The organism is Sphingobacterium sp. SGL-16, from assembly GCF_011043515.1.
GTDB lineage: Bacteria > Bacteroidota > Bacteroidia > Sphingobacteriales > Sphingobacteriaceae > Sphingobacterium > Sphingobacterium litopenaei.
In genome coordinates this window covers 1-42,279 of sequence record NZ_JAAKGQ010000032.1, presented here as the reverse complement: position 1 = coordinate 42,279, position 42,279 = coordinate 1, and the positions used below count along the sequence as shown (strand labels likewise).

The following is a 42,279-nucleotide window of genomic DNA, read 5'->3' as shown; positions in this document are numbered from 1 at the left end:
AGAAAGTATTCCAAAAGCCCTTCGGGCAGCAATAAAGATAGTAATTTACGTTCGGCTTCTTGCAAGGGATATTTGTATTAAGGATGCTAAACTAAGAAATTTTTAACACTCCCCCCAAGAATTCTGCTTGATCCCCAATCCTGTCATACCGACAAAATCCTTTTATTCTGACTGGAATTTTAATAGCTGTAATGTTTATGTTTAGTATTGAAATGGGTAATTTTATTATTGATCTTTTTTAAAGATAATAGCTACCTATAACACGACTTTTGCGTTAGGCGGGCTGACGTGCAATCTTGGAGCTCTGTGCTTCTAATAAACTTTTGTGCAAAACTGAACATTTATACTTCAATTTCCACCACTTCCCGAAGAAGAAAAAGGTTATCAGTCAGGCTATAGGTTATCAGTCAGGCTATACCACTTTTAGATTAACAATCTCCTTTTTCAATAGCAACAATACATTCTGAAAGTAATTTTCTGACATTTTTTAATTGACGAATTTTGCTATCGATTTCATTTATTTTATTTTTTACTACTTCTACTTTCTTATCAATAGAAAGACGATTATTATACCAACTGTCAATCAGCTTTTTAATTTCTGACAGGGTAAAGCCCGCTTCCTTTGCACCTTTTATCATTTCAATTTTTTCTACAATACTTTCATCGTAGTCTTTGTAGTTGTTTGTTTTTACTTTTTCATCAGAAACGCCTTTGAACAAACCATAATTTTCATAGTATCTCAATGTCGGAATAGAGACACCTGTCCGCTTTGATAATTCGTTTATTAACATAATATAGTATTATTGTTGAAAAAAAATATGAAGTATATACCATACTTCATACTTGTAGGTATTAAATATACATCATATTTTTATGGATTAACTTTAAAATCTGCAGGTTATGAGTACAAATATGTTGTAGAAGTATTTTCAATAATTTGAAAAATATGATTCTGATTGACGGGCTGTTTTTTGTTGACGTATGAAATCAATAATAATAAAGTTAAAAAAACAACTTCGGATTAACGTGAGCAAACGGTAGTTGTTTGAATTATAAGAAGTGAAAAAGAATTTTTTAAAAATTTTCAAGAGATTAGTGGTAATAACATTCATCACCATTGGAGCATTGCTTATAGCAACTGGGCTGTATATGCAGCAAGCTAAATTCGGGAAAAGCCCAAGTGGAACACGGCTTGAAAGAATGCAACAATCACCGAATTTTAAAAAGGGGAAATTCCAAAATTTAAATCATACACCTACTCTTGCCGAAGGACATAGTTGGATTAAAGTGCTTTACGAAGCCTACTTAAAAGACAAACCAAGACATAACCCGTCCGACATCATTACTTCCGTGAAAACAGATTTGCTGAATTTGCCAGTTGATAAGGATATTTTAGTGTGGTTCGGACATTCGTCTTACTTTATGCAAATTGATGGAAAGCGAATTTTGGTTGACCCTGTTTTTAGTGGAAATGCTTCGCCAATTCCAGGCACGACCAAATCATTCACAGGTACGGACATTTACACTGTTGCCGACTTGCCTAGTATTGATTATTTGTTTATTTCTCACGACCATTACGATCATGCTGATTATGAAACACTAATTGCATTAAAAGAGAAAACAAAAAAAGTGATTTGTGGTTTAGGAGTAGGCTCTCATTTTGAACATTGGGGATACGATAGTAGTAAAATAATTGAAAAGGATTGGAACGAAAAAGTAGAATTGAATAACGGTTTTACTGCTTTTGTAGAGCCTGCCCGACACTTTTCGGGTAGAGGTTTATCTACGAACAACACTTTATGGGCTTCGTATGTATTACAAACCCCAAGCATGAAAATTTATATTGGTGGCGACAGCGGGTATGACACACATTATGCAGAAATAGGCAATAAATATGGTTCTATTGATTTAGCCATTTTAGACAATGGACAATACAATGAGGCTTGGAAATACATTCATAACCTGCCCAAAGACGTGTTGAAAGCAGCCCAGGACTTAAATGCGAAACGGATTTTTCCTGTCCATTCCTCAAAATTTGCATTAGCAAGTCATGATTGGGACGAGCCGCTAGTTAAATTATCAGAACTTAATAAATCGTATAACATTCCCTTAGTAACTCCAATAATTGGGGAATTAGTTTATCTAAAAGATACTACGCAACAATTTAAGCAATGGTGGTTAGGACTGAATTAGAAAGACCTATTATCTAACGACTAAAAGTCTTAAAACGTTAACACTAAATAAATAATGCTGATCGCGCAGCATCGTATTGGCGCAATGGCGGTTTAAGGGAGGAATTAAAGTTACAACTTTCTATTCGACTAAAGCCAGCTATATTGACTTTTTTCTTAAATTTATTCAATTATTTGGCTTTTGCTTACAGTATCGCTAAATTGATCCCGATATTTATCGGGACGCTTCAATTTCCGCCACTGACGCTAAGCTCAAAAATGTTAGCTGCAACCAATAGAGACAACAATCTAATAACAAGAATTTAGAACTTGGAACAAAAGACTTAACCAATAAAGCAATTGACAGACCATCTTTTAGATAAGTATGGTTCAGAAAATATGCTCGTAACGGACTATTGGGACGCTGACAATACAGCAATTGGACTTGCAGACAAAACAAAAAAATATACAGTTTATATAACTGACAACGGAAGAGTTGACAGTGTGCTTTATGTTTCGCTGTCAAACCCACCATCAACAGAAGAATTTCCATATACACCCTGAGTGACTTTAATAATTTGTCTGCGGAAGAAGTTGAAAAAAATCTTATCAAACATTTAAAACTCATAGAATGACAGCCGAGGATATTAGAGACATAATAAATAGTGAAATAATTGCCGAACCTGATATAAATAATGTATCTGGACTTGACTTAACAAAGTGTTTGATCGAGCCTACAAAACAGAAATATAAAAACGCTAATGACTCTATTAACGTTTACGAATTATGGACTGTGCTTGAAGGAACTGAAGACGGAAATGGCTACAAAATTTATTTTGACGAAGAAACTAAAATGTTCGGACTTGCAATAAATTCTGACAAAGACGAGTTGATTGATATCGGAACTTATGGGACATTTTTGCAAACATTATATTCGATGTGAGATTTGGCAGCAGCTAAAACGGGTTTTGCGTCAGGCGTTTAAGATGAAAATTGAAGTTTAACTTTCTATTCCACTAAAAGCCAGCTATATTGACTTTTTTCTTAAATTTAATCTGTTAATTGGGTTTGCTTATCGTCTCAATAGTTTTGAAACTTTTATGCTTCGAAATTCACCTCTGAAGCCAAGCCCCGCAGACATTATGAATCATATTCCAAAAGCCAAAATGAACAAAAAATTGATATATCTAATATTCGTATTAACGCTAAATTTTTCTTGCGTTGAAAAGAAATCTACCAAAATAGAAACTATCAATCCCGAACCGATCGCAACTTCAAAAACTGATACTTTAAAATTTACTTCTGCAATACGTGCTATTTTTCAGGACAGTAAAGGCAATTATTGGTTGGGAAGTCATAATGAAGGTGTAAGCTTTTATAATGGGAAATCATATGATTATTTTACAACAAAGGAAGGGTTATCCGACAATCAAATTCGATCTATCCAAGAGGATGAGAATGGTAGAATTTGGTTTGGAACTGCAAACGGAATAAGTGTATATGAAAAAGGGAAGCTTACTAATTACCCATCTAAAAATAACAATGGAATATTAGATTGGAATAAAACCCATGGAGATTTATGGTTTTATGCTTGGGAAGAAGACGGAATTAATCGTTTTGACGGCATAAATATGAACTATCTGATTTTTCCAAAACCCAAAAATAAACAACCTGATAAATCTTATGGTGTTACGGGTATCTCAAAAGATAAAGCCGGTAAAATTTGGATTGCAACTTATTCAGCATTATTTAGTTATGATAACAAAATGGTAAACATCTTTGATGCTGAAAAATTAAAACTAAAGGATAATGAGCAATTGCATATAAGAAGTGTATTAGCCGATTCAAAAGGTCGGATCTGGATAGGAAATAATGGAATTGGCGTTTTGCTAATTGAAAATAATTCCATCATTAATTTTTCTGAAAAGAATAATTTAATCCACCCAACAAGCACCAGAAGAGGAGGTAATAAATCACTACCCGGTACGCTTGAACACCCTTTTGCTATAGAAGAAGATTTGGATGGCAATATTTGGTTTGGTGATGTATATACTGGGGCTTGGAAATATGACGGTCTAAAGTTTACCAACTATTCAATTAGCGATAATCCATCTAAACCCATGATTTGGACCATTTATAAAGACAACCAAAACAATTTGCTTTTTGGAATGGCCGATGGTAATATATTTAAGTTTAACGGAAAAACTTTTGAAAAGCAATTTAAGAATTATGAAGTCAAACAGTAGTTTTTAAAATTGGGTGGATTACTTGTTAATTGAACATTCTTTTCAAATCAACTTCACTAATAAATTGTGAACTTTATGCTCCGAGATCCGCTATTTCTCCAGCACTAAAACTTTAAAGTCAATTTTATTGGAAGTGTAAAATACTAGAAGGCGCCTTAAAAAATCATCTTTTCTAGAATAATAAATTATATCCGCTATATTTAGATGTTTTTTCCAATTAAAATCTATACATCAAATTTCGGATCGTCCTATGGTTGTTCAGTCGCACAGCATCTACCGTTTTATTGCTATTATCAGTCTAGTGTGTCTCGTGACTGTGCAGTTTAAGTTGATATACAATACGTTCGAATTAACGAACAACCAATATTATCTCAAAGAAAAGGATATTATCAATCAACATTATAGCGCGCAGATTCGTAACGATAAATTGTTTCCTGGTTCTCAAAAAATTATCGATAGTCATATTATGCCCCGTATGGCACTCTTTCAAAAGTTGTACGAAACTGATCGTGAAGCTTATGAGAAGACATTAGCTCAGGTATGGAAGGAGATGGTCGCTGAGTTGCGGTTGAAGCAAAACATGGATACGATTTTTCCTAATATGATCGAGAAATACCATCTCAGTGACAAACTGCGGTATGGGCTATACATTGAGCATTTGAGTCTTTCGTTTGATGGCGTAAATTATGTTCCCGTTTTCTTGCCAAGTGTCAAAGGTATTACTCCTTCTCATCCAAATGGTGATATGATAGCAGGCACGCTGAATAAAGTAGATAAGCAAAGTCAGGTGTCTGGATATACGGTTAGTGCGCATACGAAAAATTCCTACCAAATAACATTTATGCTGTATGTAGATCAGGACAATAGACAATTACAAATTTTTAAGGCAATGCTTCCTACATTTCTGCTATCGCTGTTAACCATAGCGCTTGTGGTCGGAATTTATTTTATTACTTATCGCAATTGGATGAAGCAGAAGAAATTGACCGCGATGACCTCTGATTTTATCAATAGTATTTCGCATGAATTTAATACGCCCATAGCAACTATTTTGGTAGCTAACCAATCTTTGGAAAGCTCAGTTAATGATAATGATAGAACCAAAACCAGAGATTTGATTGCTGTTATTAAGCGGCAATCCTTGCGTTTGAAGAATCTTATCAATCAATCGCTGATGATTTCTCAACTTTCTAGTGTCAATTTAGAAAAGAAGCGATATTACCTGCCTTCAGTACTGTTGGAGTTATTAGAAGATTACAGTTTAAAATTAGATAGCAATGTCTCTATTGTTCCTGATTTGCAACATGAGGTCAATGAAGTGGAATTGAATAAATTTCTTTTTACCACGATGATATACAACTTGCTGGATAATGGTATTAAGTATAATACTTCCAAAGAAAAGATTATCCAAGTAAAAGTGTATTCTAAGGAGCATTTTGTGTTCGTTGAGATACAAGATAATGGTGTGGGAATAGATTTGCAAAACTTAAGGCATATCTTCAAAAAGTTTTTCCGCGGCAAAGAACGTGTGGAAGAAGGAGGACTAGGTCTTGGTCTATTTTATGTACAACAAGTGGTCAATCTGCATGGGTGGGAATTGCGTGTGGATAGTGAGGTCGATAAGGGAAGTAGTTTTATTATTAAGATTAACGCAAAGAAATAATATGTCAGCGAGAATACTTTTAGTCGAAGATGAACTGGATTTGGGAAATGTTGTAAAGCAATATTTGGAGCTAAAAGGCTTTGAAGTGACTTGGATGCAACGCGGCAAACCTGCAGTAGAGCTTTTAGTATCTAAAGTTCACTATGACTTAGTTATTCTGGATATTCAACTTCCAGATATGAATGGTTTTGAAATAGCTGAACAAATCAAAATGATTAACAAAGATATATTCTTCCTGTTTCTAACCTCTCGAAATGAAAAGAAAGACCGTATCTATGGTCTCGACATAGGCGCGGAAGATTATATTACCAAACCTTTTGATATAGATGAATTAATCTTACGTATAAAGGTTATTTTAAGACGATCGGGACTATTTAATGATGCAGAAACCCATACCGTTCCTCACAATGTATTATATCAAACTTCGGATGTTTCTTTCGATACGAGCTTGATGCAGCTGGTGGTTGGTAATCAAAAACCTATCGTGTTAACGCAACGTGAAGTCGACTTGCTGGAATACTTTTTTACACACAAAAATAAAGTGCTTAAAAGGGATGAAATCCTTACAGCGGTGTGGGGTGAAAACGATTATTTCATGGGCCGCAGTTTGGATGTTTTTATTTCGCGCTTGCGAAAAATTCTTAGTCAATCTTCCACTATTCGTATTGAAAACATATACGGTGTAGGTTTTATATTCAAGTTGGAGGATTCCAATCCGTAAAATATCGCCTTCGTATTTTACTATTTCTCTTTTTATTAACAATCTGTTAACAATCCATTAGGAATGGGTTAACAACTTGCTGTTTATTCTCTTCTTAATTTTATGCAACGGCTCTAAACCGTTTGTAAGTGAGATTATATTATACCAATTAAACGATGAATTTAAACACAAATATGCGTAGTGAACATTCTGGTAAACCATTTTTTCAGTGATTATGGACTAGATTAACAAGAATTTCAAATTATATACCTATCTGAATTATTAATATCTACAGAAAAACAAACTAATCAATTATTTATGAGATGAGAAATTTGCACATTTTAAAGTTTATGACAAGAGCGGTTCAAATACTATTGCTAATAGTTATGGGGACTTCTATGGTTATCGCTCAAGGTAATTCCAACATCGAAATTCAAGGGGTCGTAAAAAGCGAATTGAACGAGAATTTGGTTTCCGTAAGTGTTACCAATTTAAAATCCAAACAAAGTGTTGTGACCAATCAAGTTGGTGCGTTTCAAATTTTAGCTCAGCGTGGCGATTCTCTTCGCTTCTCTTATGTTGGGTTTGAAGACCAGGTTGTAGCCATTAACAACAGCATTACTCTTACCATTACGCTAAAAGCATTGAACAACAGCTTAAATGAAGTCGTGGTGGTAGGTTATGGCCAACAACGTAAAATCAACATGGTCGGCTCGCAATCTACTGTAAAAGTCGAAGATCTTAAACAGCCAGTAGCGAATTTAAGTGCGACGTTAGCGGGTCGAATTGCAGGTCTGGTAGGTGTACAACGTACAGGTCTTCCGGGTAGTAATTCCGCTGATGTTTGGATACGTGGTATCTCGACGTTCAATTCACAGAATAGTGCTTCACCACTTATCGTGGTAGATGGCGTACAAGGAAGGGATTTAAATGCTTTTGATCCCGAGGATATCGCTACGTTGACCATCTTGAAAGATGCATCAGCTACGGCAGTATATGGAGCGCAAGGTGCAAATGGCGTGATCTTGATCACCACCAAAAAAGGTCGTGTAGGAAAACCTTCTTTGATGTTTAACTACAATCAAGGTATGGTAGATTTTACCAAAAGACCAGATTTAACTAATGCGGAGCAATATATGCGCTTGCGTAATGAAGCGATGGTGGCTTCTGGATTGGCTCCAGAATACAGTGATGAGTATATCCAAAATACATTAAATGGTACCGATCCGAATTTATATCCTAATGTTAATTGGTTAGATGCTTTATTCAAAAAAGCGTCTTATAACAGAAGGGCTAATTTTAGTGCGCGTGGGGGAACAGAAAATACGCAATACTATACGGCTATTTCATACTATGATGAGACCAGTTTGCTAAAAACTGATAATTTACAAAGCTATAAGGCTGATACTCGTTTCAGAAGGTATAATTTCACTTCAAACGTGGATATGAATTGGACCAAAACCACAAAATTTTCTTTGGGAATTTTAGGGTATGTTATTAACAATAATTATCCGGGTGTAAATCCGCAAGAAGCGTTTGGACGTGTGATGCAGACAAATCCGGTATTATATCCTTTGATGTATCCAGGGAATTTTGTTCCCGCAGTTAACCAATCTTCTGATGCTCAACCTAATCCTTATGCGTTAGTAACACAGACTGGTTATCAAAATAATTTTTCCAGCCAATTGAATTCTAGCGCGAGAATTACACAAGATTTGAGCAGTTTCACCAATGGCTTATCGGCTTATGGAATGTTTTCATTTGATACGAATAACTCACACAATATTGCGCGTACGCGTAACAGAACAACCTATTCTATTGATCGTGCAAACCCATACAATGAAGATGGTTCATTGAATTTAGTGATTATGTCCAATGGTTCAGAAGATTTGGGCTATGACAGAGGCAATAGCGGTGATAGACAATTTTATTTCGAAGGCGGTTTCAATTACAATCGTCAGTTTGATAAGCATAATCTGAATGCGTTATTGTTGTATACGCAGACTGATGAAGTTTCTGCTTTTGCTGGCGATTTAACCTCTTCATTACCTTATCGTACGCAACGTATGGTAGGTAGAGCGAATTATTTATACGATGATCGTTATGCTGCAGAATTCAATTTTGCATATGATGGTTCGGAAAACTTTGTGCCAAGCCGAAGATTTGGTTTCTTCCCTTCTTTTGGTGTAGGCTGGATATTATCGAATGAGAAATTCTTCGAATCGGCTAAAGAAACTTTCCAAATGGTCAAATTGCGTTATTCCAACGGTATCACTGGATCTGGCGGTGGTGGACGTCGCTTCGGTTTCTTAACTATTGTTTCCACTGGTGCTAACGGCTATTCTTTCTGGAATGGTACTAGTAATGTGAATTACGGCGGAGTAGCAATTTCGGATTATGGGTATGATGTGACCTGGGCTGAATCGCACAAACATGATATCGGTTTAGAGTTTACTACACTGAAAGGAAAGTTAAATGTTACGGTGGATTGGTTTAAAGAAAATCGCTCTGGAGTATTCTTGCAAAGAGGTAGTTTGCCAAATTATTTAGGTCTTCAAAACCAACCTTATGGAAATTTAGGTATCATCAAAAACCAAGGTTTTGACGGTACTGTAGCCTTAGAAAATCTAGAGTTAGGCAAGACAGTTTGGTCTTTCAATGGTACTTTCTCGTACAACAAGGATCAAGTAATGGAGAATGATAATCCAAGTCAATTATTCCCTTATCTAGAACGTCGTGGAAGAAATTACTTAGCGGGCTACGGTTATGTTGCAGATGGTCTTTTCCAAAGTCAAGGAGAAATAGACGTGCATGCAGATCAAACAGCTTTGGGTGCGCAACGTGTTGGAGATATTCGATACAAGGATTTGAATGGTGATGGTGTAATCAATACCTATGACCAAACAAAAATAAGTAATGGCGATGTGCCTAACTTGGTGTATGGTGCTGGCTTCAATGTGAACTATAAAAAAGTTTACTTCGGTGCCTTTTTCCAAGGGGTGCAAGGAGCCGAGAGAAGAATTTCGGGTGATGGTATAATTCCATTCAACAATAGTATCGGTGCGGAGCGAAGCAATTTGTTTGCTATTGCAGAGTCGCGTTGGACTGAAGATAATCCTTCATCTGATGTGTTCTATCCACGCTTAGGGTATGGTAATTCGGTGAATACAAACAACGCTGTAGCCTCATCTTGGTGGGTAAAAGATATTGATTTTCTACGTTTAAAAACTGTTGATTTTGGCTATTACTTGCCTACAGAGCGTTTGAAAAATTGGGGATTGAAAAATTCTAGAATTTACGTGCAAGGAGTGAATTTGTATTACTGGAGTAAATTCAAACTTTGGGATCCAGAGTTGAATACTAGTAACGGTTCTTCTTATCCGAATACACGTACAATTTCATTAGGAATTCAAGCTAATTTTTAATCTAAAACAAACTTAGCGATGAAGAAAAATCATATCCAATTAGGTGGGATTAGCAACATTAAAGTAAACAACATGAAAACTAAAATATTATCAATACTGATGGCAGGAGGTGTTTTTCTATCCTCTTGTGCCGGCTTTCTGGATCAAATTCCTGATGATGTTTTGACTGTAGATGATATCTTCAAGTCAAAGAATTATGTAGATAATTACCTTACGCAAATATATGCGAACCTTCCCAATGAAATGGCTCAACGATTTGTTGGAACTCAATTTTCTGGGCCATGGACCGCTGCTTCTGATGAAGCTAAATATAATTGGGATTTCAATTATGCCAATAATATGAACAAAAGTACGTGGTCTACTACAGATGGTTCGGTATCTACATTTTATGACAATTATTATAAATCCATTCGTAATGCAACTGATTTTATCGATAAAATAGATTCAGCAAATCCAGCGGAAGTTAATGAGTCTATGAAATCAAGATATAAAGCCGAAGCCAGAGCGCTTCGAGCGATATATTATTATTTTTTGATTCGAATTTACGGACCAGTTCCTTTGGTTACACAGGTTATTCCTGTAGATGCACCATTGTCTGAGGTTCTTTTGCCACGTAGCAGCTTCGATGAATGTGTTGAATTTATCGTTTCAGAGTTAGATTTAGCTTATGTGGATCTGCCGACTATTCCCGTGAATAGTGAATATGGCCGTATGACCAAAGGTATGGCAAAAGCTTTCAAACAACAAACATTGCATCTAGCGGCTAGCCCATTATTCAATGGCAATAGCGATTATGCCAATCTTAAAAACACGGATGGCAAGCAATTGATTAATACAACGTATGATGCCAATAAATGGAAATTAGCTGCGGATGCCGCTAAAGAATTTTTGAATGAATTTGTGCCAACGACTTACAAGTTGTATGAAGAAAATAATGCCGATCCATTTGTAAAAGCATATTTGTCGACACGTAATGTAATGACCAGAGAATGGAATGAAGAATGGATTTTTGCACGTACCAATGCAGCAAACTATTCAGATTACGATAGAAGACCAAAACACGTAGGATATACTACCAATGTACAGGGCGGAGGAGCATTGGGTGCTACTCAAAAAATTGTGGACGCTTATTATATGGCGAATGGTTTGCCTATTACAGATGCGGCTTCAGGATATGAATCTTCGGGTTTTGAAAATTTCCGCGCACCATTTGACGTAAGTGCCAGAAGTACGTTCAAGGCTTGGGCAAATCGTGAGCCACGTTTTTATGTAGGGATTACCTATAATAGAAGTTATTGGCTCAACCAAGGTTCAAATTCCAGTGAAGTAATGACAGTTATGGAGCTTTCGGGAAATTCCGGACGTAAACAAAGTACTTCCGATGTCTCTCCAACAGGATATATTGTCCGTAAAAATGTCGCGACCAATGATAACAGTAGAGGATCTGTTCAGTTGCGGTTAGCACAAATCTATTTAGATTATGCAGAGGCTCTGAATGAATACGCTCCAAACAACGCCGACATTTTGACTTACCTAAATCTTGTTCGTCAACGTGCAGGTATTCCAACGTATGGCAATGGAGCTGGACAAATTACTCCTCCGGCATCGCAAACGGCTATGCGTAATGCTATTCGCCGTGAACGTCAAGTGGAATTAGCTTTTGAAAATGTTCGCTATTTCGATTGTAGACGTTGGAAGACAGCTGCTACAGAATTTGCGGGTGAAGTTTTCGGGATGAATATGTTTGCGGATGGCAATGCTTTTTATGACAAAACATTAATCGAAACACGTGTATTCAGACAAAGAGATTATTTATTCCCAATACCGAATAATGAAATCTTGAAAAATGAATTAATGGTTCAAAATCCTGGATGGTAGTATTTTAAAAAGAACAGAAATGAATATTATAACTAAAATAAAATTCAGTTGCTTGCAATTGGTAACGGTTATGACTCTCTCGGGTATCATCCTAAGTTCTGCAAATTCCTGTGTAGAAGATGTGGATTATACAGTAGAAAATGAGGGAACGATATATATGGCGCAGGCCTTAGAAAGTAAATCATATCTTCAGCTATTTGATATAGATACAATTCAAGATATATTCTTTGGTGCCTCGTATGGAGGTATTAAATATCCTGATATTGATATAAACGTCAAATTCACTGTGGATGAAAGTTTGATCAACGCATACAACCAAGAACATGGTACCAATTATATTGCTTTCCCACAAGCGTCATATAATATATCAGGCTTAGAATCGGTAATCAAAGCAGGAACGGCGAATAGTGATCCTATAAAAGTGATGATTACGGCTAGACAACTTCAAATTGGTAAATCCTATATGTTGCCTGTGAAGTTAGTTTCAGCAGGTTCTTCAAACATAAAAGACGATTTGAATACAGCTTATTTTAGAATTGATTCGCTTATTCGGAGAGAAAGAGATATTACCAATTTAGGTGCTTTCTCTGTGAGTCACGAAAATAATGGTGGGCCAGGTGCTGGCGAAGGTTCTCCAAAGTTGGTAGATAATAATTTGGGAACCAAATATTTAACACAAGGATATGCTCCGGGTATGTGGTTTCAGGTTAAATATAATACACCTCAAGTAATAGGTGCGTACACTTTTACTTCTGGTAATGATGCGAGTGAAAGAGATCCTAAAACTTGGCGTTTTGAAGCGTCTAATGATGGTAATACATGGACTGTGTTGGATAATAAAGTGGAGTATTTCTTTTCTGACCGTAATCAAACTAAAAGATTTGAAACGACCAATACTACGCCATACACGCATTATCGTGTGACTGTAGTGTCTAATAATGGATCGAATTTATTCCAAATGACTGAATGGCGATTGATTCAATATTATTAGAATTATATGAAGCCTCATAAAATATTAATATGTATCCTATGATAAACTCAAAGTTACTGTGTGTGTGTCTTCTGCTGTTTCTTAGCTTCTCTTGCCAAGAAGCAGCAGTAATTCTTCCCGAGGAGGAAGAGGAAGAGGTTCCGGTTGATTCTGAAGATCCCAATGCACCTCCGCGGTTGTGGCGTGAAAATTGGTTAGAACATGAGCTTTTACTTACTAGACAGTATTACAATGATTCCATCGTTATTTATCACGATGATGATATGGATCCATCGGTGACGTGGCCTAGACGAGCTGCAACCAAGATTTGGAATTATACGTGGAAAACGTATGGTGCATTCGGTTCTGATATCCGTCTAAAGGTAGCGCTGCATGGTGGTACTTACGGAGGAGGTCACCCGGGTTATTATTTGAGTAATAGCCATGGATATATTAATATAATCGACGTGGGTTTAGGTCGCCACCGTTGGTTAGATAGTGTCGGAGAGCCTTTGGATTTGATAGCACACGAAATAGGACATATTGTGGAAGGTACATCATATAATACGTTAAACTCTCCCTCTATGCCGATTTGGGGAGATAGTAAATGGATGGAAATTTATCAGTATGATGTTTACAAAGCTTTAGGTTGGGCTGACAAGGCACAAAACTGGCATAAGCGGATGTTGGTAACAAAGGATAATTTCCCTAAAGAAAATACCTATTGGTATAGAGATTGGTTTTATCCTATTTATGACAAATACGGAAATGTAACCGTTTTGAATAAATACTTTAAGCTTCTTTCTCAGCATTTTCCTACAACTATTATTCCTAACGGAAGAAAGTATACCAGGGACTTAAATTTTGGGGAATTCATACATTTTTGGAGCGGAGCGGCTGGTGAAGATCTTTCCGAATTAGCGTTAGCGGCTTTTGGGGACAAAGATCGACATGGTAATCCTTGGCAACCTCAATTTCAAAAGGCTAAGCAAGATTTCAATGCTATTACTTACTAATAAATCTAATATAGACTTCTATTAATATGAACAAACAGAAAATTAAATTTTTAGCCCTTTTCTTTTATTTTTTCACGCTATGGTTCCCAAATCTATTTGCACAAAGTCATGGAGCAACTGATCTGGTGGATTTTGTAAATCCTTTGATGGGAACGGATTCAAACCCTTCCTTGTCTAATGGAAATACTTATCCAGCTGTTGGAGTGCCTTGGGGAATGAACATGTGGACTCCTCAGACAGGAAAAATGGGGGATGGATGGCAATATACCTATGCTTCCAACAAAATTCGGGGATTGAAACAGACCCATCAGCCTTCTCCTTGGATGAATGATTATGGTCAGTTTTCATTAATGCCTGTGAGTGGTAAATCTGTATTTGACCAGGATGAGCGTGCGAGCTGGTTCTCGCATAAAGCGGAAGTTGCAAAACCGCATCATTATAAAGTTTACCTGGCGGATTATGATGTGACAGCTGAAGTTACACCAACAGAAAGAGCTGCTATGTTTAGATTTTCTTTTGGAAAAACCGATAGTGCGTTTGTGGTATTGGATGCTTTTGATCGCGGTTCGGAAGTGCAAATTATTCCAGAGAAGAATATGATTATTGGTTACTCATCTCGATATAGCAGAGGGAAATTGCCAAATTTCAAAAATTATTTTGTAGTCGTTTTTGATAGACCATTTACAAATCAAGCTGTTTGGGAAGGAAAGAGGAAGAAAAATGGTGTGCTTAAAATTCAAGCGGATCACGTGGGTGCAATTGTAGGATTTAAATCTGCAGGTAAGCACGATGTAATCCATGCGCGTGTCGCATCATCTTTTATTAGTGCAGAACAAGCGCAGCTCAATTTGAAAGAATTGGGAAATAATTCTTTTGATACGGTTGCCTCTAATGCAAGAAAACAATGGAATGATAAACTTGGAAAGATAAAAGTAGAGGGTGGTACAATTGATCAAATGCGAACTTTCTACAGTTGTCTGTATCGTACATTGTTCTTTCCGAATAAATTGTATGAGCTGGATGCCAAGGGAAATATAGTTCATTATAGTCCTTACACTGGAGAGATTTTACCAGGATACATGTTTGGAGGAACAGGGTTTTGGGATACTTTTAGGGCTTTATATCCTTTGTTGAATATGGTGTATCCTTCCATCAATAAAGAGATGCAAGAAGGTTTGTTAAATTGTTATAAGGAAGGAGGTTTTCTTCCAGAATGGAGTAGTCCGGGTTTTGCAGATATCATGGTAGGTAACAATTCGGCATCTGTAATAGCTGAAGCTTATCTAAAAGGAATACGCGGGTATGATATTGAAACACTTTATGAAGCCTTAAAACACGGCGCAAATAATGAAGGCCCTATGACCGCTGTAGGTCGCAAAGGGGTACAGTATTACAATGATTTAGGGTATGTGCCTTACGATGTGGGGATTAATGAAAATGCGGCGCGTACTTTAGAATATGCTTATGACGATTTTGCGATTTATAGATTGGCAAAAGCTTTAGGAAAACCAAAGGAAGAATTAGAACTATATGCGAAACGCAGTCAGAATTACAAACATCTTTTTGATCCTTCGACGAATTTAATGCGTGGAAAAAATAAGGATGGAAGCTTCCAAAGTCCTTTTAATCCTTTGACGTGGGGAGATGCATTTACAGAAGGAAATAGTTGGCATTACTCTTGGTCCGTTTTTCATGATGTACAAGGATTAATTGACTTGATGGGAGGAAACAAAACTTTCGTGAATATGTTGGACTCTGTTTTTGTGCAGCCACCAATATTTGATGATAGCTATTATGGAGGTGTCATCCATGAAATACGTGAAATGCAAATCGCTGATATGGGACAATATGCGCACGGTAATCAGCCTATTCAACACATGATTTACCTGTATAATTATGCCGGAGAGCCTTGGAAAACTCAATATTGGGCGCGTGAAACCATGAACCGAATGTACAGTGCTACGGCAGATGGTTATTGCGGTGATGAAGATAATGGACAGACTTCAGCTTGGTACGTGTTTTCAGCTTTAGGTTATTATCCTGTTTGTCCCGCTATGGACGAATATGTATTAGGTGCACCATTGTTTAAAAAGGCTACTATTTACTTAGAAAATGGAAAGAGTTTTGTCATTGAAGCGCCAAACAATTCGGATAAAAATATCTATGTGCATCAAGCAAGTTTAAATGCCAAAACGCATAATTATAATTATATCAAACATGCTGATATTTTGAAAGGTGGTGTTTTCAAAGTTGATATGCGTGAGCAACCCAACAAATCTAGAGGTACACAATCATCATCGTTTCCTTATTCATTTACAACTGATAAAAATAAATTCTAAACTGTAATATGCATTTCAAAAATTATATTGGACTTTCTGTAATTTGTTTCTTTTTGACTATTCATTTTTCTTTTGCGCAACGCGATTGGTCTAATATCAATCGTGATATGCAGCATGCGGTCCAAGTGGATACCTTAAAGAAGAAAAAATTCACTTTAATATTTATCAATAAATCCAAAGATTTCGATTCACAAATAGGGGATCGATTGAAGGAAGTGTTTTTTATAAACTATCCAAAGCAGGTAAAGCTTTATAACAAAAACTCAGCTCCTCAGGTGATTTTTGTGATTGATCCAGAATATGACGGAATAGCTGCTGCGGGAGGTGGAGTTATTCGTTTTAATCCAGAATGGTTCAAAAAGAATCCTAAAGATATTGACATCGTAACGCATGAAATTATGCACCTGGTTCAAAGCTATCCGCATAATGCGGGGCCTGGCTGGATTACAGAAGGAATTGCAGATTATGTGCGTCATACTATGGGAGTAGATAATGCGGGCGCTAATTGGAGTTTGCCAGAATATCGAAGCACGCATAAATATACAGACGCTTATCGTATTACAGCGCGTTTTTTCTTGTGGCTAGAGAATAATAAGAAAAAAGGATTGGTTAAGGCGTTAGATGCTCAAATGCGAAATAAAACCTATACAGATGCTTTTTGGGTAAATAAGACAGGTAAAAATGTAGATGAATTGTGGAATGAATATATAGCGAACCCTAAAATTTAATAATAGTTATGAAAAAGGAGTGTATATGCACTCCTTTTTCATAACCATCTATTTATTTTTTTGATAGACTCGAACATAATCGACTTCATATAAAGCTTTTTGAATATTCTCATCTATAGGACCTCCAAAATTTCCGCCCATAGCAAGGTTGAGAATAATAAAAAAATTGTGATGAAATGGAATATTTGGAGAAATTTTCATTTCATGAATCAGCTTGTCGTCTACATAAATTCGAATGGACGATTCACTCCAATCCACTTTGTATATATGAAATTCAGTAGTTGCATTCTTAATAATCAGCTTACTGCCATCTGCATTACCTCCTGATCGCTCGGGATAGTGTAATGTGCCATATACTGTATTGAGTTCTTTGCCAACGTGTTCGACAATGTCTATTTCTCCACATTGTGGCCAGCCTACAGTTGTGATATTGGATCCAAGCATCCATGCAGCAGGCCAAGTTCCTTTACCTTCAGGAACGCGAGCTCTAACTTCGATGATGCCATATTTAAAATCAAATTTTCCTTGAGTTTTGATTCTTGAGGACGTAAATGAACCGCCTTTATAGTCTTCTTTTATAGCTATAATTTTAAGGAGGCCATCTTCAATGTGTATATTTTTTTTGTCCTGAGTATAGTATTGTGCTTCATTATTGCCCCAACCATTTTCTCCTTTACCAATGTCATAAATCCATTTATTAGAATCTGGAGCGCCATCAATATCGAATTCATCACTCCAAATGAGTTGGTAATTCGATAATGAATCAATTTCAGTATATGTTTTATAATAAGATTTGGATTTTATTTCAGTTGAATAAGTATTATTTCCAATTGAAAATATGTTGCTAAGTGTTGCTAATAGTGCAATATATGAACTTATCGAAAAAAGGTTTATCATAGGGTGTTTTAATTATTGATTATATTTCATTTAATAAAAGAAGATGATTTTTAAAATGTTTATTCAACAGTATTTTACTGATGAATAAACATTTCGATTATGATGATTTATATTGACAATATTAGTACGATGTTTTAATGTTCATATACTCTTATATAATCAATTTCAAACATTGCATTTTGGATAGTTGGATCGATATCTCCTCCAAACGTACCTCCCATAGCCAAATTCATAATTACATAAAAATCATGATTGAACGGGATGGTTGTAGAGTTTGGAATAGCATGAATTAATTTATCATCAACGAACATTTTAATGTGCTCAGCTGTCCAATCCAATGAATAGATATGATAATCATCCGTTGCATTTGTCAGAATAATACTGTTGCCGTCTGCATTTCCCCCATGACGTGCGGGATAATGTAACGTACTATGTACTTTAGCTGGTTGGTTTCCGACATATTCTAAAATGTCTATTTCACCACAATTAGGCCATCCTACAGTAGTATGATTAGCTCCTAACATCCATGCCGCAGCCCACGTCCCAGCACCCTTTGGTAGTTTTGCTCTTATTTCTACTTTTCCATACGTGAAATTAAAGCGGTTTTGTGTTTTTATTCGAGCAGAAGTAAATGTACCACCATTATAATTTTCGCGAATGGCTTTAATTTTTAACACACCGTTCTCAATGATAATATTCTCAGGTCTACTGGTGTAATATTGGGATTCTCCATTTCCCCAGCCCCAATCGCCCATCCCGATATCGAAAGTCCATTTGTTAGGATCCGGAGCACCTGCAACGTTAAATTCATCGTTAAAAATCATTTTTCCTTCAGGACCTGATACATTCACCTGCAGGCGCAATTGTTTCACTACGGAGTCTGCGCTATTGATGGCAATTACTTTTACATCATAAACACCAGACTCAGCATATATATGAGATGTGTTTCCTGAGGGTACAATTTGAGAATTGTTGTCCCCAAAATCAAATTTGAAAGTAGAAGCATTTACCGCCGATGCAATGAAAGTAACTGCACCATTACCAGAGGGATTAACTATCGCATTAATCTGTAATGCTTGTGGTGCTGCAATAGAGCCAATATCGTCCTTGCTATTATCACAAGCGGTCAGTAGGCTTAGAGATAAAATAATATATTTAATGAATTTCATAATTAATCAATTAGATTGCAGATTTAGGTTTAAGCTTTTGATACCACGCATTTCCGTCACTACCTATACTGCGTAAGAAAATTTGATTATCCGATGCAGCTATAATTTCATACGTATTGCCACCAGTTCCAAAATTGATAATACCATTTCCAGGCACAACGAATTGTATCCTTGTGGACTGACTTGGGGTAGAATTTGAAGTAGCATTCATGAATGTCAATAATTTGGATCCTCCAGCATCTATGCTGTAACAATCATCACCTCCATTAGCACCATATACAGGAGCGGCGGCACCTATGGAGAATGAAGTTCCTTTATTATCTACGGAAATTGAAATTCTATTGAGTTCATCTTTTTTGAATGTTATTTCATCATCATATGCACAAGCTTCTCTTGTATTTGGTGGTGCTTCATACCATATTGGAAGAAAATCTGTCGTTGGTCCAACTCCAAAATGTCCCATTGCTTCTTTGTCTGTTACCCATATCTTCGTTCCAGATGGGCCAGTGAATGCTTCTAATATTGCCTCAGGTATGGCGAATAATACAAATACTTTTATGTCCTTCGAAATAGTCGAGGTGATGCCTCCTTTGCCAATTGCATTCAATGTAATAGTATAATTATTAGTACCAGGTGAATGATATTTGTGTTGGAATGAGCCTCCTTGGATCATTTCTGTAGTTCCATCACCATAATCAATTCTATACGCAATAGCTCCTTCTGCTTTGGCTATAATTTCCACTTCGCCACTACCGTCACCATCTGGGTTTGTATTATTTACTCCTACGACAGAAGCTTCTAATTGTAGATTGGTTGGTGTTTTAATTTCTCCAAAACTGTAATCTCTTTTGGTACAACTCCATATACTTATTAATACAACAATAAGCAGTAGTAATTTATATTTATAATTGATAGTATACATAACTTTTAATTTAATTGGTTAAACGGATGTCATCAAAATAATAGGTGAAGTTTGCAGTTCCGTCTCCCGATGTTCCCAAGTCAAAAATCAAAACAAGATTATGGTATTCATTGTTTGTGTCTATCGAGCTGAAATCAAATGTTAACTCCTCCCAATCATTTGCTACAGTTGTAGTAACTTCCTTCTCGTAATTAATATCGCTATTTGTACGGTTTTCAACTTTTAAAAGTAATTTACCACCAATCTTTGGCGACCATACTTTTACTTTAAATGTTTTACCAGAAGAAAAATCAATTGCCTCATCGAGAAGTAGAATACTTCCGCCCCAAGGTTGACCTTGATATTTGATCATACGAGCTACTTTTGCACTTGTGTTAATGCCAGACTGATTCGGGTTGTCTATTTTCTCGCTTGCACCTCCATCGAAATTGAAAAACGAATAATTTACGGATGACGATTCGAAATCAATAGGAATTGTTAAGGGTGAGGATATAGTTATGGTTTTAGTAACCTCAGTTTTAGCAATTCCGCCACTTTGTGCAATCACCCGAATTGTGTAAGTGCCTCTGTCGTCGTATGTGTGGGAAATGGGCTGTCCTTCAAGCATCCTCTTTGGACTTTCATTGCTAATATCACCAAAATATACATCATAATGACTTGCATAAAGTGCAATAGCACTAACGATGATGCGGTGATTGTTGGCTGGGTCTAATGTTGCATTGACTTCTAAATTTTCTGGCTCACGAAAAGTCACAGATAGCGATTTCGTAATTTCTGTAGTTTTTCCAGATATACTATGACCAATCAACTTTACTTCATAATTACCTTCTTTGTAATTATGTGCGACATTCTTTCCAGGTGAAATAATAGCAGATGAAGGTGTACCATCACCAAATTCAATCTCATATGAACTGATGCCTTCTCCATTGGGTAGAATATCAACTTTTCCAGTATTGTCGTTAGAAATAGCAAAACTCATGGATAAATTTGCAGGTGATCCAGCAGTTTCGGCAAAGGATGTTTCATTGTACTCAACTTTTTGACAACTGGTAATGCAGATCATTATAAGAGCTATTGCTTTATAATATTTTATATATTTCATGGTTTTCACTATTAATAATTAGGGTTTTGTTCTAATCCTGAAATATTTACTTCATCTTGTGGTATGGGAAACAATTCATGTTTACCAGTTATGAATCCTGTCAAAACTGCACCCGCTTGACCCGTACGTACAAGATCAAAGAATCTGTCTCCCTCCATGGCTAATTCTAATCTTCGCTCATTCCAAATTGCTTGTGTCAGTGCAGAACCCGATAAAGTAATATTATGTGAATCGTTTCCAAAAGCACGTGCGCGGACTTCATTCAAGTATGTTCGTGCTTTATTATCATCTGGAGAATTTTTTCTGTTAAGTGCTTCTGCAGCTAATAATAGTACTTCGGCATAGCGCATAGTTCTGTAATTATTCAGATAATTTAATTCTAACTGTCCTGAAGTCTGTCCTTTACGCGGTTGATATTTCATGCTATAGAGTCCCGTGTTTTTATATGGTGCGACTTGGTATACAATATTATACTGTGGATTAGCGGCTTTGTATGCTTCAATATCAAGGATAGTTGCCTCTTTGCGCTGGTCCCCAGCTTCATAAGCATTAGCCAATTCCTGAGTGGGTAAATCGGTACTCCAACCTGATGAAAATGGCATATCGGGAGAGCCATTTAGTCCTCTAATACCAACTTGCTGTACATGGAGATTTCCCTGACCCCGTGTAGTACCGCTCCAGTTGTAATAAGGTGACGTGTTGGAATATTGAATTTCAAACACAGATTCAGGTCCATTTTCACCTGATAATAAGAAGATATCTTGCACGTTAGGAACAAGGTTGTAAGCCTTACTATTGATGATAGCCTCTAAAACTGGTGCAGCTTCATCAAATTTTTGTTGGTAAATATATACTTTGCCAAGTAAGGCTTGTGCTGCATATTTCGTAATACGACCAGGTTGGTAAGCTGATGTAGGTAAGCTATTAATTGCTTCGTTGAGATCTGCTTCTATTTGCTTGTAAACATCCTCTTTACTGGATTTTTGCAATGAACGTGAATCACTCAGAGATAATCTCTTGTCGGTAAAAAGCGGTACTCCTCCAAAAAATTTCACTAATGTGAAATAATAATATGCGCGCAAGAAGTAAACTTCACCATAGAGTGCAGATTTATCGGAAAAATTTACTGCTACTCCTGCAGGATTAAGTTCTTTGTATTGATGCAGGTAGTTTGCTCTATTGATACCCTCGTAGCAACTAATCCATATTTCCCGGGTATAGGTGTTCGTGGAAGTATGAGTGAATTCCTCAATTTGTTGCAGTCCCAAAGCATCCGATGCATTCTCTCCGCCTGTTACGGCATTGTCACTTGCTATATCGCCTATTGGGACAGCTTGATTAAGCCACTGCAAAGGGGTATATACACTAACTAACATCGTTCTGTAGTCTGATTCTGTTTTTAAATAATCCAAATCGGTTATCAAAAAATCATCATGCGGATTGTAATCCACGAATTTTTTGCAGGAATTAAGTGTTGCCAGTGCAATCAATATCCCTATAAATTTTATATAATGATGTTTCATTGTTTCAATTTTTTTATTTTAGTATTGAGGGGTTTACAATTTAATATCTAAACCAACAGCTACCGTGCGTGCTTGTGGATAAGAACCCCTGTCTACACCAGTTTCTAAAATTCCACCAGATATTTCAGGATCAAATCCAGTATATTTTGTCAATGTCAATGCGTTTCTTACCTGAGCATATAATCTTATGCTTTTGAAAATATTATTTGCTCTGATATTGCTAAATGTATACCCTAATTGAATGTTTTTGATCTTAACAAAAGTGCCATCATCAACGTATCGGTCACTCGCGCGGGCATTATTATTCGCATCTACAAAAGTATAGCGTGGTGTACGCGAATCATTTGTGGTATTTTCACCAGTCCAACGACCTAATAAATCTCTAAATTTGTTGGTGAAAGTGCCATTTCGCTCATATGCACGATAGATATCGTTACCGAAAGACCCGTATGTAAAAATATTTAGATCAAAATTTTTATAAGCAGCGGTGATATTCCAACCTAAAGTAAAATCAGGAAATGGATCGCCGATTTTCGTTTGATCTTTTGTAGTTATCTCACCATCACCGTCTAGATCAGCAAAGCGAATATCGCCTGGCACAGCACTTTGTTGTGTGGCGTGAGCTTCTATTTCTTGTGTGTTTTGGAATAAACCATCAGTAACATAGCCATAAAAATATCCTGGAGTTTGACCTTTCTCGAAAACAGTTACACTTTGGGATTGTCCATTGAAATAACTACCTCCCCATATTTTTGCGGTTCCATCCTCATTTGTTGCAGTAACTAAGTTTTTGCATGTCGTAAAATTGAAAGAATTTCCCAGTTTGAAATTATTACCAATAGTTTCATTGTATGATAAATTCAAATCGACTCCTCGGCTTTGGGTAGAGCCAATGTTTGCCGTTGGAATAGGCACAGTCCCCAGATATAAAGAAGCCGTTGGAGTAAACAATAATCCATCTACATCTTTGCGGAAGTAATCTGCACTTAGCGATAGTTTACTTTGCAAAATCGATATATCAAAACCAATATTAAATTGTTTTTGTTGTTCCCATCGTAAAGCGTTATTTACGGCGCTAGCTAATGTGCTTCCTGGATAAAAGGCTTCGCCAAAACTATAACCATTGCTATTTTGGGTAGAACCATAGCTTGGCCCTCCAGTTTCAATTTGGGTTGCTTGCGGACTTACATTTTCATTACCAATCACCCCATAGCTACTTCTAAATTTCAATAAATCGATGGTTTCTGAGTTGAAAAAATCTTCTTGTGAAATCACCCATCCTAAAGATCCTGAGTAAAAATTAGCAAATTTATTTTCTGGTCCAAATGCATACGAACCATCTCTTCTTGCTGTGATAGACGCTAAATATTTGTCTTGATACTCATAGTTTAATCTACCAAAATAGGATAAGTTTTTTCTAAAATATTGATAGTAGCTACCTGATAGCGCATTGGTATTAGTTGCAGTGTTTATTCCAGTTGCTGAGGCAAAATTTGCAAATTCCCAACTATTGAAAGGAACATCCTGTCTTGAGGCGCTTGCTCCATTACCTTTTAGCTGAGCAAGTGAAAAGCCGAATACAGACTCAAAATTGTGACTATCTTGAATTTTGAAATTATAATTTGCATAAGTTTCCCAAGTATAGTTAAAGTTGCTTGATTTGTCGTGAGATACACTATTAAAGCGTCCCGTTACAGTTGAACCATCCGCATTCATCGTGTTTTCGACATTCAAGGGACCATAGAAGACCAAGGGGTTAAACGATCGGCCATCACCATCATATTTAGTATATCCAAACCGGCTAGATAGGGTAAGATTATCTAAAATCTTGTATTGAAGCTCAAACTTTCCATAGAGTTTAAAGCCCGCGTTTCTGTTGTGCGTATTTTCTAATTTGGTGAGTGGATTAAATATTTCAGAAAATATTAAATTACTAAAACCATACGTTCCAACTGTGCCAGGAACATTATTATAAATGGCTACTGTAGGATCAAAATTTAAAGCACTACCTAAGATACTGTTAAAAGAATTTTCTTGGATAGAACGACTGCTGAGTAACACGCCTGTAGTATACCAGAGTAACCTTAATTTGGAGCTAAGTTCAAAATCTAAGTTTCCAGTAAATGTACCACGGTTAAATCGAGATTTTTCATAACCACCCACTATTCCTCCTTGACTCTGGTATGCAGTAGAAATAAAATAACTTGTTTTCTCGCTACCTCCGCGTGCTGATAAACTATGATTCTGTACGGGCGCGGGTTCAAAAACCTGATCTTGCCAATCCGTACCTTTACCCAAAGATGATAAATCTGGGAAAATAATATTTCCACCTGAAACAGTACTACCTTCGTTTAATATGCCAGCATATTCTGTAGCATTTAATACCCCAACTTTATTTATTACATTTTGGAATCCGTAATTAGTATTTACGAGGAAGTCTGTAGACTGGTTTTTTCTCCCACTTTTTGTCGTTACTACAATGACACCATTTCCTCCTTTAACACCATAAATCGCTGTGGTGGCGGCATCTTTCAGAACATTGATTGATTCAATATCCGACGGGCTAATGGAATTAAAGTCGGTTAAAGATTGTGGAACACCATCGACAATTACCACTGGGTCTGTTCCTGAAAAAGATGGAATACCACGCACCAGGACAGTCGGTTTACTACCTGGTGAGCCACTTTGGATTACATTTACACCCGAGGCTAACCCTTGCAGAGCTTCCTCTGCTCGCATAGGTTTTAGCTTATCAATGGCATCAGCTTTAACTGTTGATATAGCACCCGAAACTTTTGTTATCTTTTGGCTACCGTAACCTACTACGACAACATCTGCCAAGACATTAGATTCGTCATCTAATTCAAAGTCGTAAATGCCACTTGCAGTAACAAGCTTCATTTGTGTTTCCATACCCACATAGCTTACCACGATAGTCACGGGATTTTGGTCGATTGATAGCGTGTAATTTCCTTTTTCATCTGTTCGATTACTATAATTAGTATTTTGAACAGAAATTGATGCCCCAGCTAAACTAGTTCCTGATGATTTTACTTTTACATTTCCCGAAATCTGTAGAGCCTGTGCAAAAGCAGCATTAGTGAAGCAGAAAATAAAAAAGAAACACGCAAATAATGCGATTCTGATTTTCATAATTACTTTTTATTATTATTCGTTTATAATGGTTCTTTAAAAGGTTATCCTTTTCACCAAACTTAGTTATAGAAGCGAATAATTAGGAAATTTTTAGGTATCACAATACTACATCAATTTATTTAATTATTTGATAATGAGTATTTTAATTTTTATACAGCTACAACAATAGCTTTAAAAAATTTAAGAAAATTGATTAATTTGGTGATTAATAATTGTAGCGTTAGAGGAAGATTATAAAATTATCATGTTTGCATTTAGCAACTTGAGGTAAATTTAAATAGCAGAAAGTTTCATATTTGTACAAATACTAACCAGTAAACTCTGACGCAACAATATTAGTGTTAATGATTTGATATTGAGAGCTTAAATTGTTTTCGATATACTTCAATATGCCTTACTAACCATACCTAAATCATATGATTCGACTATTGATATGTTTATTTCTTCTTATTACGTTTTCTGCATCTGCACAGAATACAATTGGTCTCCCTGAAGTCATTAATTACACTAAACAAGAATATAAGGGAGGTTTACAAAACTGGGGATTTGCGCAAGATGGATCTGGTATGATTTATATTGCTAACAATGAAGGGGTAATTTCTTTTGATGGAAATAATTTTAAACTTTATCCCTTGCCAAATAAAACTATTGCTCGATCGATATATATTTTTAAAGACAAAATATACGTAGGAGGTCAAGGAGAAATAGGGTATTTTGAACCAAATGCTCAAGGGGTTTTGACATACCATAGTTTGTTAGATTTGATACCTGCGCGTAATCGGGGATTTGGTGATGTGTGGGATATTGTGCATCTCAATAACGAGGTGTTTTTTAGAAGTACCAAATACATTTTTCAATTATCATCAAATAAATGCCATGTGTTTGAAACTTCCAATGAGTGGGTTTTCATGGAGGTTTGTCGTGACAAATTATACATACAAGAAAATAGCAGAGGCTTGTTATTACTTAATAGCGGAAAAATTGAGCCAATTTTAGTTGATGGAAAACTATCATTTATAGGTAATACGATAACCGCTATTCTTCCCTTAGATACTCATTCTATACTAATTACCACTTTGAAAGATGGTTTGTATAAGTTGAAAGAGGATAAAATAGTTCGGTTTGGTTCTGCACATAGTCAAGAATTTATTAATAACCGTATTTATAATGCAATAGCTATTGATAATACGAGTTTTGCATTAGCCAGTTCTCAAAATGGTGTTTTTATTATTAATGATAAAGGTTATGTTATACAATCTTTTTCTAAAAATGAAGGACTGCAGACAAAGAATGTTCTTTCAATATTTAAAGATGCACAATCTAACCTATGGTTGGGCTTGGATAATGGTGTTGACTTAGTATGTTATAATAGTTCTATTAAAAAATTAATTCCACAACAGCAGGATGGGAGTGGATATGCAGCATTGATACATCATCATATATTATATGCGGGCACTTCAGAAGGTTTGTTTTATGTCCCGTTAGATTCCTCAGCTGATTATAGCTTGACATATGGAAAGTTCACACGCGTCCCTAGAGCCGACGGTCAAATTTGGCGACTAGATAAAGTATTTGAACAAGTTTTAGTTGGTGCACATGAAGGAGCTTTTACAATTGATGGAAAAACAATTGTTCAGATTTCAAATGATAATGGGTTTTGGAATTTCTATCCTTACCAAGCATATCATAATGAGAAGATGGTGATCGCGGGAGGGTATGATGGTGTTCGAGTCTTTTCATATACAAATGGACGGTTTGTTCAAAGGGATGATCTTCAAGGATTCAATGAGTCATCTCGTTTCCTGGCACAAGAAAAAAATAATACCATTTGGATATCTCACCCCTATAACGGTGTGTTCAAGGTTTCTACAGATCATAGGGGAAAGCATATATCCAAATTGTATGATCATACCAAAGGTCTGCCTTCCAAATTAAATAATCATGTGTACAGCATTAAAGGAGAAATGTTGGTCGCCACGGACAAAGGAATTTATCATTATAATTCTAAGTCAGACAGATTTGAACCATCTTCTTATTACTTTAAAATATTTGGTGCCCAAAGTATACGGTATCTTAAAGAGGATCAAGATGGAAATATTTGGTTTGTCCATCATAAATCATTGGGAATCGTTGATTTTTCATATTCCACACCTAAGATTATATATTTTCCAGAATTAACCGGAAAGCTATTGAGTGGATTTGAATTTGTTTATCCAATTGATAGACAGAATATATTGGTGGGTGCTGAACGTGGTTATTTCAATATTAATTACGCAAAATACAAGTCTAATATCTCGTCACTATCAACTCATATTAGAAATGTAATCATCACTCAACAATCTGACAGTTTAATATTTGGTGGGTATTTCGAAAACATTAATGGTGATCAAAAACAAAATCGTATTGAGCAAATAAAAACAGGTTGGAAAAGAATATATTTCCAGTTCTCGTCTGCTTTGTTTGGTTATAAGGATAACATTCAGTACAGTTATAGGTTAAAAGGATTTGACGATGTTTGGAGTCAATATTCAGAAAATACTGCTAAAGAATATACGAACCTCTCACCAGGTACATATACTTTTGAAGTTAAAGCTAAGAATAATACAGAGGTAGAAAGTGATATTGCAGCATATGCTTTTGTGATTTTACCGCCTTGGTATCTCACAATAGGAGTCAAGATAGTTTATTTGCTCTTGTTTATTATAGGCAATTATATGTTTTTTATTGTTTTAATAAAAAAATTCAAAAATCAGCGTCAGAAATTTGAAGCAGAGCAAAAGAAATTGCAATATATTCATGAGTTAGAGAAGTCTAAGGCTCAAAGTGAAATTGTACTGTTAAGGAATGCTAAACTTGAATCTGAAATCCAACATAAAAACACGGAATTAGCGGGGAATGCAATGCATCTCGTGCAAAAAGCTCAGCTTATAACAAAAATTAAGTCTGATATTACTCAAGTTATAAAAGAATCTGAAAGTGCACAGATCAATCAAAGTTTGAAGAGAATGATTCGCAATCTGAGTGAAGATGATAGAATAGATGATGAATGGAAGAGTTTCACTATGCACTTTGACAAAGTTCACAATGATTTTTTTAAATCCCTCAAAGAAAAGCACCCGACAGTAACGAATAGTGAAATCAAATTAAGTGCTTATCTGAGAATGAATCTATCGACCAAAGAAATTGCACAACTATTAAATATATCTGTACGGGGAGTTGAAATAGGTCGATATCGTCTTCGTAAGAAATTGCAACTACCCACCGAAGCAAATCTCTATGATTATTTAATCAAAATTGGTAATTAATTGTAATTAATTAAAAAAATCACTAGATAGGTTTGTTTTGTGATGAAATAATCATAAATAATATAAATATGAGGTTTTAATATTTGTATTTATGTTGTTTTAATACTTAAAAATAGTTTTATAATTAATATTTCTCTAAGTTTTGCTTTTTCTAGGTTGTTTTATAGTTTTTTTGTATTCTATATTTTCATTGTTTTGTCGATTTTTGTAAAAAAAATCAAAAAATTATTATTCTTTTTGTGATAATTTTTATACATTTAATTGATTTTGTTGTAAATATTAAAATTTAAATCATGAGAAATGGATTATTAACCTCTTATAAACCTATAAATGGCGTATATGACGAAATGATTGGGGAGGTTTTGCGTCCTCAATTTTAAAAACTGATTAATTCCTTGGGTGAGATGGATGCGGATTCTTTGAGTTTGCGTCATGAGATGACAAAAAAGCTTTTTATGCGCGAAGGAATTACCTTTACTGTGTATAGCGATGGTGAAGGGATTGAGAAAATATTTCCTTTCGATATTATTCCGCGTGTTATTGAGTGTGCAGATTGGGAACATAATATTATTCCTTCCAGTTTGGTGTTTTCCTGTCCAAATTTTCTTCGTCAGATGATGCATGTAGATGTACCTTTTGATATTTACACGCATATCAGTGGAATTGATTTAATCCGTGATTCAGATGGAAGTTATTACGTTCTGGAAGATAATCTACGAACGCCATCGGGAGTAAGTTATATGTTGGAAAATCGCAAAATGAGTTCTCGCATATTTCCGAATCGTTTGGTGGAGAATAAAGTGAAACCTGTAGGTCATTATCCAGATCTTTTGATTAAAAATTTATTGGCATTGGGCTCTCATTTGAGTGATAAACCCAATGTGGTTTTGTTGACGCCAGGTATTTACAATTCCGCATATTTCGAACATACAACTTTGGCTCGTTTGATGGGTATTGAATTAGTTGAAGGACGAGACTTGGTGGTTCAAAATAATTTTGTCTATATGAAAACTACGCGAGGTCTACGAAAAGTGGATGTGATATATAAGCGTGTGGATGATGAGTTTTTGGATCCATTGGTGTTCAAATCTGATAGTATGTTGGGTGTTTCTGGCTTATATCATGTGTACAGAAAGGGAAATGTCAATATTGTAAATGCATTGGGAAATGGTGTTGCAGATGACAAAGCTGTGTATACCTATGTGCCGGATATGATACGCTATTATCTAAATGAAGATCCGATCCTTAAATCTGTGCCTACGTATCAAATGGCTAACGAAGAAGAGCGCAAGTATACTATCAAGAATATCACGAAAATGGTCGTGAAAAGGACCAATGAAAGTGGTGGTTATGGTATGTTAATAGGAGATAATGCAACAGATGAAGAAATCAGTGACTATATCCATGAAATAAGAAAAAATCCCAGACAATTCATTTCACAACCCATAATTAAATTGTCTAGTGCCCCATGTTACATCAATGGAGAATTACAGCCTCGAAGAGTAGATTTGAGACCATTTGCATTATATGGACCCGATGGTATCGAAATTGTACCCGGAGGATTGACCAGGGTGGCGCTTAAAGAAGGTTCTATTGTAGTGAATTCTTCACAAGGTGGAGGTAGTAAGGATACTTGGATCATTGATTAAAACTAGATAGTATAATATGCTAAGCAGAGTTGCAGAAAATATGTATTGGATGAGCCGTTATATGGAGCGAACAGGTATACAATTACGTGTTTTGAATTCTACATATATCTCAGACCAAGATGGGCTGGTCAAAGTAGACTGGAGTCAAATTGCAAAGCACTTTTCGCTCAATTATCCTATGGATAATAATGGCAGTGAAGTTTTGAGTGAATTGATATTTGATGGACAAAAAGATTTCTCGATTCTGAACAATGTATTTAAGGCGAGAGAAAATGCGCGAAGTGCGCAAGACCATATTATTAGAGAATTATGGCAATCATTAAATGATTTTTATCATCTTATCAAAGATGATTATCTAAAAGCTCAGATGCTAGTAGATCCAATGTCCGTAATGGATCAGCTAATCAAACAAGCGATGGTGTATGAAGGTATCATTCACAATTCAATGAGTAGAGGCGAAGCTTTTTGTTTTATGCAATTAGGTAAGCTCATCGAGCGTGGACTTCAACTGGTAGATTTATTAAAATACCAATTGACCATAGATCAAAATGATGGAGAAAAACCAAATGAACAGCGTTGGCGCTATTTGCTTATTTCGTTAAGTGGATATGAAACCTATTTGCGTGAACACGTCGGTAATTTAGATCCTAAATTGGTTTTTGATCAAATTATGCACAATAATAATTTCCCATATTCGCTGGATTACAGCTGGGGCAGAATTGCTGTTTATTTGAAAATGATGAAAAAAGAAGAAATTGGATTATACCATCCTGATTTAAATTTTATTACCGGAAAAGCATCTTCTTACATCAAGTATATACAAGTACCAAATGATTTCGAGGGTCAAATAAATTACCTCAATACCGTCGAGAAATACTATTTAGATATCAATCGAGTTTTGAATAATGATTACTTTGGAAATATCTATTAATACTAAATTTTATGCCTAAATATTACGTTACTCACGTTACAAAATATCAATATCTTTCATCTGTTACAGATAGTGCTAATCAAGTGATATTGTATCCTAAATCGGATGCAAATCAACAAATTATTTCTCAGGTAATTACCACAAAACCGCATGTTCATGTAGATACCTTTGAGGATTATTTTGGTAATCAGGTTGGATTCTTTACGGTAGTAGAGCCTCATAATGAATTAGAAATTAGAGTGGACCTTGAAGTGATTACTACTCACGTAGCTATCAGGAATCAATCGTTGAGTATTCAGGAGCAAAAGAATGAGCTTGCCAGAATACAATGGGAATATCCTTTTATGGATTTTTTACAACTGGAACAAGTAAATGCTAAGTCTGAGATTCAAAAGGTATTTGAAGATCTGAATATTGATAATTTAGATACTTCTGATGTGGTATCAAGTCTTTCGAACTATATATACAATGAATTTGCTTACAGACAAGGTGTGACAACAGTCGAAACTACTGTCGATGAAATTTGGTCGTTAAAAGCAGGAGTATGTCAGGATTTTGCACATTTGCTAATTACCATGTTGCGAATGCTACATATTCCATGCCGCTATATATCTGGGTACATTTGTCCAAGTAAAAGCGAAATGCGCGGCGAAGGTGCTACCCACGCTTGGGTAGAAGTTTATATTCCAGGTTTGGATTGGGTGGGTATCGATCCCACAAATAACTGCTGGGTAGCAGATCGTCATATCATAATTGCATACGGTCGTGATTTTAAAGATTGTACACCCGTAAAAGGAACATATAAAGGCCCTTCAGAACAAGTATTGACTGTTTCTGTGATTATTTCTAATGAGTAGCATAAACTTCGTGAGCGCCCCAAAGAGCCAACAGTACCCGTGTATACAACGACGGCAGCTCCTTCGGTGAGTACATCACAAAACTCTTATCGTCACTTTTTAGAAATGCAGCAACAACAGCAGCAGCAACAATAAATCAACTTTCCATAGCCATAATTTGTTTTTAAAGGATTCGATATCGAATCCTTTTTTGTTTATATCGATTTTTAATAAACGATAGTTTATTCGAATTAAAAATTATTTTAGCTTTTAAATCGTAAAATTTTCTGGTAATAATATAGTTATTAATAAAATTTTCTGAATAATGCATTTGTTGTTGAAAATTATATTGATTAAATGCAGTTTTGTGATTTAAATCATTAACAGATAAGTTCAGAGAATTATGTCATCAAATGCTACCTATAGTAAATGTTTGTCTCCTGAATTAGATAGTCGTTTCAATCATTTGTGGTGTCTAGTAGGAAATACTCCGATGCTAGAATTACGATATACTTATAAAGGGAAGTTAGGGAAGATTTATGTAAAGTGCGAAAATTACAACCTAACAGGAAGTATTAAGGATCGTATGGCGCTTTATATTATGTACAAAGCGTATATGAATTGCCAAATTCGACCTGATGATATCATTGTAGAAGCAACAAGTGGAAATACAGGTATCGCATTCTCGGCTATAGGAAAAGCTTTGGGACATCCTGTAAAAATCATTATGCCTAATTGGTTGAGTAAAGAACGTATCGATATTATTAAAAGTATGGGTGCAGATATTCAACTAATCAGTAAAGAAGAGGGTGGATTTTTAGGTAGTATACGATTAAGTGAGGAATTGGCGGCTCAAGGTGGAATTTTCTTGCCTCGTCAGTTCGAAAACTTATTTAATTCAGAAGCGCATGAATTGACTACTGGTAAAGAAATAGCACTTCAGTTAGCATCTAAAGGTCTTGTAGCCGATGCTTTTGTAGCGGGTGTAGGTACAGGAGGTACAGTGATGGGAGTGGGTAAGCAATTGAGAAATTATAATCCATTTGTGAAGATACATCCTTTAGAACCACAAGAAAGTCCTACATTAACAACGGGATACAAAGTAGGAGCTCACCGTATTCAAGGGATTTCGGATGAATTTATTCCAGCGATAGTGAAGTTGGATGAATTGGACGAAGTAGTTTGTGCATCGGATGGTGATTCTATCATTATGGCTCAAAAATTAGCTAAGCAATTGGGATTGGCCGTAGGAATTTCTTCCGGAGCCAATGTTATTGGAGCTATAAAATTGAAAGAGCAATTGGGTGATGATGCGGTCGTTGTGACACTTTTGTGTGATGACAATAAAAAATATTTAAGTACAGATTTGGTAAAAGATGAACCTGTAAAAGAAGGTTATATTTCTACAGATCTTAACTTTACGGAATTTCTACCAATTGCAAGGCTGGCAAAGCCTTTAATCGGTTAATAAAAATTTTATTTCATCCTATTTGATTAGGAATTGTTTGTGTTAGAATAGATTAAGCCGAGTTCCTGCTCGGCTGATCTTGATTTTAGCTTTTAAAACCAAGTCTATGAAATTATTTTTTAAATTTTTGATTCTAGTAACTCTTTTCTGGTGTTCGCATACGGTTATTGCTCAGGATTCTTTAGTTAATTTAACGGATATAGAGTTTTCGGATGGTGATGAGGTAGATTCAAGTGCGGTGGTGAATTTTGATGATGTTGAATTTACAGATGGGACAAATGTAGATTCTACTAAAGATGTGCTTTTAAAAGACAGTACGCAAGTAGATTCGGTACAGACGGTTCTTCTTGGTTCAGACGAGGCCAATACTGAAGATTCTTCTCTTTGGGGCATATTTATCACAGGGGTGTTGGGTGGTTTTGCCGCATTCTTTATGCCTTGCATTTTCCCAATGGTTCCGCTTACAGTGAGTTTCTTCACGAAAAAGGCAGGTTTTCGTTCTAAAGCCATATCTCAGGCTTTCATGTATGGCTTGTTTATTATTGTGATTTATGTGGCTCTGGGCATGTTGATTACCGTTGCTTTTGGTCCGGAAGCTTTAAATGAACTCTCAACTAATGGTATTTTCAATTTCTTCTTCTTCCTTTTATTGGTTGTTTTTGCTACCTCGTTCTTAGGAGCTTTCGAAATTACTTTGCCAAGTTCTTTTGTTAATAAAATCGATGCCAATTCAGACAAAGGAGGATTAGTTGGATTGTTCTTTATGTCAGCTAGTTTGGCAGTGGTTTCTTTCTCCTGTACAGGTCCTATTATCGGAACATTATTGGTGGAAGCAGCTACACGTGGAGAACGTTTGGGACCAGCTATCGGAATGCTCGGCTTCTCTAGTGCACTAGCTATTCCTTTTGTGCTTTTTGCAATGTTCCCATCCATGTTGAAATCTTTGCCAAAATCTGGCGGATGGTTAAATAGCGTAAAAGTGGTTTTAGGATTCTTAGAACTGGCTTTAGCCTTGAAATTCTTGTCGAATGTGGATTTAGCATACAACTGGAATTTCTTGGACAGAGAAGTGTATTTGGCTTTATGGATTGTGATTTTCGGGTTGTTGGGATTATATTTAATCGGCAAAATAAAATTCTCACACGACAGTACATTGGAATATTTGTCGGTGCCGCGTACGATTATCGCCATTTTGGTCTTCACGTTTGTGATCTATATGATTCCAGGAATGTGGGGTGCACCATTGAAAGCTATTTCAGCTTTCTTGCCTCCAGTTGGCACACAGGATTTTGATCTGACTTCGGGTATTACATCCTCAAACACTACAGCACATGTTGATGCTTCTTCGCGCAAGCATTACACCTATTTCCATAGCAAGGCAACGATAAAAGGCATGGATCCTTATTACGATTACGAAGAAGCTTTGGCCGCTGCTAAAGAACAAAACAAGCCACTTTTGGTTGATTTTACAGGCTGGAACTGTGTAAACTGCCGCAAGATGGAAGCTGAAGTGTGGAGCTCGCCTAAAATCAAAAACTTAATCAACACGGAGTTTATTTTGGTGGAATTGTATGTAGATGATAAAGTCTTGACGCTGCCAGAAAGTGAACATTATATTTCTCCGAAAACAGGAAAGAACGTCAATACAGTAAGCAAACGCAATGCAGACTTGCAAATCACCAGATTTGAGAGCAATTCGCAGCCGTTGTATGCTTTATTGGATTCTCAAGGAGAGTTACTAGTTCCAACAAGTGGCGCTGTATATGATATCGACAAATATGAAGCTTTTCTTCAATCTGCTTTAGAAAAGTTCAAATCAAAAGAATAGATTCAACCTAACCTTATAAACACAAAGCCCAATTGGAAACAATTGGGCTTAATTTTTATTTTTCTCGTGACCAAATCTCATATATCGGATCGCCTTTTGAACTTTTACCGCTATGATGCCAATCGCTCTTTTCTATTTTTCCATTGAAATCTAATGTAGCACCTACCCGTGAATTATCTCTTGAAAAGAATAAAATATTTTCTTGATAGTTTCCATCTTTAAAAGAATATTTACCACCTCCAGTTCCATAAAAGCCTTTTTCAGCAGGATTAATAGCTATCCATTGGAAATAGCCATCTACGAGGATTTTGATAGTTTTTCGGTTTCCGCGTTGAATCGTTTGGATGTTATCATTTGTTTTACGTCCCGTGATTCGCCATAGTCCATCGAGATCCTGTTTTTTAACCGATTGTTTTTGAAAAGGAAATCCATTGATAAGTAGGTTATTGGATTCAATTTCGAGCGGTAAAGAGAAGGTTTCTCCGACTTTTTCTGGAGACTGGTCGTCAAATTCATAACTAACAACCAAATTATTGTTTTCAATTTTGTACGTACCGCCTTGTGTGCCTTTGTAGGTATTATCGCTGTATATACTATGTGTTATATAGCCGTCGATCACCAGGATCAAATGATTGTCCTCGTTCATTTTGGCGAGGTAAGCACCGGATAAATCTTGCCCAAAACTATACATAAGCGTACTTGCGAAAAAGAATAAAATTAAAAGTAAGTTTCTCATAATTAATGGTTTTGATGAAATTAAATATAGCCATTAATTTTTGGAGGAACAATTTCTCTTTGTTGTTTCGCTTTTTGTTAAAAGTGGTAGGCTGTTTCGCTTTTTGTTTCCGATAATACGAAATAAGTCTGAACAGTATTTACTTGAGGAAGAACTGCCAATTTATGGCGCAAGAACATGTGATAGGATTCCATATCTTTAGTTGCAATACGTAACATAAAATCATACGAACCTGCCATTTGATAGCACTCCATTACTTCAGGAAATTTAGAAACCTCATTTTCGAATTCATTTAGTGTTTCGAACGTATGGGCTTTGAGGAATACTTGAGAAAAGGAGATTAAGCCTATTCCAATTTTATTTCTATCCAATATCGCAACAGTCTTTTTAATATAACCTGCTTTTTTAAGCTTCTTAACACGTTCATGAATAGCAGCTATGGATTTGTAGAGTTTCTCGGCCAATTCCTTGTTGCTTAATGTAGCATCTTCCTGCAATAATTTCAGCAATTTGATATCGGTAGGGTCTAAGTTCATATATATCAGGTTTTGATTATATTCAAAAATATCAAATTGAGATGAAATAACGTAATATTTACAGGTAAAATTTAAATTACCTGTAAATATTTAATTATTATAAGCTAAAATCGAAATATACTTTTGTGAGGTTTAAATACTGGATTTTCCTACTGTAATATCTAAACTTTGGGATTGAATGATGTGCGAGAAGAATTCTTTCAAATCCAAGTATTCATCTGGCAAAAATATAGGTTTGTTTATTAAGGATTGAATCTGAACAATTAATGTTCCTTCGCTTTCCTTTATAATATAAAGATATCTTGCAGATTTATCTGCAAGAGCGATATTAATGTTTTTGGGTTTGTTTTTAATGGTATAAGATGTTGGAAGTTTTATGTTTAAAATAAAAGACTCTTCTAAATTTGAACCCAAATCTACAGGATAAGACCTTTCATCGAGATTAAATGGATTTTTTGTGGTTTTTCCAGTGATGAACGGAATAAATTTTAGATCACCTCCATTTATATTTGCGAAATTTTTAAATTCTATTTCTTGTGTTTCAGTCAACATTTGTGATGGATCATCCAGGTTATGAATTTCGTGGTTATTAATTCTATAGTTGACTGTTTCTTCGTACACTTTTTCTTTGTACTCTTCCAATGAATTATGACTGAAAATTTCTTCTCGTCTATTGGTTGCTGAATATCCATTTCGCATAGAATTTAAGGTCCCTCGAAGCGTACCGTCTTCACTCAATTCGCCTGTAAAATCGTAGGAAACTCTGCTACTAAGAAGTGATTCTAATTTAACCCATTTATAGCCAGTTTTTTTAAGTAAATTTCCTTGATAATTTATACACCGAAGTGGTAAATTTCCAAATGGAGCATGTGCGTCTGAGGCATCTAATAAGTATTCTATCGAATCCAGCTCAATATGGGCAACTACATAATTATAATCTGTAATGGTTGGTCTGAATAGAGCAGGCATTCCATTATCCCTGGTAGAAAGAATTACTGGACTGGCATCAATATTTGCAGCTTGAAGAGCGGAAATTAAAGCGAGATTAATATCTGCTGTATTACCGCTACGTTGTTCTAGGGCTTTTTTTACACCATTATCTGTAAATAATCCATAGGACTTGTTCCATTTTATTTGGGATTTAATATAATTGTAAATGGCATTTGCTTTTGCATATGGAGTCATGTCGTCTTTGATAACGGTGGGAAGAATGGACTTAAATAATCCAGTTCTGCTCAACTCTTTGCCAAAATTATCAGCTCCATATAACTGATCGCGCACATTTTCCCATGTACTAGTGTAATTGTGTCTTGGACCGAAGGGAATAGAGAAGGAAGCCAATTCAAATGTTAGAGTTCCCATGAAATTTTTGGGTGATGTCATGTAATCTTCACGAATAAAAGCAGGAATATTTTTCGCGATATAAATAGTCTGTGTTCCGCGGACATCACCGGTAGATGTCACAATTTTGGTGTCGTAAGGTAGAGTTTTTCGTGTATCTAACTTGACATAACCTTTCATGTTCACGTTGTATTGGCATATTTCTGGGATCTCAGAGATAAACTCAGAATGTTTTTTAGGAATATAGCTTTGAAACTGCCAAGATTCTAAATTGTATAAAAAAGGAGATTCGGTCGTGTAACGAAGTTCAATGATAGAACCTTCTTTCACATTGGCTAAGGCGATCTTTACTGCATCCCGGTTTTCCGAAACTTTTTCTGTCAGAATATTTTTCTTCTCTAGGTCTATTTTTTCAATTTTTCCATCTTCTAATAGATTGTATGTTATTCCCTTTATACCATCTATTGTTTCTCTATTACTGTTACTTTTATATAATGGAACCGTGAAATTAGCATAATCCAAGCCCTCTTTATTTTTAATAAAGATTTTGGTATGATAATAAAATCTTAATACTAATTCTCCTTTGATGTCTTGGTATTCGATACGAGCTCTTCCGAATTCTTGTAGCACTATGGCTTCTGCGTGTGGAGCATAGGTATCTTGGTCGAAGTCTTCTTTTGAAATTTTTCCAAAAGAAAAATCTTGTGCCTTTACGTAAGAAAATAAAAGCAGCATGAATAATATTGATAAAAACTTGGGCATTTTTTTTTAGGTTATTATTGTTAAAGTTTAACCTAAAATAACATTATTTTTTATTTGTTGGTAAAAAAGTTTATTCGATATTTTCGTTATTATATTATAGTATATTTGTTTTTCAGATTTTATAAACCATACATTATATGAAAATTAATAAGCTTAATACGTTTACTGTTTGTGCAGCTTTAGCATTAGGGACATTAGCATCTTGTAATTCACAGAATAAAGAAGATAAAGATGAAGTCCATAATGCGGCGACCCAAGTTACACCTGAAGAAGCCAAAGATATTATTGGTCGATGGGATCTTACGGTGGAAAAAGATGGAAAGCAAGTTCCTTCATGGTTAGAAGTAAAATTATCTGGTTTCAGCACGTTAGTGGGTTATTATGTCGCTGATGCAGGTAGTGCGCGTCCTGTATCGCATATTAAATTTGAGAATGGGAAATTTTCTTTTGAAGTGCCTACGCAATGGGAAGATGGGACGGGGCTTATCAAAGTAGAAGGATCATTGGAAGGAGGCAAGCTAAAAGGAAAGATCATTAGCAATAAAGGTAATGAATATACATATGAGGGTGAAAAGGCTCCTTATCTAGTGCGTACAGCAGAAGGAAAATTAGGTACGCCAATTGAATTGTTTAATGGTAAAGATTTGACTGGTTGGAAGACTTCTTCGGATGACAATCAATGGGAGGTGAAAGATGGAATTTTAATTAATAAAAAAGCTGGTGCGAATTTAATTTCAGATCAAACTTTCGAAGATTTTAAATTAGAAGTAGAATTCAAATATGCTAAAGATGGTAATTCAGGAATTTATCTTCGCGGACGCTATGAAGTCCAAATTGAGGATTCTCCATTAGATAGACATCCAGGATCGTTGTATTTTAGCGGTGTTTATGGCTTTTTGACACCAAGCGAGATTGTGACAAATGGTCCTGACCAATGGAATAAATATGAAATTACATTGAAAGGTAGAATGGTAACAGTAGTGGTGAATGGCAAAACTGTTATCAGTAATCAAGAAATTCCTGGAATTACTGGCGGAGCTTTAAATAGCAAAGAAGGCGAACCGGGTCCAATTTATTTGCAAGGAGATCATACAGGTGTAGAATTTAGAAAAATTAAAATTACACCTATTCAATACTAACAAAAATGGCTTTGAAATCTCAAAGCCATTTTTTATACCCCTATTTGTACTACAACAATATCTTCATTATGATAAGCCGGATAATAAGAAGATATAGATCCCGAATTTTTGTAATCTCTCAATTCTTCATATAAGACTTCACGCAATCGGCCTTTTCCTTTGCCATGTATGAATTTTATCTCTGAAAAATCCCAATAAATTGCCGAATCAAGACATTCTCTAAAACGATCAATCGACAGCGCTAATAATTCATCCGCTTCATAAGATTGGAAATCGTCCACAAAAGCTTCTGCGTGTAAATCAACTGTTTTAGGAGGTTTAGGAAGTGTTCTCATCGACTTAAAATAAAAAGGGTTTGTCAGGATTATTGCGTAAGTAATCTAGTTTACTTTCAAACATTACAGCCATTTTTTGCGCGCGCCAAATGGCTTCATTTGCTTTTTCGCCTTTGAATAAGCTATTTACCGTAGTCTCAAAGAGTGATAACCATTGATCAAAATGAACTTTGCTAATAGGTAAATGCGCATGAGGAGGAAATGGTCTGCCTTCATAGGTGTATTCATCTAACAAAATGGTTTGCCAGAATCTGTACATTTTTTCCAAATGTTGAGGCCATCTGTCTTGGATGTTTTGATTGAAAATAATACCAAGCATATCATCTTGTTGGATCTTTCCGTAGAAAGTGTCCACCAATAGCTTTATATCCTCCATATTTTCTATATCTCTCATGTGCTAAACGGTATGATGCAAAGTTGATGATTTTTACGCAATACCTCGTCATGAAGCTGTAAATAGATTAGGATTTAATAATGGCTACAATTTCTTTAAATCCTCTTTGTTCGGCATGTTGTAATGGAGTGATTCCGTCATGATCAGGAATATGCATATTTGCGCCAGCATCTTTTAGTATCTGCACTATTTGTTGATATTTGAGGCTGCCGTCTCTTAGAATAACAGCTTCCATTAATCCCGTCCAACCTAATCTGTTGATATGATCTATAGGAAAATCCTTTGTGTTAGCAAGTAATTTGACGGTTTCAATATGACCACGTTCGCAGGCAGGTATCAAAGCTGTTCCATAATATCTATTAAAAATGTCAAACCTGGCTCCGTTTGCTAAAAATAGTTCGACCAATTTTGTTTGACCAGTTGCACCAGCATAAAGAAATGCACTGTCTTTATTGTTTGCTTGTTGATTGACATTCGCGCCCTGAATAACAAGTAATTTAGCCATTTCATAATTCCCCTCGATTGTCGCTAAGAGTAACAATGAACGACCTTCATCATCTATAGTATTAATATCAAATCCTCTTTGGATGGCATTAACCACAGCGATTGTATCATTTTGATTTATGGCTTTTATAACATCTTGTTTTGTCATTTTTGCAGATGAAAAGTTTAAATTTTGTTGCGCTTCGCAAGATTGCAAAGTGAATATAAAGCTAATTAGAATTAAAAATAGTTTAGTCCCCATATCCTTATTTCTTAAAAAAAAGTATAAGACTTCAAAAAGATAACTTGAAATTAGATATTTTGTTTTTAGATGAAATGAAATCATTTGGACGAGCCTCAAATCTTGCAATTTTATTTTTCTCGAATATATAGAAATACGTTTTTGATGAGTAGTGAAAATTATCTTTCAATAAATCAGTAAGTTTTAAATTTTATACAAATAAATATTTGGAAGTAATCAAAAACGCTGTATATTTGCATCACAATCAACAAAGGTGATATCTTTTCGGGGTGTAGCGTAGCCCGGTATCGCGCCACATTTGGGATGTGGAGGTCGTAGGTTCGAATCCTGCCACCCCGACAAAAGCCACTGATAGTCAGTGGCTTTTTC

32 protein-coding genes and 1 tRNA gene are annotated in these 42,279 nt (G+C 35.7%); 20 read left to right on the top strand and 13 right to left on the bottom strand.

The window, feature by feature from the left end; translation table 11 throughout:
• Positions 1–428: 428 nt before the first annotated feature.
• On the bottom strand, positions 429–791 hold the full coding sequence (locus G5B32_RS11530; protein ID WP_165291678.1) for a MerR family transcriptional regulator: 363 nt from the start codon (positions 789–791) through the stop codon (positions 429–431).
• Between the two features lie 268 nt (positions 792–1,059).
• Between G5B32_RS11530 and G5B32_RS11525 the strand changes: the two genes are divergently transcribed.
• The 12 genes from G5B32_RS11525 (at position 1,060) to G5B32_RS11470 (ending at position 17,136) form a co-directional block, all read left to right on the top strand.
• Positions 1,060–2,193 carry an MBL fold metallo-hydrolase gene (locus G5B32_RS11525; protein ID WP_317166115.1) on the top strand — a complete coding sequence of 378 codons (1,134 nt, stop codon included), beginning with the start codon at positions 1,060–1,062 and terminating at the stop codon, positions 2,191–2,193.
• Between the two features lie 338 nt (positions 2,194–2,531).
• Positions 2,532–2,735, top strand: a complete 204-nt coding sequence (locus G5B32_RS11520) for a hypothetical protein (protein ID WP_165291677.1) — start codon at positions 2,532–2,534, stop codon at positions 2,733–2,735.
• 67 nt (positions 2,736–2,802) lie between these two features.
• Complete coding sequence (locus tag G5B32_RS11515) at positions 2,803–3,114, top strand: hypothetical protein (protein ID WP_165291676.1); 312 nt, start codon at positions 2,803–2,805, stop codon at positions 3,112–3,114.
• 199 nt (positions 3,115–3,313) lie between these two features.
• The gene (locus G5B32_RS11510; protein WP_206366881.1) at positions 3,314–4,417 is read left to right on the top strand and encodes a two-component regulator propeller domain-containing protein; all 1,104 of its coding nucleotides are present in this window, start codon (positions 3,314–3,316) and stop codon (positions 4,415–4,417) included.
• A gap of 250 nt (positions 4,418–4,667) precedes the next feature.
• Positions 4,668–6,080, top strand: coding sequence for a sensor histidine kinase (locus G5B32_RS11505; protein ID WP_165291675.1), 1,413 nt, complete (start codon positions 4,668–4,670; stop codon positions 6,078–6,080).
• A 1-nt stretch (position 6,081) separates the two neighbouring features.
• Positions 6,082–6,801, top strand: coding sequence for a response regulator transcription factor (locus G5B32_RS11500; protein ID WP_165291674.1), 720 nt, complete (start codon positions 6,082–6,084; stop codon positions 6,799–6,801).
• Between the two features lie 329 nt (positions 6,802–7,130).
• Positions 7,131–10,205, top strand: a complete 3,075-nt coding sequence (locus tag G5B32_RS11495; protein ID WP_165291673.1) for a SusC/RagA family TonB-linked outer membrane protein — start codon at positions 7,131–7,133, stop codon at positions 10,203–10,205.
• 72 nt (positions 10,206–10,277) lie between these two features.
• Positions 10,278–12,083, top strand: coding sequence for a RagB/SusD family nutrient uptake outer membrane protein (locus tag G5B32_RS11490; RefSeq protein WP_165291680.1), 1,806 nt, complete (start codon positions 10,278–10,280; stop codon positions 12,081–12,083).
• Positions 12,084–12,102: 19 nt separating this feature from the next.
• Positions 12,103–13,074 carry a BT_3987 domain-containing protein gene (locus G5B32_RS11485; protein ID WP_165291672.1) on the top strand — a complete coding sequence of 324 codons (972 nt, stop codon included), beginning with the start codon at positions 12,103–12,105 and terminating at the stop codon, positions 13,072–13,074.
• A 38-nt stretch (positions 13,075–13,112) separates the two neighbouring features.
• Positions 13,113–14,069 (top strand): hypothetical protein, encoded by a 957-nt coding sequence (locus G5B32_RS11480; protein WP_165291671.1) that lies wholly within the window; start codon positions 13,113–13,115, stop codon positions 14,067–14,069.
• Between the two features lie 26 nt (positions 14,070–14,095).
• Positions 14,096–16,408: a GH92 family glycosyl hydrolase gene (locus G5B32_RS11475; RefSeq protein WP_165291670.1), complete on the top strand. Its 2,313-nt coding sequence runs from the start codon at positions 14,096–14,098 to the stop codon at positions 16,406–16,408.
• Positions 16,409–16,416: 8 nt separating this feature from the next.
• On the top strand, positions 16,417–17,136 hold the full coding sequence (locus G5B32_RS11470; RefSeq protein ID WP_165291669.1) for a basic secretory protein-like protein: 720 nt from the start codon (positions 16,417–16,419) through the stop codon (positions 17,134–17,136).
• 48 nt (positions 17,137–17,184) lie between these two features.
• Here G5B32_RS11470 and G5B32_RS11465 read toward each other — a convergent pair whose 3' ends face one another.
• The 6 genes from G5B32_RS11465 to G5B32_RS11440 form a co-directional block, all read right to left on the bottom strand.
• Positions 17,185–18,033, bottom strand: a complete 849-nt coding sequence (locus tag G5B32_RS11465; RefSeq protein WP_165291668.1) for a family 16 glycosylhydrolase — start codon at positions 18,031–18,033, stop codon at positions 17,185–17,187.
• 134 nt (positions 18,034–18,167) lie between these two features.
• Positions 18,168–19,202 (bottom strand): family 16 glycosylhydrolase, encoded by a 1,035-nt coding sequence (locus G5B32_RS11460; protein ID WP_165291667.1) that lies wholly within the window; start codon positions 19,200–19,202, stop codon positions 18,168–18,170.
• A gap of 10 nt (positions 19,203–19,212) precedes the next feature.
• Entirely contained in the window at positions 19,213–20,124 is a 912-nt protein-coding gene (locus G5B32_RS11455) for a PKD domain-containing protein (protein WP_165291666.1), read from the bottom strand.
• Between the two features lie 10 nt (positions 20,125–20,134).
• Positions 20,135–21,226 carry a PKD domain-containing protein gene (locus G5B32_RS11450; RefSeq protein ID WP_165291665.1) on the bottom strand — a complete coding sequence of 364 codons (1,092 nt, stop codon included), beginning with the start codon at positions 21,224–21,226 and terminating at the stop codon, positions 20,135–20,137.
• Between the two features lie 11 nt (positions 21,227–21,237).
• The gene (locus tag G5B32_RS11445) at positions 21,238–22,749 is read right to left on the bottom strand and encodes a RagB/SusD family nutrient uptake outer membrane protein (protein ID WP_165291664.1); all 1,512 of its coding nucleotides are present in this window, start codon (positions 22,747–22,749) and stop codon (positions 21,238–21,240) included.
• A gap of 33 nt (positions 22,750–22,782) precedes the next feature.
• Positions 22,783–25,902 carry a SusC/RagA family TonB-linked outer membrane protein gene (locus tag G5B32_RS11440; RefSeq protein ID WP_165291663.1) on the bottom strand — a complete coding sequence of 1,040 codons (3,120 nt, stop codon included), beginning with the start codon at positions 25,900–25,902 and terminating at the stop codon, positions 22,783–22,785.
• A 419-nt stretch (positions 25,903–26,321) separates the two neighbouring features.
• On the opposite strand from G5B32_RS11440, the gene G5B32_RS11435 reads away from it, so the two are divergent.
• The 6 genes from G5B32_RS11435 (at position 26,322) to G5B32_RS11410 (ending at position 35,922) form a co-directional block, all read left to right on the top strand.
• Positions 26,322–29,210, top strand: a complete 2,889-nt coding sequence (locus G5B32_RS11435) for a triple tyrosine motif-containing protein (RefSeq protein WP_165291662.1) — start codon at positions 26,322–26,324, stop codon at positions 29,208–29,210.
• Positions 29,211–29,593: 383 nt separating this feature from the next.
• Entirely contained in the window at positions 29,594–30,859 is a 1,266-nt protein-coding gene (locus G5B32_RS11430) for a circularly permuted type 2 ATP-grasp protein (RefSeq protein WP_410528468.1), read from the top strand.
• A 16-nt stretch (positions 30,860–30,875) separates the two neighbouring features.
• Positions 30,876–31,790 carry an alpha-E domain-containing protein gene (locus tag G5B32_RS11425; protein WP_165291661.1) on the top strand — a complete coding sequence of 305 codons (915 nt, stop codon included), beginning with the start codon at positions 30,876–30,878 and terminating at the stop codon, positions 31,788–31,790.
• A gap of 11 nt (positions 31,791–31,801) precedes the next feature.
• Positions 31,802–32,647, top strand: coding sequence for a transglutaminase domain-containing protein (locus tag G5B32_RS11420; RefSeq protein WP_165291660.1), 846 nt, complete (start codon positions 31,802–31,804; stop codon positions 32,645–32,647).
• Between the two features lie 382 nt (positions 32,648–33,029).
• Positions 33,030–34,094, top strand: coding sequence for a PLP-dependent cysteine synthase family protein (locus G5B32_RS11415; protein ID WP_165291659.1), 1,065 nt, complete (start codon positions 33,030–33,032; stop codon positions 34,092–34,094).
• Between the two features lie 106 nt (positions 34,095–34,200).
• Complete coding sequence (locus G5B32_RS11410; RefSeq protein ID WP_165291658.1) at positions 34,201–35,922, top strand: protein-disulfide reductase DsbD family protein; 1,722 nt, start codon at positions 34,201–34,203, stop codon at positions 35,920–35,922.
• Positions 35,923–35,977: 55 nt separating this feature from the next.
• Here the strand turns inward: G5B32_RS11410 and G5B32_RS11405 are convergent, their stop codons facing one another.
• From G5B32_RS11405 to G5B32_RS11395, 3 genes are all read right to left on the bottom strand, one after another.
• Entirely contained in the window at positions 35,978–36,658 is a 681-nt protein-coding gene (locus tag G5B32_RS11405; protein WP_165291657.1) for a hypothetical protein, read from the bottom strand.
• Between the two features lie 77 nt (positions 36,659–36,735).
• Positions 36,736–37,194, bottom strand: a complete 459-nt coding sequence (locus tag G5B32_RS11400) for an Lrp/AsnC family transcriptional regulator (RefSeq protein WP_165291656.1) — start codon at positions 37,192–37,194, stop codon at positions 36,736–36,738.
• A 132-nt stretch (positions 37,195–37,326) separates the two neighbouring features.
• Entirely contained in the window at positions 37,327–39,297 is a 1,971-nt protein-coding gene (locus G5B32_RS11395; RefSeq protein ID WP_165291655.1) for a DUF3857 domain-containing protein, read from the bottom strand.
• A gap of 137 nt (positions 39,298–39,434) precedes the next feature.
• Between G5B32_RS11395 and G5B32_RS11390 the strand changes: the two genes are divergently transcribed.
• The gene (locus G5B32_RS11390; protein WP_165291654.1) at positions 39,435–40,436 is read left to right on the top strand and encodes a DUF1080 domain-containing protein; all 1,002 of its coding nucleotides are present in this window, start codon (positions 39,435–39,437) and stop codon (positions 40,434–40,436) included.
• A gap of 32 nt (positions 40,437–40,468) precedes the next feature.
• Here the strand turns inward: G5B32_RS11390 and G5B32_RS11385 are convergent, their stop codons facing one another.
• From G5B32_RS11385 to G5B32_RS11375, 3 genes are all read right to left on the bottom strand, one after another.
• Positions 40,469–40,771 carry a hypothetical protein gene (locus G5B32_RS11385; protein ID WP_165291653.1) on the bottom strand — a complete coding sequence of 101 codons (303 nt, stop codon included), beginning with the start codon at positions 40,769–40,771 and terminating at the stop codon, positions 40,469–40,471.
• Between the two features lie 4 nt (positions 40,772–40,775).
• Positions 40,776–41,165 carry a group III truncated hemoglobin gene (locus G5B32_RS11380; RefSeq protein WP_165291652.1) on the bottom strand — a complete coding sequence of 130 codons (390 nt, stop codon included), beginning with the start codon at positions 41,163–41,165 and terminating at the stop codon, positions 40,776–40,778.
• 67 nt (positions 41,166–41,232) lie between these two features.
• Positions 41,233–41,910: an ankyrin repeat domain-containing protein gene (locus G5B32_RS11375; protein WP_165291651.1), complete on the bottom strand. Its 678-nt coding sequence runs from the start codon at positions 41,908–41,910 to the stop codon at positions 41,233–41,235.
• 265 nt (positions 41,911–42,175) lie between these two features.
• Between G5B32_RS11375 and G5B32_RS11370 the strand changes: the two genes are divergently transcribed.
• A tRNA-Pro gene (locus G5B32_RS11370) sits at positions 42,176–42,249 on the top strand.
• Positions 42,250–42,279 lie beyond the last annotated feature (30 nt).

Coding starts and splice junctions, on each gene's coding strand:
- G5B32_RS11530 (WP_165291678.1), bottom strand. CDS start 791: ATGTTAATAAACGAATTATCAAAGCGGACAGGTGTCTCTATTCCGACA.
- G5B32_RS11440 (WP_165291663.1), bottom strand. CDS start 25,902: ATGAAAATCAGAATCGCATTATTTGCGTGTTTCTTTTTTATTTTCTGC.
- G5B32_RS11490 (WP_165291680.1), top strand. CDS start 10,278: ATGAAAACTAAAATATTATCAATACTGATGGCAGGAGGTGTTTTTCTA.
- G5B32_RS11390 (WP_165291654.1), top strand. CDS start 39,435: ATGAAAATTAATAAGCTTAATACGTTTACTGTTTGTGCAGCTTTAGCA.
- G5B32_RS11460 (WP_165291667.1), bottom strand. CDS start 19,202: ATGAAATTCATTAAATATATTATTTTATCTCTAAGCCTACTGACCGCT.
- G5B32_RS11425 (WP_165291661.1), top strand. CDS start 30,876: ATGCTAAGCAGAGTTGCAGAAAATATGTATTGGATGAGCCGTTATATG.
- G5B32_RS11455 (WP_165291666.1), bottom strand. CDS start 20,124: ATGTATACTATCAATTATAAATATAAATTACTACTGCTTATTGTTGTA.
- G5B32_RS11420 (WP_165291660.1), top strand. CDS start 31,802: ATGCCTAAATATTACGTTACTCACGTTACAAAATATCAATATCTTTCA.
- G5B32_RS11500 (WP_165291674.1), top strand. CDS start 6,082: ATGTCAGCGAGAATACTTTTAGTCGAAGATGAACTGGATTTGGGAAAT.
- G5B32_RS11380 (WP_165291652.1), bottom strand. CDS start 41,165: ATGAGAGATATAGAAAATATGGAGGATATAAAGCTATTGGTGGACACT.
- G5B32_RS11400 (WP_165291656.1), bottom strand. CDS start 37,194: ATGAACTTAGACCCTACCGATATCAAATTGCTGAAATTATTGCAGGAA.
- G5B32_RS11480 (WP_165291671.1), top strand. CDS start 13,113: ATGATAAACTCAAAGTTACTGTGTGTGTGTCTTCTGCTGTTTCTTAGC.
- G5B32_RS11435 (WP_165291662.1), top strand. CDS start 26,322: ATGATTCGACTATTGATATGTTTATTTCTTCTTATTACGTTTTCTGCA.
- G5B32_RS11410 (WP_165291658.1), top strand. CDS start 34,201: ATGAAATTATTTTTTAAATTTTTGATTCTAGTAACTCTTTTCTGGTGT.
- G5B32_RS11475 (WP_165291670.1), top strand. CDS start 14,096: ATGAACAAACAGAAAATTAAATTTTTAGCCCTTTTCTTTTATTTTTTC.
- G5B32_RS11445 (WP_165291664.1), bottom strand. CDS start 22,749: ATGAAACATCATTATATAAAATTTATAGGGATATTGATTGCACTGGCA.
- G5B32_RS11515 (WP_165291676.1), top strand. CDS start 2,803: ATGACAGCCGAGGATATTAGAGACATAATAAATAGTGAAATAATTGCC.
- G5B32_RS11405 (WP_165291657.1), bottom strand. CDS start 36,658: ATGAGAAACTTACTTTTAATTTTATTCTTTTTCGCAAGTACGCTTATG.
- G5B32_RS11485 (WP_165291672.1), top strand. CDS start 12,103: ATGAATATTATAACTAAAATAAAATTCAGTTGCTTGCAATTGGTAACG.
- G5B32_RS11450 (WP_165291665.1), bottom strand. CDS start 21,226: ATGAAATATATAAAATATTATAAAGCAATAGCTCTTATAATGATCTGC.
- G5B32_RS11465 (WP_165291668.1), bottom strand. CDS start 18,033: ATGATAAACCTTTTTTCGATAAGTTCATATATTGCACTATTAGCAACA.
- G5B32_RS11375 (WP_165291651.1), bottom strand. CDS start 41,910: ATGGGGACTAAACTATTTTTAATTCTAATTAGCTTTATATTCACTTTG.
- G5B32_RS11495 (WP_165291673.1), top strand. CDS start 7,131: ATGACAAGAGCGGTTCAAATACTATTGCTAATAGTTATGGGGACTTCT.
- G5B32_RS11505 (WP_165291675.1), top strand. CDS start 4,668: ATGGTTGTTCAGTCGCACAGCATCTACCGTTTTATTGCTATTATCAGT.
- G5B32_RS11470 (WP_165291669.1), top strand. CDS start 16,417: ATGCATTTCAAAAATTATATTGGACTTTCTGTAATTTGTTTCTTTTTG.
- G5B32_RS11395 (WP_165291655.1), bottom strand. CDS start 39,297: ATGCCCAAGTTTTTATCAATATTATTCATGCTGCTTTTATTTTCTTAC.
- G5B32_RS11510 (WP_206366881.1), top strand. CDS start 3,314: ATGAATCATATTCCAAAAGCCAAAATGAACAAAAAATTGATATATCTA.
- G5B32_RS11415 (WP_165291659.1), top strand. CDS start 33,030: ATGTCATCAAATGCTACCTATAGTAAATGTTTGTCTCCTGAATTAGAT.
- G5B32_RS11385 (WP_165291653.1), bottom strand. CDS start 40,771: ATGAGAACACTTCCTAAACCTCCTAAAACAGTTGATTTACACGCAGAA.